At 44.5% G+C, this 57,671-nt stretch carries 52 protein-coding genes, 2 tRNA genes and 1 pseudogene (1 of these 55 only partly in view); 39 read left to right on the forward strand and 16 right to left on the reverse strand.

Annotated elements, in window-relative coordinates; genetic code table 11:
- Nucleotides 1-447 precede the first annotated feature (447 nt).
- The 5 genes from NST83_RS07195 to NST83_RS07215 all read left to right on the forward strand — a co-directional run bounded on the left by NST83_RS07195 (nucleotide 448) and on the right by NST83_RS07215 (nucleotide 10,399).
- Nucleotides 448-2,463: a fibronectin type III domain-containing protein gene (locus NST83_RS07195; protein ID WP_342417118.1), complete on the forward strand. Its 2,016-nt coding sequence runs from the start codon at nucleotides 448-450 to the stop codon at nucleotides 2,461-2,463.
- Nucleotides 2,464-2,545: 82 nt separating this feature from the next.
- Complete coding sequence (locus NST83_RS07200; RefSeq protein ID WP_342417119.1) at nucleotides 2,546-8,386, forward strand: RHS repeat-associated core domain-containing protein; 5,841 nt, start codon at nucleotides 2,546-2,548, stop codon at nucleotides 8,384-8,386.
- A 14-nt stretch (nucleotides 8,387-8,400) separates the two neighbouring features.
- On the forward strand, nucleotides 8,401-9,057 hold the full coding sequence (locus NST83_RS07205; RefSeq protein ID WP_342417120.1) for a hypothetical protein: 657 nt from the start codon (nucleotides 8,401-8,403) through the stop codon (nucleotides 9,055-9,057).
- Nucleotides 9,058-9,499: 442 nt separating this feature from the next.
- The gene (locus NST83_RS07210; protein ID WP_342417121.1) at nucleotides 9,500-9,898 is read left to right on the forward strand and encodes a hypothetical protein; all 399 of its coding nucleotides are present in this window, start codon (nucleotides 9,500-9,502) and stop codon (nucleotides 9,896-9,898) included.
- A 12-nt stretch (nucleotides 9,899-9,910) separates the two neighbouring features.
- Entirely contained in the window at nucleotides 9,911-10,399 is a 489-nt protein-coding gene (locus NST83_RS07215; RefSeq protein ID WP_342417122.1) for a HEAT repeat domain-containing protein, read from the forward strand.
- 234 nt (nucleotides 10,400-10,633) lie between these two features.
- Here NST83_RS07215 and NST83_RS07220 read toward each other — a convergent pair.
- From NST83_RS07220 to NST83_RS07230, 3 genes are all read right to left on the reverse strand, one after another.
- Nucleotides 10,634-11,760, reverse strand: a protein-coding gene (locus NST83_RS07220; RefSeq protein ID WP_342415010.1) for an IS3 family transposase whose coding sequence is annotated in 2 segments (ribosomal slippage) — nucleotides 10,634-11,511 and nucleotides 11,511-11,760 — 1,128 coding nt in all. Because the reading frame shifts where the segments join, the coding sequence is not laid out codon by codon here.
- Nucleotides 11,761-11,955: 195 nt separating this feature from the next.
- Nucleotides 11,956-12,177, reverse strand: a complete 222-nt coding sequence (locus tag NST83_RS07225; RefSeq protein WP_342417123.1) for a helix-turn-helix transcriptional regulator — start codon at nucleotides 12,175-12,177, stop codon at nucleotides 11,956-11,958.
- 29 nt (nucleotides 12,178-12,206) lie between these two features.
- Complete coding sequence (locus NST83_RS07230) at nucleotides 12,207-12,422, reverse strand: helix-turn-helix transcriptional regulator (protein WP_342417124.1); 216 nt, start codon at nucleotides 12,420-12,422, stop codon at nucleotides 12,207-12,209.
- Nucleotides 12,423-12,678: 256 nt separating this feature from the next.
- On the opposite strand from NST83_RS07230, the gene NST83_RS07235 reads away from it, so the two are divergent.
- Nucleotides 12,679-13,083: a hypothetical protein gene (locus NST83_RS07235; protein ID WP_342417125.1), complete on the forward strand. Its 405-nt coding sequence runs from the start codon at nucleotides 12,679-12,681 to the stop codon at nucleotides 13,081-13,083.
- Between the two features lie 47 nt (nucleotides 13,084-13,130).
- On the opposite strand, the gene NST83_RS07240 is transcribed toward NST83_RS07235, so the two are convergent.
- The 3 genes and pseudogenes from NST83_RS07240 to NST83_RS07250 form a co-directional block, all read right to left on the reverse strand.
- Nucleotides 13,131-13,442: a hypothetical protein gene (locus NST83_RS07240; protein ID WP_342417126.1), complete on the reverse strand. Its 312-nt coding sequence runs from the start codon at nucleotides 13,440-13,442 to the stop codon at nucleotides 13,131-13,133.
- A gap of 158 nt (nucleotides 13,443-13,600) precedes the next feature.
- Entirely contained in the window at nucleotides 13,601-14,872 is a 1,272-nt protein-coding gene (locus NST83_RS07245) for an MFS transporter (RefSeq protein WP_342417127.1), read from the reverse strand.
- 329 nt (nucleotides 14,873-15,201) lie between these two features.
- A pseudogene (locus NST83_RS07250) lies at nucleotides 15,202-15,489 on the reverse strand (family 1 glycosylhydrolase); the annotation flags it as partial.
- A 362-nt stretch (nucleotides 15,490-15,851) separates the two neighbouring features.
- On the opposite strand from NST83_RS07250, the gene NST83_RS07255 reads away from it, so the two are divergent.
- The 6 genes from NST83_RS07255 (at nucleotide 15,852) to NST83_RS07280 (ending at nucleotide 23,583) form a co-directional block, all read left to right on the forward strand.
- Nucleotides 15,852-16,355, forward strand: coding sequence for a hypothetical protein (locus NST83_RS07255; RefSeq protein ID WP_342417128.1), 504 nt, complete (start codon nucleotides 15,852-15,854; stop codon nucleotides 16,353-16,355).
- Nucleotides 16,356-16,488: 133 nt separating this feature from the next.
- Nucleotides 16,489-16,562: transfer RNA gene (locus NST83_RS07260), tRNA-Pro, on the forward strand.
- A 122-nt stretch (nucleotides 16,563-16,684) separates the two neighbouring features.
- Nucleotides 16,685-18,400, forward strand: a complete 1,716-nt coding sequence (locus tag NST83_RS07265; protein ID WP_342417129.1) for an ABC transporter ATP-binding protein — start codon at nucleotides 16,685-16,687, stop codon at nucleotides 18,398-18,400.
- Nucleotides 18,401-18,704: 304 nt separating this feature from the next.
- Nucleotides 18,705-21,596 carry a 2-oxoglutarate dehydrogenase E1 component gene (locus NST83_RS07270; protein WP_342417130.1) on the forward strand — a complete coding sequence of 964 codons (2,892 nt, stop codon included), beginning with the start codon at nucleotides 18,705-18,707 and terminating at the stop codon, nucleotides 21,594-21,596.
- A 5-nt stretch (nucleotides 21,597-21,601) separates the two neighbouring features.
- The gene (odhB, locus tag NST83_RS07275) at nucleotides 21,602-22,915 is read left to right on the forward strand and encodes a 2-oxoglutarate dehydrogenase complex dihydrolipoyllysine-residue succinyltransferase (protein ID WP_342417131.1); all 1,314 of its coding nucleotides are present in this window, start codon (nucleotides 21,602-21,604) and stop codon (nucleotides 22,913-22,915) included.
- 137 nt (nucleotides 22,916-23,052) lie between these two features.
- Nucleotides 23,053-23,583, forward strand: coding sequence for a YfiT family bacillithiol transferase (locus tag NST83_RS07280; protein WP_342417132.1), 531 nt, complete (start codon nucleotides 23,053-23,055; stop codon nucleotides 23,581-23,583).
- A gap of 121 nt (nucleotides 23,584-23,704) precedes the next feature.
- On the opposite strand, the gene NST83_RS07285 is transcribed toward NST83_RS07280, so the two are convergent.
- From NST83_RS07285 to NST83_RS07300, 4 genes are all read right to left on the reverse strand, one after another.
- Nucleotides 23,705-24,682, reverse strand: a complete 978-nt coding sequence (locus NST83_RS07285; protein WP_342417133.1) for an alpha/beta fold hydrolase — start codon at nucleotides 24,680-24,682, stop codon at nucleotides 23,705-23,707.
- A 25-nt stretch (nucleotides 24,683-24,707) separates the two neighbouring features.
- Nucleotides 24,708-25,682, reverse strand: coding sequence for a type I phosphomannose isomerase catalytic subunit (locus tag NST83_RS07290; RefSeq protein WP_342417134.1), 975 nt, complete (start codon nucleotides 25,680-25,682; stop codon nucleotides 24,708-24,710).
- A gap of 178 nt (nucleotides 25,683-25,860) precedes the next feature.
- On the reverse strand, nucleotides 25,861-26,442 hold the full coding sequence (locus NST83_RS07295) for a class I SAM-dependent methyltransferase (protein ID WP_342417135.1): 582 nt from the start codon (nucleotides 26,440-26,442) through the stop codon (nucleotides 25,861-25,863).
- A complete protein-coding gene (locus NST83_RS07300; protein ID WP_342417136.1) occupies nucleotides 26,443-27,396 on the reverse strand; it encodes a TIGR01212 family radical SAM protein in 954 nt (317 codons plus the stop codon). It abuts the gene before it with no gap.
- 305 nt (nucleotides 27,397-27,701) lie between these two features.
- Here NST83_RS07300 and NST83_RS07305 point away from each other — a divergent pair, with 305 nt between their 5' ends.
- Entirely contained in the window at nucleotides 27,702-27,899 is a 198-nt protein-coding gene (locus NST83_RS07305) for a hypothetical protein (protein WP_013370066.1), read from the forward strand.
- Between the two features lie 104 nt (nucleotides 27,900-28,003).
- Nucleotides 28,004-28,717 (forward strand): tRNA (guanosine(46)-N7)-methyltransferase TrmB, encoded by a 714-nt coding sequence (trmB, locus tag NST83_RS07310; RefSeq protein ID WP_342417137.1) that lies wholly within the window; start codon nucleotides 28,004-28,006, stop codon nucleotides 28,715-28,717.
- Between the two features lie 24 nt (nucleotides 28,718-28,741).
- On the opposite strand, the gene NST83_RS07315 is transcribed toward trmB, so the two are convergent.
- Both NST83_RS07315 and NST83_RS07320 read right to left on the reverse strand, forming a co-directional pair.
- Nucleotides 28,742-29,881 (reverse strand): glycosyltransferase, encoded by a 1,140-nt coding sequence (locus NST83_RS07315; protein ID WP_170970798.1) that lies wholly within the window; start codon nucleotides 29,879-29,881, stop codon nucleotides 28,742-28,744.
- A gap of 45 nt (nucleotides 29,882-29,926) precedes the next feature.
- Nucleotides 29,927-30,454, reverse strand: a complete 528-nt coding sequence (locus NST83_RS07320) for a phosphatase PAP2 family protein (protein ID WP_014280555.1) — start codon at nucleotides 30,452-30,454, stop codon at nucleotides 29,927-29,929.
- A gap of 602 nt (nucleotides 30,455-31,056) precedes the next feature.
- Between NST83_RS07320 and NST83_RS07325 the strand changes: the two genes are divergently transcribed.
- The 9 genes from NST83_RS07325 (at nucleotide 31,057) to NST83_RS07365 (ending at nucleotide 39,485) form a co-directional block, all read left to right on the forward strand.
- Nucleotides 31,057-32,295 carry a glycosyltransferase family 2 protein gene (locus NST83_RS07325; protein ID WP_342417138.1) on the forward strand — a complete coding sequence of 413 codons (1,239 nt, stop codon included), beginning with the start codon at nucleotides 31,057-31,059 and terminating at the stop codon, nucleotides 32,293-32,295.
- 313 nt (nucleotides 32,296-32,608) lie between these two features.
- Entirely contained in the window at nucleotides 32,609-33,106 is a 498-nt protein-coding gene (infC, locus tag NST83_RS07330; RefSeq protein WP_013309378.1) for a translation initiation factor IF-3, read from the forward strand.
- A gap of 20 nt (nucleotides 33,107-33,126) precedes the next feature.
- A complete protein-coding gene (gene rpmI / locus NST83_RS07335; RefSeq protein WP_013309379.1) occupies nucleotides 33,127-33,327 on the forward strand; it encodes a 50S ribosomal protein L35 in 201 nt (66 codons plus the stop codon).
- A 53-nt stretch (nucleotides 33,328-33,380) separates the two neighbouring features.
- Nucleotides 33,381-33,740 (forward strand): 50S ribosomal protein L20, encoded by a 360-nt coding sequence (gene rplT, locus NST83_RS07340; protein ID WP_007429517.1) that lies wholly within the window; start codon nucleotides 33,381-33,383, stop codon nucleotides 33,738-33,740.
- A gap of 377 nt (nucleotides 33,741-34,117) precedes the next feature.
- On the forward strand, nucleotides 34,118-35,152 hold the full coding sequence (locus tag NST83_RS07345; RefSeq protein ID WP_342417139.1) for a BMP family ABC transporter substrate-binding protein: 1,035 nt from the start codon (nucleotides 34,118-34,120) through the stop codon (nucleotides 35,150-35,152).
- 141 nt (nucleotides 35,153-35,293) lie between these two features.
- The gene (locus NST83_RS07350) at nucleotides 35,294-36,832 is read left to right on the forward strand and encodes an ABC transporter ATP-binding protein (RefSeq protein WP_342417140.1); all 1,539 of its coding nucleotides are present in this window, start codon (nucleotides 35,294-35,296) and stop codon (nucleotides 36,830-36,832) included.
- Nucleotides 36,825-37,904 (forward strand): ABC transporter permease, encoded by a 1,080-nt coding sequence (locus NST83_RS07355; protein ID WP_342417141.1) that lies wholly within the window; start codon nucleotides 36,825-36,827, stop codon nucleotides 37,902-37,904. The genes NST83_RS07350 and NST83_RS07355 overlap by 8 nt, the downstream gene beginning before the upstream one ends.
- A gap of 1 nt (nucleotide 37,905) precedes the next feature.
- Nucleotides 37,906-38,865, forward strand: coding sequence for an ABC transporter permease (locus tag NST83_RS07360; RefSeq protein ID WP_342417142.1), 960 nt, complete (start codon nucleotides 37,906-37,908; stop codon nucleotides 38,863-38,865).
- 266 nt (nucleotides 38,866-39,131) lie between these two features.
- Entirely contained in the window at nucleotides 39,132-39,485 is a 354-nt protein-coding gene (locus NST83_RS07365; protein WP_137062181.1) for a hypothetical protein, read from the forward strand.
- A gap of 34 nt (nucleotides 39,486-39,519) precedes the next feature.
- Here NST83_RS07365 and NST83_RS07370 read toward each other — a convergent pair whose 3' ends face one another.
- On the reverse strand, nucleotides 39,520-39,960 hold the full coding sequence (locus NST83_RS07370) for a GNAT family N-acetyltransferase (RefSeq protein ID WP_137062182.1): 441 nt from the start codon (nucleotides 39,958-39,960) through the stop codon (nucleotides 39,520-39,522).
- A gap of 613 nt (nucleotides 39,961-40,573) precedes the next feature.
- On the opposite strand from NST83_RS07370, the gene ilvB reads away from it, so the two are divergent.
- The 10 genes from ilvB (at nucleotide 40,574) to NST83_RS07420 (ending at nucleotide 52,529) form a co-directional block, all read left to right on the forward strand.
- A complete protein-coding gene (gene ilvB / locus NST83_RS07375) occupies nucleotides 40,574-42,319 on the forward strand; it encodes a biosynthetic-type acetolactate synthase large subunit (RefSeq protein ID WP_342417143.1) in 1,746 nt (581 codons plus the stop codon).
- A 1-nt stretch (nucleotide 42,320) separates the two neighbouring features.
- Nucleotides 42,321-42,806: an acetolactate synthase small subunit gene (ilvN, locus tag NST83_RS07380; RefSeq protein WP_342417144.1), complete on the forward strand. Its 486-nt coding sequence runs from the start codon at nucleotides 42,321-42,323 to the stop codon at nucleotides 42,804-42,806.
- Between the two features lie 163 nt (nucleotides 42,807-42,969).
- Nucleotides 42,970-43,962 carry a ketol-acid reductoisomerase gene (gene ilvC, locus NST83_RS07385; protein ID WP_014280566.1) on the forward strand — a complete coding sequence of 331 codons (993 nt, stop codon included), beginning with the start codon at nucleotides 42,970-42,972 and terminating at the stop codon, nucleotides 43,960-43,962.
- A gap of 125 nt (nucleotides 43,963-44,087) precedes the next feature.
- Complete coding sequence (locus tag NST83_RS07390; protein WP_342417145.1) at nucleotides 44,088-45,629, forward strand: 2-isopropylmalate synthase; 1,542 nt, start codon at nucleotides 44,088-44,090, stop codon at nucleotides 45,627-45,629.
- A 203-nt stretch (nucleotides 45,630-45,832) separates the two neighbouring features.
- Nucleotides 45,833-46,909 (forward strand): 3-isopropylmalate dehydrogenase, encoded by a 1,077-nt coding sequence (gene leuB / locus NST83_RS07395; protein WP_137062186.1) that lies wholly within the window; start codon nucleotides 45,833-45,835, stop codon nucleotides 46,907-46,909.
- A 301-nt stretch (nucleotides 46,910-47,210) separates the two neighbouring features.
- Complete coding sequence (locus NST83_RS07400) at nucleotides 47,211-47,750, forward strand: peroxiredoxin (protein WP_014280569.1); 540 nt, start codon at nucleotides 47,211-47,213, stop codon at nucleotides 47,748-47,750.
- Nucleotides 47,751-48,014: 264 nt separating this feature from the next.
- A complete protein-coding gene (locus NST83_RS07405; RefSeq protein WP_137062187.1) occupies nucleotides 48,015-48,431 on the forward strand; it encodes a hypothetical protein in 417 nt (138 codons plus the stop codon).
- 340 nt (nucleotides 48,432-48,771) lie between these two features.
- Nucleotides 48,772-49,875, forward strand: a complete 1,104-nt coding sequence (locus NST83_RS07410) for an ATP-binding protein (protein WP_342417146.1) — start codon at nucleotides 48,772-48,774, stop codon at nucleotides 49,873-49,875.
- Nucleotides 49,876-50,208: 333 nt separating this feature from the next.
- The gene (locus NST83_RS07415; RefSeq protein WP_342417147.1) at nucleotides 50,209-52,350 is read left to right on the forward strand and encodes an EAL domain-containing protein; all 2,142 of its coding nucleotides are present in this window, start codon (nucleotides 50,209-50,211) and stop codon (nucleotides 52,348-52,350) included.
- 108 nt (nucleotides 52,351-52,458) lie between these two features.
- Nucleotides 52,459-52,529: transfer RNA gene (locus NST83_RS07420), tRNA-Gly, on the forward strand.
- A 96-nt stretch (nucleotides 52,530-52,625) separates the two neighbouring features.
- Here NST83_RS07420 and NST83_RS07425 read toward each other — a convergent pair.
- The 3 genes from NST83_RS07425 to NST83_RS07435 form a co-directional block, all read right to left on the reverse strand.
- Nucleotides 52,626-53,831: a site-specific integrase gene (locus tag NST83_RS07425; RefSeq protein ID WP_342417148.1), complete on the reverse strand. Its 1,206-nt coding sequence runs from the start codon at nucleotides 53,829-53,831 to the stop codon at nucleotides 52,626-52,628.
- 130 nt (nucleotides 53,832-53,961) lie between these two features.
- Nucleotides 53,962-54,369, reverse strand: a complete 408-nt coding sequence (locus NST83_RS07430; protein WP_342417149.1) for an ImmA/IrrE family metallo-endopeptidase — start codon at nucleotides 54,367-54,369, stop codon at nucleotides 53,962-53,964.
- 3 nt (nucleotides 54,370-54,372) lie between these two features.
- Nucleotides 54,373-54,780, reverse strand: coding sequence for a helix-turn-helix transcriptional regulator (locus tag NST83_RS07435; RefSeq protein ID WP_342417150.1), 408 nt, complete (start codon nucleotides 54,778-54,780; stop codon nucleotides 54,373-54,375).
- Nucleotides 54,781-55,083: 303 nt separating this feature from the next.
- Between NST83_RS07435 and NST83_RS07440 the strand changes: the two genes are divergently transcribed.
- The 6 genes from NST83_RS07440 to NST83_RS07465 form a co-directional block, all read left to right on the forward strand.
- Nucleotides 55,084-55,281: a helix-turn-helix transcriptional regulator gene (locus NST83_RS07440; protein ID WP_342417151.1), complete on the forward strand. Its 198-nt coding sequence runs from the start codon at nucleotides 55,084-55,086 to the stop codon at nucleotides 55,279-55,281.
- The gene (locus NST83_RS07445) at nucleotides 55,278-55,946 is read left to right on the forward strand and encodes a Rha family transcriptional regulator (RefSeq protein ID WP_342417152.1); all 669 of its coding nucleotides are present in this window, start codon (nucleotides 55,278-55,280) and stop codon (nucleotides 55,944-55,946) included. The genes NST83_RS07440 and NST83_RS07445 overlap by 4 nt, the downstream gene beginning before the upstream one ends.
- A 67-nt stretch (nucleotides 55,947-56,013) precedes the next feature.
- On the forward strand, nucleotides 56,014-56,301 hold the full coding sequence (locus tag NST83_RS07450) for a helix-turn-helix domain-containing protein (RefSeq protein ID WP_342417153.1): 288 nt from the start codon (nucleotides 56,014-56,016) through the stop codon (nucleotides 56,299-56,301).
- Between the two features lie 287 nt (nucleotides 56,302-56,588).
- A complete protein-coding gene (locus NST83_RS07455) occupies nucleotides 56,589-56,774 on the forward strand; it encodes a hypothetical protein (protein WP_342417154.1) in 186 nt (61 codons plus the stop codon).
- Nucleotides 56,775-56,833: 59 nt separating this feature from the next.
- On the forward strand, nucleotides 56,834-57,130 hold the full coding sequence (locus NST83_RS07460; protein ID WP_342417155.1) for an AbrB/MazE/SpoVT family DNA-binding domain-containing protein: 297 nt from the start codon (nucleotides 56,834-56,836) through the stop codon (nucleotides 57,128-57,130).
- Between the two features lie 14 nt (nucleotides 57,131-57,144).
- Nucleotides 57,145-57,671: the 5' end (the start) of a sigma-70 family RNA polymerase sigma factor gene (locus NST83_RS07465; protein WP_342417156.1), read on the forward strand. It continues 547 nt past the right edge of the window; the window shows 527 of its 1,074 coding nt (coding positions 1-527); its start codon is at nucleotides 57,145-57,147; its stop codon lies beyond the right edge, outside the window.

The following is a 57,671-nucleotide window of genomic DNA, read 5'->3' on the forward strand; positions in this document are numbered from 1 at the left end:
TTTTATAGACAATATAACATTTTGTTTATTATGAATCAATGGGAGAAGTGAAGGTATTAATTATACTGGTCATTCAAATGGATATTATGTTTAAAAAGATATTTATTATTTTAAGTATATTTGAATCCATTTCATAATACCCTCAGTAGCTTTAATAAAGAGGATATATAGATCAAAAGGGTTTAGTTTGTCTATATGTACTCTACATTTCGTTGGCTTAATCATTTATGAAATGGATTCATTTAATCGTAATTTTAAAGTATTTCTCTATTTTTCTTTATTTCGACATTATTCGCTATATACAAATTAAATGCGACATTGTTATCATATGAAATACAAATATATCCTTTCTAAGTAGGTGGAGTAGGAACTGGAAATTTGAAAATATATTTAAATTTTATTCTTTTAACTTCGTATTAACACTAATATAAGGAGAGAAATTTAAAAATGAAATGTCTTTTAACCGTATTAGGAAAGAAGGGGGAAAAAGTTAAGCCACTCGTTTTAACTATGGTTGGCTTATTTGTTTTTTTATCTCCATGGAGTACAACTTTGTTTTCTCAGGCAGTAGTATCAGCAGCTTTTACAGGTGGAATACCCATAAATATTTATCCACGACCAGACAGAGGAGGATCAATTGGACCTCCTGAAGAAAAGCCAACACCGTCGGAGCCATCATCTACACATGAAGCAGTAACCTTGTCAGACGGTTCCATTGTACATGTGCAGGCGAGTTCTCCTTATATTAATTTTATTCGCAACAATGTAGTTGTTTATTCCAAAGATCTTGGGGCTGCATTATCGGTTAAATTTTACAGTGCTTCTGCATCTTCTAATAACGCTATTACTGTCAATTACTTTTATATAAATGAGAATAATGGAGCTAAATCCTCGGGAAGTTTTACATACTCAGGAATGGTTTTAACCACTCCAGTCAGCCCGCGTATTAGTCCCAATATGACAGGGATGACGAATCAAAATGTTCTTATTCAATTGGATGGTGTACCTAATAATTCTAAAATCGAATATAAAATCGGTGTGAACGGTACGTGGACTCCATATAATAATCCATTTCAGGTGGCTGAGAATACTACAATTTTTGCTCGTTGTACGGATAAATACGGGAATATAAGCGCTGTGAATTCATTAGTAGTCAATAACATTGATAAAACACCGCCAGCGCCGCCATCATTCAGTCATAGCCCTGCGGGTGAAATAGCAAACAATATCAGAGTTACAATTAACTACCCCTCTGATGCAGCCTCAAGGGAATATCGTATCAATCAAGGCGAATGGAAGGTGTACAATTCACCAATCGATGCCAATGAGTACGGGTTGCGCATACAAGCACGGGCAAAAGACAGCGCTGGAAATGTTTCTCAGATTGCAGATTCTGTCATAAATTTGATAAACAGAGGCCCAGTAGCTATTAAAACCATTCCAGCAACCACGATTGAAATGGATGAGGGAACTTCAGCTAAAGATTTATCCGAATACTTTACAGATCCTGACCAGCAGCAGCTTCGGTATTCCGGTGCGAATTCAAATTCATCTGTTGTCACACATCAATTGGTTAAGGACTCAAAAGGGAATACCTCAATACTGAATTTGCAATCTCAAAGCTCGGGAGAATCGACGATAACGATAACTGCTACAGATCCGTTAGGCAAGTCTGTATCCCAGAGCTTCGTTGTAAAAGTTCTAGATACCAAATATATAGAACAACTGGCCAAAACTACAGCAGCGGTAGTACAAGCTGAGACTTCTAAATTACAAGTCGATGTAACAGCAGCTGTAGAGCTAATAAATAAGCTGCGCGATCCAGACAAAGGCAAGCTTGTTGAAAGGATAGTAGCTATACAGAAAATCATTGATGCAAAAGCTGCTTATACTGAACAATTGACGAAGGCTACGCAGGCAGTTGAAAAAGCAGAATCTTCAAAATTACAAACGGAGATTAATATGACTCGTACTTTACTAGTGCATCTCAATGATACAGACAAACAACAGCTTAACGATCGATTGGATCGTATACCGGCTATTGATGATTTACCCAAGGATATAACAAGCCCTTCCAAACCGAAGAAGCTGGCAGGTTCCAGACCTACGCCTAACAGCATTATTCTAACCTGGGAAGCATCTACCGATGATGTTGGAGTCGTTAGCTATGATGTTTATCGTAATGGTCTGATGATAGGCAGCACCAAGGAATTAACATTCCAGGTGAACCAGCTAGAGCCTCAGAAAATATATATGTTCGCAGTAAAAGCCAAGGATGCTGCTGGTAACTATTCGGAGTTTAGCAATAATGTTAAAAGTGGCTTATCCAGAAAGTATAAATACATTTATGACGCTAATGGAAGGCTTGAGCATATTGAACAGGATGGTCAGGTTGTTTTCCAATATCAATATGACTCCAATGGTAACCTGAAACAGATTATAAAAGTAAGCAGCTTCCAATAAATGATTTGTAACCAAATTTAAAGTCGGGAATGGAGAGAAGAACTTGCGATTTAGAACAACAAGACGTCATATAGCAATAATCATGATCATAACATTTATTTTCGGTACAATTAGCGGCTTTGTTCCTCCGAATGTATTCGGTGAAGGGAATGACAATTCGCAATACTCGGCGGATCAAATGGCTGCCAGATTTGGAGTCACATCATCTTTTATTTCAGAACAATTAAGAAAAGGTTATTCATTAAATCAAATTTATACGTCGCTATATATAGCTGAACAGGATCATATAAGCTATGAGCAGGCTGTAGCTTCGTTATTTCCTTCAGAGGAAAACCAATCACATACTGTAACAAGTGATGTATATAATAAGCTATCGGATGCTCCATTAGATAACCTGATTTCTCATAATGTATCAGATGATGTTTATCAAACAGATGACCTTGATCCTGCGAACAAAGTTACCGAAGATGTATATAAGACAGATTTCCTGAAACAGAGTCTCATGGCAAATGTACCGCAACTTCCTCCGATCAGGGAAGAAGCCCCAGTGTACAATAAATCATCCTTTAATGAAGCGCCTTATTCTGTTGGCGATGATAAGGAATCCATATCCACTTTATCAGGCAGCCTATCGCTGCAAAATACAGATTTAACACTGCCTGGACGAAACGGACTGGGCTTTTCTTTGACGCGTCAATATGATACGAATCGTGCTCAATTTTTTGACAAAGGCGCTGAAATTATTGACAACAGTGCTGCTGTGCAAAACTATTATGTCTACTTTAAGGCGATGATGAAACCTATTACCAAGTCGTACAAGGTAGCCTATCAGCAAAAAAGATGGGTGCAAGAGGATACAGACGGTGATGGGAATGTTGATGTTAATACCTATAATCTTCAGCCAGAAACAAAAGTTATAGGCACTTACACGACTTATGAAGCTGCCAGCCAAGCGGCGGGACAAAAAATAACCTATACTACACCTTCGGAATCCAGAACAGAGAAAGACTCTAGGACTGGAAAATGGGAGAAGGCTTTTCCAGATTCAATAAAGTATAGTAAAGACGGATTTACTGGAACTTTAAATAAAGATGGGCAAGTTAGAGTCATCAAGGGATCATATACAGCTCCAAGTTTTAAAAATGTATTCGGGGAACAATGTAGTGTTATGAATACGTTCTTTTATGATAGCGCTGGAAATATAACACGGAATTATCCAAGTGGTTCGTCATGTGGAGATTCTAAATTACATTACGACAGGGATTCATATGAAGGGGATTTGTCCTTAACAGGTATGATTGTTCCTCAAAGATGCCCCAGCTTTTCTCCTGGTAGAATCATGTGTAGCGAGTACGGAACAGCGTATTATTCAGGAACAGTGTACAATAAGGGAACTGCTGATACCCGAGAATGGAGACAAGATTATAGCGGAACCGTTACTAAACCCGGTTATACAAGCGATATCGGTTATAGCGAGTGGACAAGTAATGGCAAAGGTGGAAGGACAAGAACAGCCTTTACCATGGAAGGCTCACCACAAATTGAAACGATTGTTTCTGAGGGGCTGGAAACGGCTGTTCGCCGACAGACAGCGCTGTTCACAACCATTGCTGAGGCTGAACACTATAGGGATGTAATTAACAGTAACCCTCGGGCTGAAATTCCCAGTGATGATGGAAATAAATATTATATTGCAGCAGATGCGGATGCTACCGTTTTTGCTGAAATTGTAGCCTATCAACCTTCATTTATTTTTCAAAACCGTACCTATCCTGCGCTGGAAGATCAATTAAATCCTCTTGGCAAGGGGTGGTCCTGGAATCTACCTTATGTAGAAACCAAAGAGGGCAAGCAGTACATGCACTTGGGGGATGGCGGTAGCTATGAAATTGAGGGAGATCAGCTTAAAGGTTACGACTGGAAAGGCCTGACTTTCACACCCGACACTTCAGTAACAGTTAATGGAGAGAACTCAACCTCTGTATTAACTTCTGTCGACGGGACGAAAAAACAATATTTCTCCAAAGACGGTCAGTTGCTGCAAATTGAAGATGCCTATCATAATGCCATTAAGTTTAATTATGAACTTAATGCTACGTATAAACGCAAGCTGCTTAGCAAAGTAGAAGATGCAATCGGCAACTCAATTGATATTCAATATACGGCTACAGACGTCACTCTGTCTAAAGGAAACCGCACTGTTGTCTATCGTAAACATACAGAACAAGGCGTTGAATTACTGGATTCCGTGACAGATGCCGAAGGCAGAAAAACCACATATTCATATACATTAGCACCTGCCAAATTTAATTTGAGTGCTTCGCATCCGGAAAGACAAATATCTAATCCGTATGCTTTGTTAACCAAAGTATTTCATCCTACGGGAGCCTCTACTCTGTATACTTACGAGGACCAGCCAGTAAAACGCTATATTGGCTCCAACTCAGTAAACGAGGCCTATAGAGCAGTCTCACGTGTAGATCAAATCACTTATCAAAACAATAAAACCGAAAACTATAATCAGGAAACCATTCATTACAATTCCGATATGGGTGAGAGCTATGTAAAAGATACTTCGTTCTCTACCATCACAGACAATGGATTAACTCGTTCAACCTTCAATTATAATAAAAAGTTTATTAGTGCAGACACGCCACCGCAGTATTACCTGAATCAGTCAGTGGTTAAAGCAGGAAATTCTGAAAAGAACACAGCGTATCAGTACGGCAAGCAGGTGACAGGCAAGGCTTATACCGCACCTGTACCTACCCGTACCTCGTCCAGCAATAATCAGAATGGAGACGTTTTGACAACGACTGCTGAATATGATGATTACGGTAATGTGACAAGCTCAGTGGATGAGAAGGGTTCACAAACGGCGTATACGTATGACGACAAGCATCGGATTAAAACGGTTACTGAACCGATTGACTCCAAAAGCACTGGAGTTACAGAGTACACACGTAACCCACAGGGGAAAGTAACGCGAGTCATTGTTTCCAAGGATCATTCCGGGGGCGAACTACTACAAAAAGTAAATTATTCAGGTATAGATGCTTACGGAAATACAACCGTTCAAACCATTGCAAATGGTAACAAATCCGTGACGACAACGACGGAGTATAGCAGTGATGACGATCATGCTTTTCCAACGAAACAAATTGTAGAGGTTACGAATATAGATGGAGAAAAATCTACAGTTACCATTCAGTCAGATTATGACAAGGCAACAGGTTTAATCATTTCCTCGTTGGACGGGAAAGGCCAGAAAACCGGGTATCAATACGACGCACTTGATCGCGTAAAGGCAGTAACCTATCCAGACGGTAAAAGTATCCGTGTGGCTTATGATGATCTTGAGAACACCGTAACGGTGACGAATGAGCTGGGGATACGAGCTAAAACACGTTACAATGCTTTAGGCTGGAATATCGAGTCAGGGCTGTATGAAGGTAACGATTACGTGATCAAGTCCAAATCAACTTATGATCCTAACGGCAGATTAGTATCCAGTGAAGATGCGCTTGGACATCTGACGCGCTATGGGTATGATGCTTGGAGTCGTACTACATCAACAGCCTATGCAGACGGTTCAGAAGCTGTAGTAGGATATAATGATGCTCTTCGTCAAGTAACGCAACGAGACGGTGAACTGAATGAACAAATTCAGACCTACGACAAATGGAACCGATTAGTACAAAACGAAGAAAAATCAGCATTGAATGGTAATCAGCAATTAACTTCCAAAGTGGCCTATGATGCTGTAAACGATCAGATTTTGAGTCAAACCGATGCGAATGGAAACGAGACTCAATTTTTATATAATGCCCTGGGCGATCAGACAGCTGTGACGGAGCCAAACGGCGAAACGACGAAGTACACTTACGATATGCTGGGTAATCTCACTCAGATCACGTATCCAGATGGCCATGCCAAGGTGAAGTCGTATGATGAATTGGGTAGAGTGATTCAAACCAAAGACGAGAAGGGCCAGATCGAGAAGCGCTATTTCGATACCAACGGGAACTTATCCAAGAAAATAGACCGTAACGGGAATGTCACTTCTTTTGAATACGATAGCCGTAATCGGTTGAAGTCGCGTGTAGGTAAAGATGAGACGGTCAGCTATGTATACGATGCCGCGGGCAAACGCCTAAGCATGACAGATCGAACGGGTACAACTTCCTATGCGTATGATCCGTATACGGAGCAACTGAACACCTTGTCTTACCCGGATGGTCTAAAGCTCTCCAATCAGTATGATGCTAATGGGAATCGAACCGAAATGACAGGACCATTTGGCGAGCAAGTAAACTACACGTATGATCAATTGAACAGATTGAAGACCGTAGGCAATACAAAAGATAAGCCCGTTTCAGAATATGCCTACACCAAAAATGGATTGCTGGACACAACCGTATCTGCAAATGGTTATCGCCAGCAAAACCAATATAACGGGATTGAGTTAGTTGAATTGAAGCACACACGATCTGATGCGGAAACGAACAGCTTTCAATATAGCTACGATCCAGGTAAAAATATCACGAAACGCACTCAAAATGGTGTAGAGGATTCCTTTACGTATGATAAGCTGAATCAGATTGCTACCTCTACCGAAAATCAGGATGTATATTCGTATGATGCCAGAGGGAATCGTCTTACGATGGAAACGGAGAGAGCTCCGCATACGAAGCCGAGGGAGAACAGCTTCGACGATCAGGACCGATTGACTCAGGTCAAGATCGACGGAAAGATCGTAGAGTACCGATACAACGGGGATGGATTACTGACAGACCGTATACAGGATGGTGTTCAAACCCGATACTACTATGATGGAAACAGTGCCCAAATTATAGCAGAAGCTACGATGGAAAATGGAAAACCTGTTTTAAAAGCCAATTATATTCGGGGTCTAAAATTAGAGGCTATAGCCTATGAGGATCAAACGGAAGCCTATCCCGTCTACAATGGTCATGGAGATATTATCGAAATTAGGGATTCCTCCGGAGCCTTGCTGAATCAATATCAATATGATATTTGGGGCAATGAAGAGGTCAAGGAAGAAAAAGTCCACAATCCATTCCGTTACTCTGGTGAATTGTGGGATGATACGACAGAACTGCAATACCTGCGTGCGAGATGGTATGACCCTGATAGTGGAAGATTTATCAATGAGGATACGTATGAGGGCGAAATTAATGATACATTGAGTTTGAATTTGTATACGTATGTCCAAAACAATCCGTTGATTTATATTGATCCTAGCGGGCATTCTTTTGAAACGCTTGATTATCAAGAACTTAGAATATTATTGAATGAAGCGAGGTTTAAATCGAATTCCACCAAAAATAACGATTATCAGGTATACAAGGATTTTATTCAGAAACGATACGATTTTGGATCCATCTTTGGCGGCTTAAACGAGTATAATTACTTATACGACCTGTTAACGGGAACCAGTGCTTATAAAAATAATGCTGGCAAGTCGGATTGGGCCAGGGAACAGTTGTTAAGTGCATATCAGAATTGGACAGATGCTGAAGTTCTTGCGATAGCAGCTAGTGGAATGGTTGGTGAAGCTTCTGGAAACTCTGCTGGCAGAGGAAGAACAGTTGGCTTTACAAAAATCAGTTTCAAGACAGATTTGTTTAAGCGATATGAGAGCCATGTATTTTCAGCCGACCATATTAAAGACGGGATAATGAATTTAGGAAAAGATAGACAATCAATATTCAGCAGTATAACTGGAAAAATTAGCTCTATAGATTCCTCTAAGTTTAAACAAGGTTCAAACCAAATTCATACCAAAATTAATGGATATGATGTCACGATAAGGTTTTACGTTAATGAAAATGGTACAGTTATTAACGTGAATAGCTTTATGGGGACTGCTGAAAGGGTAATTGGAAACCTCATTAAATAAATTGGAGTGGTAAAATGGAAGATAAAAAATTACAAGAGACTATAGCAAAAATAGTTATTAGGCGGGACTCTCTTGAGGAAGCAGAGAAGCTGATGCTAGACTATGTAAAAGTGAATCCAAATGATGTTGATGGTTGGGCTAGATTGGTTATTTTGGAGACACTTTCTCCGATTGAAGATTATGAAAGAGCAACTAAGTATCTCAACAATGCTCTAGCCTTTCACAAAGACAATTTGTTGTTTTTTGTTTTAATGTTATTCTTCTCTGATTGGTACTTAGGTGGTTTAGATGAAAAGTTGGTAAGGAAAGCACTCGAACTAAAAAGCACAGTAAATTTTGAAGTGTCCTCCATGTTGTCTTATATTCTTGCTTGGCATTATAAGAGTATGGACATTTGTAGATTTGATTCATTATTAAATGAGTCGATACAAGAGTGTCCAAAACATGTTACTAACTTCACTGATTTGGGAAAGTACTATCTAGGTAAGGGAGATAAAGAATTAGGAAAAATGTTAATTCGGGAGGGCTTATCAAACGTTAAATTAATTTATAAAGATTCCAATATTAATTTTGATCCACTCGATATAGTTCGTTTTGTAAATGAGAGGATAACTGGAGTATTTATGACTGAAGATATGTATCACTCTCTTAATAAATTGATACACACCTAATGGTTTTGTTTGACGCTTCAGGAACAAAAGGTCCGGTTGTAACACTGCCAAGGATCCACAAATTCGTAAGTCTAGATGAAGTTACGCCCCAAACCAAATAAAACATCCGGATGGAAGGAACTTGGAGGTAAGTCTTTTTGTTAAAGACTGCAAAATGGCAGATGATTCGTGTGCTGAGTTATTTTTTGCGAATTATATGCTTTAGTAGAATTACTAAAATCTCGTAAAATTAAAGACAACAAATCAGTTGGCGAGCTATTAGAGGATTATTGGTCGATGAAAACAGACTGTGTCAACTCCCAAATAGGAAATAAATAACTATTAACTAAACCACAACCTTGATTGGCTCCATGCCTTTCAAGGTTCTTTTGTTTATTTTATCTTATTTTTATAAATTATTGTAAATCGAACTAACTATTTATCTAAGGTTTACTATCCTATTGTGAATAAGGATCAGTATAATGAATTACTTAAAGGTAGCGCAATTGAGGTTCCTTTTCTAGAAGATCCGTTATTCTTTTTATTTGATGGTACATTTACTTTGTCTTATAAAGCTGCAGCCTCTCTTGCAGTTAAGACACTGGGTAAAAAAAGTGTAGAGCAAACTACGACTTATATGCTTAAGATGGATTTACAGCTATTTGCTAAAAAGGGAAAAGAATTTAGAGGGGGAGCAAAGTCAACCCGTGATAATTGGTATGGTTATAATGATAAAGAATTTCAAAAATGGTGGCACCGATCGGGCAAGAAAGAATATGGTGGTAATGATATCGAAGATAGTGCAGAGGCTAAAGCAATATATGAATATTGGACGTCGATTGGTAAGCCAAATGTAAAATAAGGTGGAGACGAAATGAATAAATTACTTTTAGAAAATGTTATAAATAATGGGGATTTAGTAGAAGCAGTGAAGATGATAGAAGAAGTGGGCGAAAAGAGAGATAATGAATTTACAGCTATACTAATTAAGCATCTTGGATCAACTGATAGTCCAATATTAAGAAATGCAATCGCTATTGCATTAGCTGATATAAGAAATCAAGAAGCTATTTTACCGCTTATCAATGTACTGAAAGACCCAAAAACAGAAGGGAGCAGAGGAACGTTATTGTATGCTTTAGAATCTTTTGATATCGTTCCTCATGTTATTACAATAACAGATTTACTTGATGATAACTTTGAAGTCAGCAGACATTCTTTTCAATTGATAAGTGGCGTGGCTAATAACCTCTCTAGTACTCAAAAGGAAATATGTAAACAATTGATAAAAGATAAGATAGCTGATGTGAAAAATGAAAATAATCGCACCTTTTTGTTAGATTCTCTGCGTCTTTTTAACTGATTTTTTTCGTGATAGTTTTTTGCGAATAATTAGAAGTTCTATAGGTAAAATGCTCTGTAAAGACCACATGTGAAATATTTGCATGTGGTCTCTTTCTATCTCGAAATGGAGCTTTCTCAAAATGGTGTAGAGGATTCCTTTACGTATGATAAGCTGAATCGGATTGCTACCTCTACCGAAAATCAGGATGCATATTCGTATGGTGCCAGAGGGAATTGGATTGTCAACACTAAACTAGACAACTTTTTTATGGTGCCTCTGCTTGAACTCAGCCGGACTCAAGTACTCCAGAGAACCGTGAATCCGAATATGGTTGAACCAGTGCACATAGTCATGTAATTCTGTGGTTAGCTCAGCTAGACTTTCAAAATGACGTTTCTTCACAAACTCCGTTTTGAACATTTTAAACGTGGCTTCCGCAACGGCGTTGTCATAGGGGCAGCCTTTCATGCTTAAGGAACGCTCAATCTGAAAAGCCTCCAGCGCATCGTCGATGAGCTTATTCTTGAATTCATTGCCTCGGTCCGTGTGGAAGAGCTGAATGTCATTCAGGTTGCCCTTAATCGAAGCCAAAGCACGGTAAACCAGCTTGGCATCCTTGTGTGCCCCCGCACTGTAACCGATAATTTCGCGGTTAAACAGATCCACAAAGAAGCATACGTAATTCCAATATGAACCTACTCTAACGTACGTCAGATCGCTTACGACGACAGATAACGCCTGCTCTTGCTCAAATTTCCGGTCCAATACATTCGCTTGCTTGGCTTCATTGCATTTCGTGGGATGAGGCTTGTACTGAGCGATCGTATACGAGGAAACCAGCCCATATTCTTTCATGATTCGTCCTATTCTCCGCCTGGATACCGTAAAGCCTTGTTGGTGCAACTCTTTTTTTATCTTACGCGTACCATAGTTTTGTCGGCTGCTTTGAAAAATGTCCATAATCAGGGAGGGAAGCTCATCCTCCGATGTCACTTCCACTTTGTTTTCTTCATAATAATAGGTGCTTCTAGGGAGCTTTAGGACGTCGCACATTGCTGATACCGAGTATTTATGTTTATTCTGGCGAATGACATTTACTTTCGTCCCATGATCAGCGCGGCTTGCTTTAAAATGTCATTCTCCATGAGCAGTTGCTTGTTCTGTTTTCGAAGCTCGATCAGTTCTAATTCCTCTGGAGTTCGGTTGTCTTTCTCTTTGAAGGATCCAGATGTGGAACTCTGTTTCACCCATTTATCTAACGATGAAGGATTCAAATCATACTCTTGAATGATATCCTTTCGCGGTTTACCACTCTGATAGAGTTGAACCATTTGTGCTTTAAATTCAGCGCTAAAGGTACGTCTTTCTTTTTTAGTCATCGTCCATTTGCTCCTTCTAGGTTGGTCTGTAGTCTACTATATTAGACCACAATTTTTCTGTCTAGAAGAGTGTAGCCGATCCAAAACGATGAATCTACTAAGTAGTGGCTCGTATTTGGAATTGTAACAGGGGGCATCTAGCATTTATAAGTACACATTCATCTAGCTTGTAAAGAACAAAGAGCCGTAAGCAAATTAACGGCTCTCTTCGTCGTCTTCCGGCAAGTATTCGATCAGTTCACCAGGGAGTACGCCAAGGGTTCTACAGAGTGTATTCAAGGTTGGAAAGTCAATCCGGGTGTTTGCGTTGGAGGCCAAAGCTTTAACCGTATTTCGATTAATCCCTGTAATAGAAACAATATCTTTTTGTTCCAGTCCACGATCTTTCATGATCTTATCAAGAGAAAATCTAATCACAACAATTCCTCCAAAAAGTGAAGTCCATTCTACAAATCTGCATCATCCTCTACATACTCGATTACATCTTGAACATGGCAGTCTAGAGCTTTACAAATTTTATCTAGCGTATCAAATTTCACACCGTCTGTTTCTTCATTGTAAAGTTTAGTAATTCCGTTTCTATGTAACCCAGTCATGCGGGAAAGCTCGGCAATATTTACTCGTTTTTCACCCATAATACGGGAAAGATGAATCTTTATCATATTTTCCTCCAGCCGAATGCACTCTATACTGTTCAAAATTGATATCAAAGTATTGAAAATACACATCACTAGATGTATATTGGGATTAACAAAAGTAACACTGTAGTGTGCTTTTGATTTACTGAGATGTGCTTTATAAACTTTATGGTAATATGCTCATCGTATCAAAACATTTTAAAATTAGCAATAAATAATGCTCACAACTTCGATTAATATTCTCCTGAAGAAAATAAGCCAACGAATGGAGCGAGGATTTATGACAGAATGGGTAATGGGATTGGAACGGGTATCCATGGTTCAGGGGCCGTATGATTCACCTCATATGTATGAGATATGCGAAGGGGTTCTTTATGACCATCAATACTTCTTTTACCTCGAAAATGGCATACTGTGCTTGCGCCATGTGAAGAAGGTGGAGCAATCATATCATACGCATCTTTACCTAGACGGAGAGAGCGGAGGTTTGCAACTGGCAGAGGGTGTACAAGGGGAAGTTATGCAAGTTGTCACGGAGATCATCGAACGCTTATGCGCCAAGGATGGACTGACATTTTTATTCGATGAACTGCTGTGGCTACATGGTAGGGGACCCATTGAATTAAACCTTTTCAATAAGAAGGATGAAGTGACCCCAAGTGGCAGACAACTTACTACAAAATAAATGACCCTTATGCTCTATATCATGGAACTTACCGAATAGAAAACAGCTTATGATTTCAGTGAATGTACCAGTTGTTGACTGATGAAAATGAGCGGATTCCGAATCCATATGGTCAATTCCAGCACAACAGCACCAACAGAAGGAGTAGAACCCCAATCACCCCCCAATAATTTGTTCTGCTGCTGCTCTAATATAGGTATAGGTGGCTGAGGCTCTTCCAAGCCATATTGTTCTTTGATTCTCTCTTTCGTTTCTTGATCTATGACAGGGTTATTCTGTGCAAAGGTACAACTGACAGGAACGCTTAACTGTATTAAAAGAAGTAATGTAACTGGTATAAGCACTTTTTTGCTTTGCATGGTTAGCTCCTATGACCTCTGTTTTTGACCTCTTAACTTCTGTATCTACCATAATTGCATGTACTTGTCGAGCATTTGAGGGGAGATATGATGAAGCCACCTCTGCACTAGATACGGAGACAGAAGTGGCAATTCAACTTAGGACTCTTTTAATTTGCCTATAAAGATTCCTGAAGGGCTTTAGAAGAAGTGCCGTAATCAGCATAACGAGGGAGCACAATAGTGTAGTATATTCCTACAATAACGGTACAGACCCCAACTAATAAAAACAAGACTTCAATTGAAATAAATGAAGGAAAGCTTACAGCAATGAAACCTAATGTAAGAGACTGGGACAGCATCATTAACGGATTAATTAAACCTTGCACACGTCCCATCATTTGAGGATCTACAATACAAGGCAGCCATCCTCCTATGCCAATATTGATGAACGGAAGTACCAGTGCAATGGCGAAGTTGATAATCAAAAATACATAGAGGTGATTAACAAATCCAAGTGTGCATATACCAATTCCGGCTACCAGAACTCCCGCTGCAATCATTTGGTGTAACTTTAGCTTGGCGGAGATAAGAGAAGCGATTAAGGTGCCAAGCAACACACCAGCTCCAAAAATAATACCTGCCCATACCATATACTGCTCATAGTTGCCTGGAGCTAGCTTATATTTAAGAATAAACATCGGTAAAACGCTAAATCCACCATTTAAAATACCGAACATAAAAAATCCTGAAACCAACCAAATCAATAGTTTGTTGCGTAATATGTAAAGAAACCCTTGTTTAAAGTCGTGCATGACCAGTTTGAATTTTAATTGTTTAAATTGATGTGCCCCGTTCGGAAGGCGTACTTCCTTTGGAATTTTGCAGGAACGAATAAGCAGCGCAGACACAATAAAAGAAACAGCATCAATGAGGATGGCTCCAGTAATTCCAAAATGCCAGTAAACGACGGCCCCCAGAGTTCCTCCAAACAACATGAACAGACTCCCCATCATTTGATTGAGGCCTGCTGCAATGGTGTAATCCTCTTTGTTTAATATTCCCTGTATAATGGCACTTTCGGCTGGGAAAAAAAATTTGGAAGCAGCACTACGGATGAAGAGGCAGCCAAATATCAAAGGAATCGAATCAACCCAAACAAAAATAAGCAAGCATAAGGATAAAAAAGCGCTGATCCAGTCACAATTAACAGCAATTTTTTGTCGGTCCATCCGATCTGCCAGCACTCCAACCACGAGGAATACTGCCAGCATCGGGAGCGAATACATTAACTCGGCAAGCGTTGCATAGTATGGCTGATTCGTAAACCGTTTCAACAAATAAAACATGAATGCAGTAACCCCAATAATTCCTCCCATTTGTGAGGCGAACGTTGCCAGGAAAAGCCTGACATAATTCTTGTTTCTGAGTACTTGTTTTAATCCAGTCACAGTTCCATCCCTTTCGCTTTCAAAGCGGTTTTTAGATGCCTATTTAAAATCATAGTGAAAAGTAGGAATTTTGTACAGAAAAGTGACTTTAATGTCATATTAAAATGTGAGTTTGCATCGTATCGGACCATCTATCTTTTAAAAAACTCTGCTGTAAAAGGTAATCATATGGGTTGGGCTGGGGAGTTGTTTTTAAACTCGATTGGCGTAGCATGAGGCGCAACATAAACTAAATAACCAGCCGTCGGTTGATATCCGACGACTGGCTGGTTAACTTGCCAGGTGTTTGATTCCTGACTCACAAATGGGGGGGCAGTCTCTAATCTAAATTAAGCTAAATCCTCGCCATTTGTGGCGATTACTTTTTTATACCAGTCAAAGCTTTTCTTCTTTTTGCGGTTAAGGGTCCCGTGACCTTCGTCATCCTGATCCACATAAATAAACCCGTAGCGTTTGGACATTTCTGAAGTGGATGCACTGATGATATCAATCGCTCCCCAACTGGTGTAGCCCATCACTTCAACGCCATCTAGAATGGCTTCTTTTAATTGTCCGATATGTTGTCTGAAATAGTCAATCCGGTAATCGTCTATAATGGAGCCGTCTTCTTCAATAGTAGACGATATGTCTGAATTGGACAAGCTTCCTTGCCTGATGACTATCCACACCGATAACGCAGATCAAGCACTGATTCATTATGTAAATAGTAATCCATTGATTCATGAACTTCAGCTCGCATCATGCAGCCCAAGCCAACTTGATCTCAGAAATAGTCATGTAAGTCGGCTTATTTTAAATGCAGAAGGTATCGAAGAATTTTATCTGAACGAGGACCTGGAACAACTCATGCTAAGTGGCAATCTTTCACCCCGTCTGACGATTCATGCTCATGAGGATGGACGATAGATGGATATTCAAAAACCTGCCGATGTTCCGACATTTCAAGGACTTGATCGCTTAAATGGACTTTCTTTGACTGGTGTTAAAGAAATCAATATACGACCTGTTCGGATTCACGGGTGAAGAATTTCCTACTCCAGACCGATTGCCGCATTTGTCCATGTTGTGGATGACCAGCTTACCAGCAGACGCAGGCAAGTTGATTAAGGCTGCTTACAAAAAAGAAGTCCCACGTGGACTAGACCTCTCCATTACCAAAGCACGCAAACCGGAATGGCTGGCTGAAAATCTGGACAATCCGTTTCGGGATTGGGATGGACGCGAACAGATTACAGCAGCCAATGCCAAAAAATCCGCCCAACTGTATAAAAAAATGCTGGCAACTGTAAGAACACTGGATGGACAAATGGACATCGATACAGTGAATGCAACATTGAAATCGCTGGTGAACGAATATACAGAAGCTTTTAACAAATTGGATCGTCGTACCGGGTTTATCGAAACAATAGAGCGCGAAGAAATCTATATGGTGCTGTCAGGTCTATTGGATCTAGTGGAGCAGCAGCTTGGTGAGCAAAGATAAACTCTCATTGACAGAGATCTGTTGTTTGAGCTTTTTGATCAACTGCGTGATTTTTAGAAAAATGGATTTACAGGATTTTATGGTCACCTTATAATGGAAAATAACAACATCGGTTTACATACAATGGTTATATCGGGGTATGGCGCAGTCAGGTAGCGCGCGCCCTTGGGGTGGGCGAGGTCGTGGGTTCGAATCCCGCTACTCCGATTCTATCCAAAATGTCCTGCTGACGCAGATTTTGCGCCTGCCGGATATTTTTTTGTTTATTGGATCTTTCCAGCGGTTGGAAGCCTGTTCATTAATGAGTATTTACAGAAATGGGGAAAAGCATGCTACGTCGTTTTTTGGAATATTATCGACCGTATCGGTCTTTATTTCTTTTGGATTTTTCGTGCGCGGTCTTTGCTGCGTTGCTGGAGCTAGGATTTCCACTCGCCGTGAATTATGTAGTGGACGACTTATTGCCGCAAAATAACTTAGAGCTGATTCTGTGGGCCTGCGCGGGCTTGCTGGCGATCTATGCGGTAAACACGGTGATGCAGTACATCATTAACTATTGGGGCCATATGCTGGGCGTTAATATTGAAACGGCGATGCGGCGGAAGCTGTTTGAGCATATGCAAAAAATGTCCTTCCGATTTTTTGATAACAACAAGACAGGCAGTCTGATGTCACGGATTACGAATGATTTGATGGAGATTGGCGAAATGGCCCATCACGGGCCGGAGGACTTGTTCATTGCGATTATGACGCTGATTGGGGCATTTGTGCTGATGAGCTCGATTCACTGGAAGCTCGCGCTGCTGATTTTTGCAGTGATTCCGGTGCTGATCTGGTTGTCCATTTATTTTAACAAAAAGATGACCAAGGCCTTCGACACGATGTATACGAGCATGGGAGATTTTAATGCCCGCGTGGAAAATACGATTGGCGGTATCCGTGTAGTGCAAGCCTTTGGTAACGAGCAATTTGAAAAGGTGCGCTTTGACAAGGACAACAACCGTTTTCGGGGTGCAAAGCTGATGGCTTATAAAATCATGTCCAACGGACTGTCGATGAGCTATATGCTGACCCGCATGGTTACGCTGTTTGTGCTGATTTTTGGAGCATATTATGTCATTCGTGGAGAATTGTCGTATGGACAGTTTATCGGATTTATTTTGCTGTCTAATGTATTTTTCCGTCCGATAGATAAAATCAATGCAATTATCGAAAGCTATCCGAAAGGCATTGCAGGCTTCAAGCGCTATACAGATCTGCTGGATACCAACCCGGATGTGGCAGATGCACCGGATGCACGTGCAGTGGAGCATTTGAGAGGAGATATTCGCTATAGCGATATTTCCTTTGGATATGAAGGCAAGGACAAGGTACTCAAAGGAATTGATCTCAACATCCAGGCTGGAGAAACGGTTGCTTTTGTAGGTCCATCAGGGGCGGGGAAAACGACGATTTGCAGCTTGCTTCCCCGTTTTTACGATGTGGAGGGTGGTGCGATTACCATTGATGGTATGGATATCCGCAGTATGACGCTAATTTCACTACGCCGACAGATTGGAATTGTACAGCAGGATGTGTTCCTGTTCTCTGGCACTATTCGTGAAAATATAGTGTATGGCAAGCTGGATGCCAAGGAAGATGAAATATGGGAGGCTGCGCTGCGTGCGCAGCTACATGATTTTATCCGTTCTCAGCCAGAAGGAATGGATACGGTGATCGGTGAAAGGGGTGTGAAGCTGTCTGGAGGTCAAAAGCAGCGACTGGCGATTGCACGGATGTTTTTGAAAAATCCGCCGATTCTCATTTTGGATGAAGCGACTTCAGCGCTGGATACGGAGACAGAGGCTGCGATTCAGCAATCGCTGGCAGAATTGTCTGCCGGACGGACGACACTGGTCATTGCTCACCGACTGGCGACGATCAAAAATGCCAACCGTATTATCGTAGTGACGGAAAAAGGCATTACCGAGCAGGGAAGACATGAGGAGCTGGTTGCGGCGGGTGGAGTGTACAGTCGTCTGCACACTGCCCAATTCGGTTCCTGATACTATGATTTGTACGATAAAAGCGCCAAGGCTTGGGGACAAACCAGTCTCTGGCGCTTGTTTTCATACGAAATAACCTGATTGATCTAATTTATGCATTGGTATGTTGAGAAAAAGGAAATGCTCATTGACGGAAAAGTTTATACAATGGAAGAAGGATAGGAACTGTGAAATTCGACTTTTGATGAAGGATTTCATATAATGTGAGCATATTGTGAACAACTTAATTGAGAATTTTGCGAAAACTGAAATGAAAATGATTTCCGTCCAGCTATGAATTTCAAAATTTGACGGAGGGAACGAGATGACAATGGAAGAGAGCAGCAGACAGGTACCTTGGCAGAGTTATTATGGACCTAATTTAGGTTATGTGCAGGACCAGTATGAAAAGTATGTAGCGGACCCCGGAACAGTTGATCCGGCTTACCGCGAGCTGTTTGATCAATGGGGTGAGCCGCCGCAATCCGAATACTCGGCTGCTTCCATGATAGACTACAAATTGCAAGGCCCCCCGGCAAGCGCTCAGGGACATCTTGATTCGAACACATTACAGAAAGCGGTTACAGCCGGGAAAATGGTGTGGAACATCCGTGAATACGGACATTTGGCTGCACAAATAGACCCGCTGGGACTGGATGCCGAGCAGGATACACGCTTGCTTGATCCGGCATCCTACGGTTTAACTGAACAGGACCTAAAGGCTTTTCCGGCCTCTTTAATATGGGATAATGCTCCCGCTGGAACACTTAACGGCTGGGAAGCTATCCAACGCTTGCGTGTAGCATACACAGGCCCGATTGCCTATGAATTTAGTCACATTCATAACGAAGAGGAACGCCGCTGGCTGAACAGCTACGCTGAATCCGGCTGGTCCTCCAAACCACTCACCACACAGGAACGCAAGGCGTTGCTAGGCAGACTGGTAGAGGTGGAGCAGTTCGAAGAGTTTTTGCATAAAACGTTTGTCGGACAGAAACGTTTTTCCATCGAAGGTAATGATGTCCTTGTACCCGTACTCGACGAAATTATCCGTCTTACGACGAATGCAGGTGCAAGCCACGTGCTGATGGGGATGGCGCATCGTGGTCGTCTGAATGTGCTGGCCCACGTACTGGGCAAGCCTTACAGCAAAATTTTCTCTGAATTTCATCATTCTCCGAATAAGGATCTGATCCCGTCAGAAGGCTCGACAGGAATTAATTACGGCTGGACCGGAGATGTAAAATATCATCTGGGTGCCAATCGTTTTGTAAAGGATGGGGAAGCGGTACAGGCCCGTCTGACATTAGCGAATAACCCGAGTCATCTGGAATACGTGAACCCGGTCGTGCAGGGCTTTTCCCGCGCAGCGCAGGAGGATCGCAGTGAAGCAGGCTATCCGAAGCTGGATGTCAGCAAGGCAGCAACCATTATCATGCATGGCGATGCGGCTTTTCCGGGTGAAGGTATCGTGGCCGAATCACTCAATTTCACGAATTTGCGCGGTTTCCGTAATGGCGGCTCGGTTCATATTATTGTTAACAATCGTCTGGGCTTTACAACGGAAAGCGTGGACTCACGTTCGACCCGCTATGCAAGCGATCTGGCCAAAGGCTACGAAATTCCGATCGTACACGTGAACGCGGACAATCCCGAGGCGTGTATTGCAGCAGCTCGAATGGCAGGAGAATACCGCAACCGCTTCAAGAAGGATTTCCTGATTGATCTGATCGGTTATCGCCGTTATGGTCATAATGAATCCGATGATCCGGAAACAACGCAACCGCTGGTATACAGCAAGGTGAAAAACCATCCAACGGTTAGCAAATTGTACGCTCAAAAACTGATTAAGCAAGGAATCGTGGAAGAAGCGTATAATGCCGGACTTATCGAAAAGGTACAAAATCGGCTCAAGGAAGCACATGAGCATGTGAAGAATAACCCGGAAGAGGAGCCTGTAATTGCTCCTTCCAAGGCAAAACGGGGTCAGGATTCTGTGGTTCGTACGGCTGTAGAGTTGAAAAAGCTGCGCCAGATCAATGAAAACCTGCTGAAATGGCCGAAATCCTTCCAAGTATATCCGAAGCTGGATCGTATTTTACAGCGCAGAAAAACAGCTCTGAACGATGGCGAAAAGGTGGACTGGAGCTTGGCGGAAACGTTGGCTTTGGCTACAATTCTGGCCGATGGCAAACCAATTCGTATGACAGGTCAGGATGCGGAGCGGGCGACCTTTGCTCATCGTAACCTCGTGCTGCACGAGCCTGAAACGGGCAATACACATTGCCCTCTGCACACATTGCCGGAAGCACGCGCTTCGTTCAGTATTCATAACAGTCCGTTGTCTGAGGCGTCTGTCCTTGGCTTTGAATATGGCTATAACGTGTACTCTCCTGAAACGTTAGTGATTTGGGAGGCGCAATTCGGTGATTTTGCCAACTGTGCGCAGGTTATCTTTGACCAGTTCATTTCCGCTGGCCGAGCCAAATGGAGACAGAAATCCAGTCTGGTGATGCTGTTGCCACATGGTAGTGAAGGGCAAGGACCGGAGCATACAAGCGCACGTCTGGAGCGTTTCCTCCAACTGTCTGCACAAAATAACTGGACTGTCGCTAACTTGAGTAGTGCCTCGCAGTATTTCCATCTGCTGCGCCGTCAGGCTGCATTAAGCGAAAGTGAGGAAGCTCGTCCGCTTGTGATGATGTCGCCGAAAAGCCTCATTCGTAACAATCGTGTCGCTTCGCCTGCTTCCGAGTTCAGCGAAGGAACATTCCGTCCCGTGCTGGAGCAGCCTGGATTGGGTGTGCGCCCGGATCGTGTAGAGCGAATTGTACTGTGCAGTGGCAAGATTGCCATTGATTTGGAAGAAGCGTTGGAGAAGGACAAGGCTGAAGCGGAGGAACGTCTTCACATCATTCGCGTCGAGCAGTTGTATCCTTTCCCAGAAGAGGAAATTCGGAATATTTTCAGCCGCTTCCAGCATGTTAAGGAATTTGTATGGGCACAGGAAGAACCGAAAAACATGGGGGCCTGGAGTTACATTGAGCCTCGATTGCGGAATGTAGTGCCGCAAGGAGCGGAAATCCGCTATGCAGGCAGACCGGATCGTTCCAGCCCGGCGAGTGGTTATCAGCAAGTACACAGCCTAGAGCAGCAGCGAATTATTCAATCAGCATTGAAGCAGGATTCCAAAAACAATATTACACTGGGGAGGTAGCGGCTGTGAGCGATATTTTAGTGCCAGCAATGGGAGAATCCATCACGGAAGGAACAATCTCCAAATGGCTTGTGAAGGAAGGGGATTCCGTAGGACAGGGAGATGTTCTACTGGAACTGGAAACCGATAAGGTCAACCTGGAAATTAGCGCAGAAGAAGCGGGCGTAGTCCAGAAAATCCTTCGACAGGAAGGGGAAACGGTGGTTATCGGTGAAGCAGTTGGCTTGATCGGAAGCGGCAGTGGGACTGGTAACGCAGAACCATCCAGTGCCGTAGAAGCAGCAGCGACCCAAGCGCCAGAGGCATCGGCTGTAGCCACTTCGCCTGCTTCCACAGCAGGCGTTGGCAAGTCAGCAGCGGAACAGGCCACACAGCCTATTGCATCCAATGGTGACGGAAACGGTCAGACGGCATCTCCCTCTGCCCGGAAGCTGGCGCGTGAGCGCGGAATTGATCTGGAACAGGTACAGGGGAAGGACCCGCTCGGACGCGTATTCCAGGAGGACGTTAAAACGCATGCGAACAGCGCCCATGCTTCGCGTACTGCATCACCTGCACCTGCGGCTCCCGCTGCGAATAAGTCTGCTGCTGCGTCTCCGTCTCAGACAGAGTACAGCAAGCCGGTAGAACGTCAGCGCATGTCCCGCCGCAGAGCGACCATTGCCAAGCGTCTCGTTGAGGCACAGCAAACGGCAGCTATGCTTACGACCTTTAATGAAGTGGATATGACCGCCATCCTTGATGTTCGCAAACGCCGTAAAGATAAGTTCAAGGAGAAGCACGATGTAGGGCTGGGCTTTATGTCCTTCTTTACGAAGGCAGTGGTCGGTGCGCTCAAGCGTTTTCCTACTGTAAATGCGGAAATTAACGGCGATGATATCGTACTGAAAAAATACTATGATATCGGGATTGCCGTATCTGCGAAGGAAGGGCTGGTTGTACCCGTTGTACGGGATGCTGATCGTCTCGGCTTTGCCGAAATTGAAAAGAGTATTGCAGAACTGGCTGGTAAAGCACGTTCCAATTCGCTTTCATTGGCAGATCTGCAAGGTGGAACCTTTACCATTACCAACGGAGGTATTTTCGGTTCCCTGCTGTCTACGCCAATCCTGAATACACCGCAAGTAGGTATTTTGGGAATGCATAAAATCCAGCTTCGCCCGATTGCCATTGACGAGGAACGTATGGAAAATCGTCCGATGATGTATATCGCGTTGTCCTACGATCACCGGATTATTGATGGCAGCGAAGCGGTTCGCTTCCTGGTAACGGTCAAAGAATTGCTGGAAGATCCGGAATCGTTGTTGCTGGAAGGATAAAATAGATCAACCGTTGTATCCAATCTTAACGTTTATGAAAAAGCAGGCTCTTGCGGGTCTGCTTTTTTTCCTGCATAGTTATAACATAGGATTACAGGTAGTAGGTACTCAGATGCGAAAGAAGGGTGGGGACTGTATTGGATCATGATTTGCGTTACCCGATTGGGCCATTCGTCGTTCCGGATACCATTACAGAAGAACAGCTTGTGGCATGGACTCACGATATTGCTGAACTGCCTTCTCAGCTTCGTCAGGCGGTCGAAGGGCTGGACGAACAACAGTTGAACACGCCTTATCGCGAAGGAGGTTGGACGGTTCGGCAGGTTGTCCATCATTTGGCAGACAGCCATATGAACGGTTATATTCGCTTCAAGCTGGCGCTAACAGAGGATACACCCACGATTAAGCCATATGATGAGGGGCGTTGGGCCGAAATACCGGATGCAAGGGAGCTTCCACTGGAGCCTTCTCTGCAATTGCTGGAAGGGCTGCATGAACGGTGGGTGGTTGTATTGCGTTCGCTGGGGGATGATCAATTACACCGAACGTTTATCCATCCGGAATCGGGTCAGACGATTCGCCTGGAACGAAACATCGGCATCTATGCCTGGCATGGCAAACATCATATAGCTCATATTACTTCCCTAAGAGAACGGAATGCATGGTAATTTTGAACATAACCTCAAAGTAAAAATTAAACACAAAAAAGAAACCTTCAAGTCCACTGTAATCGTGGTTTTGAAGGTTTCTTTTTTATTCCTCCAGCGAAGATGACCTGGAGAAGGCGGATCAACCGGATGTTTCAGAGCCTCCAGACAAAATAGAAACGGAGCTCGCTGCTGTGTTAACATGACGATCCAGCCAATCCACGATATCGGTCATGACCTCGTCGCGGTTCGTTTCATGTAGCATCTCATGTCGGCCGTCAGGATAGAGACGATATTCTACATCCTGAAGCTTCAAACTTCGGTACATATCCACCAGCGATAGAACACCTTTACCGAACAACCCCACCGGATCACGATCCCCGGCAAAAATATAGATTGGCAGCTTGGGATTGATTTTTTCGAGTGAGGAGGGCCAATGAATTTCCTGCAAAAGCCGGAAAAAATCTAGGAAAAAGCCTGTCGTGCAGATGGCACCGCATAACGGATCATGCACGAATTGGTCTACTTCATCGGGATCGCGGGATAACCAGTCGAACGCTGTACGCACCGGACGAAAGGCTCGATTAAACCCGCCGAAGACCATAGCGTTGAGCAGTATGCTGCGGTGATCCATTCCTTGCAGTTTGGCTTGCAGCAGGGCAACTTGTTCTCCAAGTTTCAGCAGGCCACGTCGCCCGTTCGTTCCCGATAAAATAAATCCGTGATACTGCTGCTTATCATCATACATGATTTTCTGGGCTAAAAAGGATCCCATACTGTGACCAAGCAAAAAACGAGGCTGATCCGGAAACTCCTTGGCCGCAATTTCGCCCAGATCCAGCATACCGCTTGCCATTCGTTGGAATGCATTCGCTCCCGGCATGCCAAGCTTATCAGAATCACCGGCGGTACGTCCGTGGCCGATATGATCGTTGGCATATACACCATAGCCGGAAGCTGTAAGCTTCTCAGCCAAGCGAATATAGCGGTAGGACGTCTCACACATCCCGTGCGAAATCTGCACGATTCCCCGCACGGCTGTACGCTGATCCGGTAGCCATCGGTAGGCAAAAAGCTCCGTTCCGTCATTTTCAGCGATGGTGAAGGTATATTCCCGCATAATTAGACAACACACCCTTTAAGCTTTAAGGAAGATAAGATCTAAGGATAGTCATTCCGTCATTCAGCGTGTAACCACCCAGATTAGCGGGTAGCAGGAAGCAATCTCCGGCTTTGCAGGAGAGAGACGACGAATGATTGTCCCATGTTAATGTACCGCTGCCTTCGCAAATCACGAGAATGGTAAAGCTGTCATCAGTTGTGGAAAGCGTCCAGCTTCCTTCTACGATACCCTTTTCCACGACAAAATACTCACAGGCTGCGAGTTGAAGCCATTCACCCGGCTGCAAACCATCTGTCTTCATCGTTGTTGCACCAGCCTCCTCATAAGAGGTCACATTGAGGGAATCCTCGATATGTAGCTCACGGGGCTTGCCATCCAGACCAGGACGGTTGTAGTCATATAGCCGATAGGTGGTATCTGAATTTTGCTGAATTTCAGCGACAACAACGCCCGCACACAACGCATGTACGGTTCCAGCAGGGATGAAAAATGTATCGCCTGCCTCAACAGGAACCTGACGCAAGCTGCCCAGGATGTCTCCGCTTTCAAGGGCGGTACGCAGGCTGTCCCGGGTCACGCCCTCGGTCAAACCGTAAATAATTTTGGCATCCGGCTTGGCATCAAGCACGTACCACATTTCAGTTTTTCCCAGCTCTCCGGCTGGAAGTCCTGAATAATCATCTGTCGGATGCACTTGCACGGACAGATCGTCATTGCAATCCAGCAGCTTGATCAGAAGCGGAAAACGTCCCCCTTTTTCCGATACGCCCTTGGCCCCGAGCCAATCCTGCCCGTAGGTTTCCCGAATTTCATCCAGCCCCTTGCCAGCCAACTCGCCATTGATGACCGTTGTGGTTCCATTTGGATGATCTGCAATCATCCAACCTTCGCCAATATGCCCTTCCGGCGGGGTCAAGCCGAATTGTTCTAAGGCTCGTCCTCCCCAAACTCTCTCTTTGAACTCAGGTTGAAATTGCAGCGGATATGGCTTTAGCATAATTCTCTCCTCCATAATGAGTAATGAGTGCGACCTAACAGAATAGGGAAATCAGAAACGTGCCGCTGAGGCAATAAAACTGGGATGAATAGCCCGAACGACGCTCAAAAAAATATATATGTAAGGCGGCCAAAAAAAGCCGCTCATAACCTGAATATGCGAATTTAAAAATCTGACATTATTTCTTTTCAACCGCCACTACGTAAGGCGAAGCAGCTCGTTGTAATTGGCGATAAATTATGCTTTGACCACTGGATACCGGGAGGGCGGAGGCCCATTGAAGGACAGCTTCTGCTTCCTCGCCGCCTCCAGCGTGCCCCGGATACAGTACGGTGGTCAGAATGCCGCGTGGGCGCAGCAGATACAGTGCCGCATCAAGAGCAGCGAGTGTACTGTCGGTATGCGTGATAACAGACGGATCAGCGCCTTCCGAGGGCAAGTAGCCGAGGTTAAACATGACCGCAGCGACTTTGCCATGCAGCTTGTCGGGGACGGCCTCCCGCATCTGCTCATGGCCTTGCAGCAATAGCGATACCTCCGCCAGTGAGGGAGAGGTGTCTTCATCGAGCCGACGAAGAGTAAGCTGCAACGCCTCCTGCTGGATATCGAAGCCGTAGACACGTCCCCGTCTGCCGACGGCTTTAGCCAGGAAAAGTGTATCCGCGCCAGTGCCGACTGTAGCATCTATAGCGATATCGCCCGGCTGGACTCGCGCAGCTACCAACTGATGAGCATAGCTCAGTACAGACAGGAAGCCCATTTAAGGCTGCCTCCAATACTTGCCTTGCCACGTTTCACGTGATTTTAGCTCATCGTCAATGGCGTTAAGCACTTCCCATTTTTTGAGCGACCACATCGGACCCATCAGCAAATCGCGTGGTGCATCCCCGGTCAACCGATGAACGATCATTTCGGGCGGCAAAAATTCCAGCGTATCGACGATCAGCTTGACGTATTCATCTTTTTCCAGAAAGCGTAGCAATCCGGCTTCATACTGCTTGACCATCGGCGTTTTGCGCATGAGATGCAGCAGGTGGATTTTGATGCCCTGCACATCCATAGCCGCCACTGCGCGACCTGTGTCCAGCATCATTTGATGCGTTTCCTGCGGCAGTCCGTAAATGATGTGCGCGCACACGCGAATATTGCGCTTGCGCAGCTTTTCCACCGCATCCAGATAGCATTGAGTGTCGTGGGCGCGGTTAATCAGCTCCGAGGTGGATTCATGGACGGTTTGCAGGCCCATTTCGATCCACAGGTATGTGCGCTCGTTCAGCTCGGCAAGGTAATCCACTACATCGTCAGGCAGGCAATCGGGACGTGTAGCGATGGACAGACCGACAACGCCGGGCTGCTCCAGAATGACCTCGAAGTATTCGCGCAGCTCCTCAACCGGGGCATACGTATTCGTATAGGCTTGAAAATAGCCGATATATTGGGCGTTTGGCCATTTTAGATGCTGACGGTCCCGAATCGTATTGAATTGGGTGACGAGATCGTCCCGGCGGCGTCCGGCAAAATCACCAGATCCCCGTGCGCTGCAAAAGGTGCAGCCTCCTTTGGCAATGGAACCATCCCGGTTCGGACAGGTAAAGCCTGCATCCAGCATGACTTTGAATACTTTATTTTGAAATTGCTCGCGCATTTCGTAATTCCACGTATGGAACCGTTTATCTCCCCACAGGAGAGAAGCAGGCAACAAATCTGTTTTCATGGGTGTACTCCTTTTTTTTGCGATCACCCTATTGTAACAAAAATCAGTCGGAATTGGGAATCACTTGAGAGCGAAAGGCGAGAGAAAGTGCGGATTTTATTGGATTCAGGATTGAAAAAGGTTACACCATGTGTTATATTGTAAGCGGTACCAGACATAATATAAAAGGACTGTTTTCGATCCTGAAAATAAAAGTTAACCATCGGCTAATGATTATTTTTCAGGGCAGCTATGCTGCTTCTATCGCCTGCTTTAGGGTAAATGCACGTCGGTTCCATCACTAATAACCCGTGAGGTGATCTTTTATGAATACGCAGGATAAAACGCGTATGGATAAAGTTACGGTTGAGTTAACCTTTGACGAGGCTTTGGCGCTGACTGGTGTCCGTTTTGGGCAAGACCGCCAGATTGGAACGGCCGCTCGTCAAAAAATCAGAGCCGCTTGCCAAAAGACGATTGATTTTTCACCTGCTGATGGGGTAGACTATGAACAATTAAATTAGTTGGACCCCAATCCAAATATATTGAAAAAGGAATTTCATTTCCGTATCTTCAAGCGGGGGTGAAATTCCTTTTTCCTTGATAACAGAGTATATGGAGGAGTAACATGCGTTTACGCGGAAGAAAAGGAATACGGGAAAGTCTGGAAGAACAGCAGGACCTGGTCATCTTGGAGCCGGGACAGTACAAAGGAAAGTGGCAGCAGCTCTTTGGGAATGATCATCCGATTCATGTGGAGTTCGGTATGGGCAAAGGGCGTTTTATCAGCCAAATGAGTTATCGTAATCCAGAAATCAATTATATTGGCTTTGATATGTATGATGAGCTGGTGCGTCGCGCAGCGGAAAAGTCGCGTCTGGCCTGGAGTGATACAGAGGTTGATACGCCGCCCAATATCAAATTGGCGCTTGCCAACATTGAACAGATTGAGAATGTTTTTGAACCTGGGGAAATTGAGCGCATTTATTTGAATTTTAGCGATCCGTGGCCTAAAGCCAAGCACGCGCGTCGTCGTTTGACACATCCACGCTTTTTGGACAAGTACCGGCAACTTTTAAACAGCAAGGGGCAAATTCATTTCAAAACCGACTCGGAGACGCTGTTTGAGTTCTCGCTGAATTCGTTTGCTGATAGTGGTCTGCAAATGACGAATATATCGTTGAATCTTCATCGTGATGGTATCAACGAAGAGCATGTCATGACCGAGTACGAGCATAAATTTATGGGTAAAGGCATGAACATCCACCGTGTCGAGGTGTTGATTGGCAAAAATGTATTGGAAGAGTATGAGAAAATGCGTCTTGAGAAGTATGGGAAATAAATAAAAAAACAGGGTGCTTCCTTTTTAGGAAAGCACCCTGTTTGGTTCCAGTATATCCAAAATACTCTGTGCACTCTGAAGAGGATAATATCGCGCTACATTATGAACGTGATCCTGTCGCTTGCGAACGATTTCCGGAAATTCGTGTAACAGCCGGTTCATCCATTTAACGACAACATCCAGCGAAGTAATCGGTTCTCCGAAGCCTTGAGCCGTAAAGTATTGACAATTTTCTTCTTCCTGTCCGGGGAGAGGCTTGTGAAACAACATCGGAATCCCTTTTGCCAGGCCCTCGGTGCATGTCATTCCGCCGGGCTTGGTAATAAGCAGATCCGATACCTCCATTAATTTGTCGATTTCCCGCGTAAATCCAAAAATATGAATATTCGGATGAATAAAGCGGGGATCCAGCTGCAATTTACGACGAATTTTATCATTATGCCCCAGACAAAAAATAAATTGAATGTTTTCTCTCCAGTGGGTAAGCGATCGATGAATGACTTCGTCGTTCATCAGACCCCAGCCGCCTCCCATAACGAGCACCGTGGGAATCGGCTTAAGACCGAATTGGTCCCGGATTTCGTCGTGCCCCGGATGTTCCCAGAAATTTGGATGAACCGGAATACCCGTTACTTGAATTTTTGACATAGGTACTCCGCGTGTACGCAGCTTACGCATGACTTCAGGTGTAGATACAAAGTACCGGTCCACCTCGGGACTGATCCACGTTCCATGCGCATCGTAGTCTGTAATGACGGTACAGAGCGGAACATGTACGCCCAAGCGCTTCAAACGTGAAATCACTGCACTTGGGATGGGATGAGTGCATACCACCAAATCAGGACGAAGTTGCCGAAGAATGTTTCGGGTCTGCGTGTAGAACAGACGGTGCAAAGCGAGCGTTGTAAGACGGTTTAATGATTTTTTATACTGATGACGGTAAACCATTCCGATCAGGCGAGGCTGCGATATGACAGTCTTCTTATACGCTGTAATAATGAGCGGAGCCATTCTCGGATTCAAAAAGCTCCCTAATTCCAGCACTCTGGTCTGCACATTCGGAGAAAGCTTGCGCAAACTGCTTGAGAGTGCGTACGCAGCTTGAGTATGTCCGGCACCGAAACCTTCCGATAATAATAACACTCGTTTTTTAGCCACTCTCATTTCACCTGTTCCTGCTGGGATGTTCTCAATCATACCATATCGGCTTTAAGGCCAGAATGCAACCGTTCCTATTGCTGCTGATGTGCCGATGACCGCTCCTGCGAGTACGTCCGTAGGATAGTGGAGTCCCAGGTAAATTCGGGAAAACCCCACAATCAGTGCGATAGGAAGCAAAAGCAGTGTTAGCATGGGTGACTGTAGCATAAAAGGAACGGTTACTGAAAAAATAGCGGTTGTATGCCCTGAAGGAAAAGAATGATCCGACAGGGGATTTCGGAACGTATTCGTATCTGGCAGTGCCAGGTAGGGACGAATCCGCGGGTACAGCTTTTTGGCGATGGCTACAGGGATGTGGCTGACTCCAAGCGCGATGGCCCCCTTCATACCGGATTCCTTCCATGGAAGCGGAGCGAGCAGCCATACAAGCAGTGTAGAGGTGATTGTAAAGGTCGCTCCACCCAGATGTGTAAGATAATAAAGCCAGAAGTTCAAAAAACGATTGTGTAAGCGTCCGTTGATCCATTTGAACAACTGCTGCTCCAGATTTACAAGTTTTACGACTAAACGTTGCATTTGGTTTCCTCCGGTTGCCGTGCCGGGTTGGTCGGCAAATATTTTGAGCCACTTGGACAGAATCAGGTGATAAGTCATTATTCTCTTGCTCTCATCATATTTTTAAACGCTGCTCATTTCAAGGATCACAACTTATCTGGTTCAATTCTACACAAAAATGTTAATGGAATATAAGTTGAATTGTATAACTTTCTTTGCGTTCATTCGTCTAATACGATAGAGTATTTAGAAGTGGCTGCTAAATGGGCCACAAAAAGGAGGGACTAAAGAAATAAAAAGTTAGCAAATGGATGAAAATAAGACCTACCGTCATGTTATGAAAGGATCAGCGTCGTATTCCTGGTTCAAACGGGAGTTTGTCGTGTTTTTTTGCTGCTGAGAACGGTTTAAAGGCTTTGACAAAAGATTGAAAACCAACGAAAATCGTAATGGCGTTCCTGTGTCAGCCAATAGGGGGCTGCGCACAGTCAATGAAAAAAGCAAGGGTCGGGTCAAAAACTACAAAAAAAGGCGCGCAAAGCGCCGCAACTTGCGCTACACAGATAGAAAACAAACAAACGCAAGATTTTTAAGGGGTATAAAAAAGGGGGTAACAAGAGATTATGTTAGACGCCATTTTCGTGACGCTCCAGATTATATTGGCGCTGATCGCGGTCTATCAGTTTGGATTCTCCTTGTTCGGTCTGGTTCGCAAAAAAAGGAAAGAGCATGCGGCTCCGGAAAAATCATTTGCCATTTTGGTCGCTGCCCACAACGAGGAACAGGTTGTTGGAGCATTGATGGAGAACTTGAAGCAACTTGATTATCCAAAGGAACTGTACGATGTATTCGTTATTTGTGATAACTGCACGGACAAGACGGCGGATATCGTTCGAGCACACGGCATGAATGCTTGTGAACGTACGAACCCGAATTTGCGTGGTAAAGGCTACGCCATTGAGTGGATGCTCAAGGAATTGTGGGCTATGCCACGTCAATATGATGCGATTGTCATGTTCGATGCTGACAATTTGGCACATACGAATTTCTTGAGTGAAATGAACAACGACTTGTGCACAGGTGCCCGCGTTATCCAGGGGTACATTGATACGAAGAATCCTGAGGATTCATGGATTACTGCGGCATACGGGGTATCTTACTGGTATATCAACCGTTTGTGGCAGTTGTCACGTCACAACCTGAACATGGCTAACTTCCTTGGTGGTACAGGCATGTGCTTTGAAACGAATCTGCTCAAGGAAATGGGCTGGGGTGCGACGAGTCTGGTAGAGGATTTGGAGTTTACCATGCGTTGTACGCAACGTAATGTATATCCGAGATTTAATTATGATGCCAAGGTATATGACGAGAAGCCGTTGACTTTTAAAGCTTCCTCCAGACAACGTCTGCGCTGGATGCAGGGTCACTTTACAGTCGCTCGCCGTTATTTCTTCCCGCTGCTGTGGCAGAGCATCAAGCATAGAAGTCTGATTAAATTCGATATGGCTCTCTATGGTCTGAATGTGTACATCGTACTGTTCACTTTCTTGATGACAGCAGCGATGTGGGTGGATATTGCGTTCTTCGGGGGACCTAATATTGAAAATATCTATGTGCAATTTCCGGCTTGGACCGGTGTTATAGCAGTTGGGTTGAACGTTTCAACCTTTGTGATTGCGATGATTCTGGAGAAGGTCACGTTCAAAAAAGTGTATCTTTATTTGCTGCTATTCCCTGTCTATCTGATTTCGTGGTATCCGATTACGTTCTATGCGTTCTTCACGCAAAACAACAAGCAATGGAGCCACACCCAGCATACGCGTGTCGTTCGGCTGGAAGAAGTTCAAAGCAAGCAGGGCTAAATGCAGAAGCACATATAAGTGTTTCACAAATCCTAACTATTTTTAATAAATGTGTTGACACTCTGGTGAGTTGCGTGATATGATGATCAAGTGTGTTAATTGAAAAAGTATGGATTAACAAGTAGAAGGTCCGACTTCTCACCTGTCCGGTATTGCCGGCTGGTCTTGATCCAATGATTTGTGAATTGAACTTTCATGATGAATTGAGTATCAGACAGGGATGTCGGCTGCATAGTCGTCATCCCTTTTTTGTGCTTTAATACAATACAACAATAACAGGTTCTGGAGGTGGAGGGTTATTAGTAAGGAACATATGATCAATGATGAGATTCGGGTGAGAGAAGTACGTCTGGTTGGTGCTAACGGGGAACAAATCGGGATTACGCCGACTCGTGAAGCTCTACAAATGGCGATTGACGCCAACTTGGATCTCGTGAACGTGGCGCCTCAAGCGAAGCCGCCCGTGTGTCGGATTATGGATTACGGAAAATTCCGCTACGAACAACAGAAGAAAGAAAAGGAAGCCCGTAAAAACCAGAAGATCGTTGACATCAAAGAGGTATGGTTCCGTTCCAACATCGAGGAGCATGATTACCAGACCAAGTTTCGCAATGTGGTGAAGTTCCTGAATGAAGGGGACAAGGTGAAATGCTCCGTTCGTTTCCGCGGTCGTGAAATCACCCATGCTAACGTGGGTCAAAAGATTCTCGAACGTGTGAAATTGGAAGTTGCTGATCTTTGTACCGTGGAGCGCCAACCCAAGCTCGAAGGACGCAGCATGATTATGATATTGGCTCCAAAGAGTCAATGACAAATTAAGGAGGAAGTTCAATGCCTAAAATGAAAACACATAGCAGCCTTAAAGGCCGCTTCAAGATTACTGGTACCGGTAAAGTAATGCGTTACAAAGCTTACAAAAACCACTTGCTTTCCCACAAATCCAAACGTGCAAAACGCGTTCTGGGTACTAACCCTGAGATGGCGCCTGGGGACGTTAAGCGTCTGAAACAAGGTCTTGCTAACCTGAAATAGCACACAGTACGGCAATGAATTAAGCATAAACATTATTTGGGAGGTCTTTTGATATGGCAAGAGTAAAGGGCGGATTCGTCGTTCGTCGTCGTCATAAAAAAGTATTGAAGCTTGCTAAAGGTTATTTTGGTTCCAAACACCGCATTTTTAAAACAGCTAACGAGCAGGTAATGAAATCGCTTGTTTACGCATACCGTGACCGTCGTCAGACGAAACGTAACTTCCGCAGACTGTGGATCGTGCGTATCAATGCAGCAGCTCGCTTGAACGGTTTGTCTTACAGCAAACTGATGCACGGCCTGAAATTGGCTGGTGTGGACATTAACCGCAAAATCCTGGCTGATCTTGCAGTCAACGATATCAATGCGTTCAACTCTTTGGCAACTGTTGCTAAAGGCAAAATCAACGCTTAATTATTGAGATGAAGGTGTTGAAACCGCGAAAGTGGTTGGAAAGGTATCCCGAGCAGTATACTGTGTAGGGATGCCTTTTTTTGTACATACTTAATGAAATGAAAAAAGTCCAAATTATTCAAAATACGAATAAACATGACGTCTGATGACAGAATGTATGGATTTTGCAATATGTGTAGCGCTTACATTGATTCATTTTCAAAAAAAATTGACCCAAGGTTATTAATCATCTGGATTTTAGTCGATCATAATTGTATAATCTCTAAAGTAAGTCTTCTGTAGGATCTGTCTCGACAGTAAATGGCATGTATGACGTACCCATTTTCAGAGAAAAGAGACAGTCCAGGGATCTAACACTAAGGGGGAACAGTATCAGCATGAAGAAAATGTTCAGTATGTCTTTGGTTATGTTGCTGGCGATCTCGGTCATTCTCGCTGGCTGCGGTAACAAAAATCAAGGCGCATCCAACGCAAGTGGCGGAGCAGGTGGTTCTACCAAAACATCGAATGTCCAAATCGGCATGGTTACAGATGTAGGCGGAGTAAACGACAAATCGTTTAACCAATCTGCATGGGAAGCACTGCAGGCCATTGAAAAGGAAACAGGCACCAAGGCTAAATATCTGCAAAGTAAATCGGATCAAGATTATATTCCTAACCTGAACCAATTTGTTAAGGGCGGTTTTAACCTGACTTGGGGTATTGGTTTTAATTTGGCGAATGCGATTGGACAAGTAGCGAAAGACAACCCGGACAAAAATCTGGCGATCATCGACAGTGTCGTAGATGCGCCTAATGTAAAATCGGTTGTTTTTGCTGAAAATGAAGGTTCCTTCCTCGTTGGGGTTGTAGCTGGTAAACTTACGAAAACAAACAAAATTGGTTTCGTGGGTGGACAAGACAGCCCGTTGATCAAACGTTTTGAAAAAGGCTTCGAAGCAGGGATTAAAGCAGTAAATCCAAATGCAAAATTGATCGTAAACTATGCAGGTGCGTTTGATAAGCCGGATGTAGGTAAAGCGGCAGCGGCAACGATCTATAATGACGGCGCTGATATTATTTTTCACGCAGCTGGCGGATCAGGCACAGGCGTATTTAACGAAGCGCTCGCACGGAAGCAACAAGGTCAGCAGGTATGGGTTATCGGTGTAGATAAAGACCAGTCGCTTGAGTTTGGTGATGACGTAACGTTGACTTCAATGGTCAAACGTGTGGATGAAGCCGTAAAACGTGTATCCCAGGAAGTCATCGACGGTAAATTTAAGGGCGGTATCGAAACGCTGGCTCTGAAAGATAACGGAATTGGCTTGGCGGATACATCCAGCAAAAACGTTCCTAAAGACGTGCTTGATCTCGTAGAGCAGTACAAGCAAAAAATTATTAAGGGTGAAATTACAGTTCCTTCGAAATAAGATTTGGCTTGCAAGATAAATAAAGGTGGCGACAAGGCTGGTTCACAAGACTAGCCTTGTTCTTACGTCTGGAGTTATACAGATCATAACGGTCAATCAGCTCATTGGAGCACATACTATAAAGTATATAAGGGTGATCTCATGGATGCAGCGACCCCCGTCGTTGAGTTAAAGCAAATTACAAAACGATTCCCCGGCATCGTTGCCAACGACTCCATCAGCATCAAGCTGCATAAGGGAGAAATTCATGCCCTTTTGGGTGAGAATGGTGCGGGTAAATCTACGCTTATGAATATTCTTTTCGGACTGTATCAGCCGGATGAAGGATCGATAGAAATCGGTGGAAAACCAGTGCAGATTGATAGCCCAAATAAGGCGATTGATTTGGGAATTGGCATGGTGCATCAGCATTTTAAGCTCGTGCAGCCGTTTACTGTCACCGAAAATATTGTCCTGGGCTCGGAGCCACGTAAAGGTCTGAAAATCAATTATAAAAAGGCTGCCGCCGAAGTACAGCAGTTGTCTGAGCAGTATGGCCTTCAGGTGAATCCGAATGCCAAAATTGAAGATATATCCGTTGGCATGCAACAACGAGTGGAAATTATAAAAACGCTTTATCGTGGCGCAGATATCCTGATCTTTGACGAGCCGACAGCGGTACTGACTCCACAGGAAATCATTGAGCTGTTGGACATTATGAAGCGTCTGGTAGCTGAAGGCAAGTCCATTATTTTGATCACTCATAAACTTAAAGAAATCATGCAAATTGCAGATACAGTTACGATTATTCGCCGGGGTCAGGTTATTGATACGGTCAAGACGTCGGAAACGACGCCGAATGATCTGGCGGAGAAAATGGTAGGCCGCCGTGTGTCCTTTAAAGTGGATAAGCAGCCTGCGAAGCCGGGACAAACCGTTCTGGAAATGAGCAATGTGGTCTCTAAAAACAAGGATGGCATTAGCGTTCTGAACAAGCTGAACCTGCAAGTCAAGGCAGGTGAGATTTTAGGAATCGCCGGAGTAGATGGCAATGGACAGAGTGAGCTGATTGAAGCTTTGACCGGTTTACGTAAGGTCGATGGCGGGCATATCCGATTGCTCGGACAAGAGATGACGAATCAGTCGCCACGTAAAATTTCAGAGGCAGGCGTTTCGCATATCCCGGAGGACCGGCATAAGCACGGGCTGGTACTCGATTTCTCCATGAGTGAAAACATGGTTCTGGAGACGTACTATCAGGCTCCGTACAGTAAAAATGGCTTTCTGAACAAAGAGGCTATTGATAAGCAGGCGAAAAGTCTCATCGAGAAATTTGATGTGAGAACGCCGGACATTCATACCAAGGCGAGAGCATTATCTGGCGGTAATCAGCAAAAGGCAATCATTGCGCGTGAAATAGATAAAAATCCAGATCTGCTTATTGCGGCCCAACCTACACGGGGGCTGGATGTTGGAGCGATTGAATTTGTCCAGAAGCAACTGATTGCTCAGCGGGACCAAGGCAAAGCGGTGTTGCTCATTTCTTTTGAACTGGACGAAATTATGAATGTTTCCGACCGAATAGCTGTCATCTATGAGGGCAAGATTGTCGGGGAAGTGCTACCGGAAGAAACGAATGATCAGGAATTGGGACTGATGATGGCCGGAAGTGCAGTGAAGAAAGGAGTAGAGAATGGCTAACCTGTTGAAAATATTTACGAAAGACTCCTTTGTTCTGGCGCTGGTCTCTATAATTTTGGGTCTTCTTCTGGGTGCTGTCGTAATGCTGATTGGCGGTTATGATCCCATTGTGGCGTATTCTGCTCTATTTAGCCGTGTGTACGGAGACTCATACAACTTTGGTGAGGCTATCCGTGAGATGACCCCACTGATTTTGACGGGGCTTGCATTTGCTTTTGCGGCCCGTGCCGGACTGTTTAACATCGGCGGCGAAGGACAATTTCTGGTGGGTATGACGGCTGCTTCGATTGTGGGCATCAAGCTGCATGGACTGCCTGCTATTATTCATGCGCCGCTGGCAATCATTGCTGGGGCGGTATTCGGGGGTCTATGGGCTGCAATTGCTGGCTATTTGAAGGCTAAGCGTGGCGTGAATGAGGTTATCACTTGTATTATGATGAACTGGATTGGTCTGTATTTGGCTAACCTGGTGATTAACCAGTTCGCACTCATGGAGGGTGAAAATCGTTCCGTGGATATTCAGCCCTCCGCTTCAATTTCGATTGAATGGCTGTCACAGATGATGGGTAATGCCCGGGTTCATTGGGGAACCGTTATTGCCGTGCTGGCAGCGGTGTTTTTCTATATTTTCTTGTGGAAAACCAAGCAAGGCTACGAGCTGCGTGCTGTTGGATTTAATCAGGACGCATCTCGCTATGCAGGTATGAATGTGAATCGCAATATCGTAAAAGCGATGTTTATTAGTGGTGTTTTTGCCGGATTGGCGGGTGCCTTTGAAGTGCTGGGTGTATTCCATTATCAATCCGTCATGGCAGGATCGCCGGGGACCGGCTTTGATGGTATCGCCGTGGCCCTCATTGGGATGAATAATCCGTTCGGTGTACTGCTGGGCTCTGTTTTGTTCGGAACGCTTACGTATGGTTCTGCGGGGATGAGCTTTAGCGCGGATGTACCGCCTGAAATCATTCGGATTGTCATCGGCTCAATTATTTTCTTTATTGCAGCTCAGGGAATTGTTCGTTGGGTTGTGAAGCCGCTCTACTCCAAGCGGAAGAAAGAGAAGGTGTTGTAAAATGAGTTGGTTAACACTTGGTGAATTAATCCATACAACGCTCGTTTTTGCGACGGCGATTATATTTGCGTCTCTCGGCGGAGTTTTTTCAGAAAAATCCGGTGTAACGAACCTCGGCCTGGAAGGTCTTATGGTGTTCGGGGCGTTTGCGGCGGGTGTAGGCGGATTTTATGCGGAACAAGCAGGGCTGGGGGGGACCTCTGCCGCTTGGGTAGGTGTGTTGTCGGCGGCTGTATTCGGCATTCTGGTTTCGCTGATTCATGCTGTAGCCTCGATTACGTTTAAAGCCGATCAGGTCATTAGCGGAATTGTTATTAACTTTTTGGCGGCAGGCAGTACGCTATACATGGTTAAGCTTTTATTTGAGGGTGATGGCGATACTGGGCGAATTCAGGGTTTTAGCGAAATATCAATTCCCTATCTAGTAGATATTCCGGTTTTAGGAAATGCTTTTTTCCAAGCTTATCCAACGACCTATTTGGCTATACTATTAGTCATTATTGGATATTTCACTTTGTATAAAACGCCGTTTGGCTTGCGTCTACGTTCTGTCGGAGAGCATCCGGGGGCTGCGGATACCGTCGGTATCAAGGTGAACAGGCTGCGTTATATTGGGGTCATGATCAGCGGTGCGTTGGCTGGTATTGGTGGTGCCACGATTACGTTGACGACGACAAATATGTTTTCGCATAATACGGTATCCGGCCAAGGTTATATTGCCATTGCCGCTATGATTTTCGGAAAATGGAACCCGCTCGGCGCTTTTGGCGCAGCTGTGTTTTTTGGCTTTTCTCAGGCCATTCGCAACTATGTGCAGTTGTTCGCATGGTCGCAAAGTATTCCCCAGGAAATTATTTTTATGCTGCCGTATCTCCTGACGATTATTGTACTGGTAGCGGCTGTAGGACGTTCACGTGCACCGGCTGCTTTGGGTCAGCTCTATGATCCAAGCAAGCGCTAATAGTAAATGGGCAACTAAACGCTATTTGTCTTGGAATCAGTAAATTGTATTTGTTCGTAAATCCGGTATCTGCATTCGCAGATACCGGATTTTTTTAGGTTGTGCAGGCATATAAACATACGCTTCTGGCATGGATGGAATAGACTGTGCTATGCAGATTGGACGAACGCTCGGCCCCTGTCAGCTCCAGTCTGTTTTGTGGTGGCCGTGAGCTATCAAGGAGCCGTTCAATCTGTCCATCCGTTAAGAAAGAAGGAGGAAATACGATGAAACAGGCAGTAACCAGAAAGCAGGTGGAGAAGCTTGTCGGCAAAGTCATTCTGGCTACTCGCAAGGATGGTTCTCAGGTCAGCGGCAAGCTGATTCGCATTTCGGGTAACCGACTGATTCTTCAGCCAAACCGTAAGAAAAAAGTAAAGACGAAGGCGATTATTCCCCTGGTGCTGTTTGACTTGCTTGCCATCGGCACGGCTCCTTACGTTGGTGGATATGGCGGTTACGGAGCAGGTTATGGGGGACCGGGATATGGCGGTCCGGGATACGGTGCCCCTCAGTACGGCCCATATACAGATGGGGGATACCCCGGAGCAGGATATCCGTTTTACCCCAATGTATTCTAGGTTAATGGAATTTTGAGATGTAGGCTCCACTTTTTCACAGTGTTTTTTCAAGTTCATGGCATCGACTCAGGGAGACGTATCGTAGCATTTGGTAATGGTTACGCAGATAAAAGCGGATTCCACGGATATTGACTTCATCTACCATGACTTTTGCCCGCTTGCAGCGTCGTAGTCGCCCGTATTGTTCGGCATGCTCCAGCAGTTTTTTTCCGTAGCGCTGGCCTTGATGAGACGAAGAGATTGCGATCAAATCAATGTACAGCAGCTCTCCATGCAGCATGACATGAATGAAGCCGACAGGCTGTGCATTATCGGGCCTGCAAGCGACAAAAGTGATGCCCCGGTTTAAGCGCCGGGGTAATTCTTTACGGATTTGATCTATTTCTTGTGCACCTAAATGTGACAGGGGGACAAGTTCTTGCTCGATCAGACGAAGGATCATTCTGTCATCTTGGGCGCTGCGTTTGCGGATCATAGCGTGCCTCCTTTTCCACCCTTTTAGCAAGGCAAGACGAGGCTTTGGAGGTGCGCACAGTCTCGCCGTGTGGTCTTTTTTATAATATGCGGGTAGCTCTTGCAAGCGTGCGGCTCCGAGGTACCCCGGAGATAAAACATGAATTTTTATGAAATCTGGGTATTGACTATCCCAGATGGGGGACATATAATGTGTCTAAACATTTGAAAGAATGACATGAACTCAACGGCAATGAAAAGGACGAAGTGATTAGGGCTCTTTTGTTCAGAGAGTGAGGCATTAGCTGCAAGCTTCACCAAAATCCCTTTTTAACGAGCTCACCTTGGAGCTGTTTTCCTGAAAAGTATTTGGGCCCGATGATATTTAGCGGTGCGCTGATTCACCTATTAGGGAAAATCGTACGGTCTACGTTACAGACGCCAGATATGGAGATCCTTTGTGATTTCTGTACCTGCCAAGGTTCGATATTGCGAAATATCGGGCAAATACGGGTGGTACCACGGAAGCTATAGCCTTTCGTCCCTCAGTAACAGCAAGTCTGTTCTAGGGATGGAAGGTTTTTTTGTTTTTACAAATGTCAGATGTATGTAAATTTTGTAAAGGAGGATGACCAATGAGTGCACAAATTCCTGAAGTTCGGTCAACCAATGAATTACGCGAAAAGTGGATGAAACCTGAAGTGATTACAGGTTCGGAAATTTTGCTCCGTAGCCTGTTGCTGGAGGGAGTAGATTGTGTCTTCGGATACCCCGGTGGTGCAGTGCTTTACATTTATGATGCCATGTATGGCTTTGAGGATTTCAAGCATGTCCTCACCCGTCACGAGCAGGGAGCCATTCATGCGGCAGATGGTTACGCACGTGCCAGTGGTAAAGTCGGCGTCTGTATCGCGACTTCCGGACCTGGAGCAACAAACCTGGTAACCGGCATTGCGACGGCTTTTATGGATTCGGTGCCGTTAGTGGTCATCACAGGCAACGTTATATCCTCCCTGATCGGCACAGACGCTTTTCAGGAAGCTGATATCACGGGAATCACGATGCCGATTACGAAGCACAGCTATCTGGTAAGAGATGTAGAGGATCTGCCGCGAATCATTCATGAGGCGTTCCATATTGCCAACACGGGCCGCAAGGGTCCGGTACTGATTGATATTCCGAAGGATATATCGGCAGCCCAAACGCTGTTTGTTCCACAAACGGGACCTGTGACCATGCGAGGTTATAACCCGAAGGTATTGCCAAACAAAATTCAGCTAGACAAGCTGACTCACGCTATTTCTGAAGCGAAACGCCCATTTATTCTGGCAGGTGGCGGGGTTGTTTACTCCGGTGGGCATGAGGCACTTTACGAGTTTGTTCGCAAAACGGAAATTCCGATTACAACAACATTGCTGGGATTGGGAGGTTTCCCAAGTGGTCATGAACTGTGGACAGGAATGCCGGGGATGCACGGAACGTACACCTCCAATCAGGCGATTCAACAGTCGGATTTGCTAATCTGTATCGGTGCCCGCTTTGATGACCGGGTGACAGGCAAGCTGGACGGCTTTGCTCCTCACGCCAAAATTGTCCATATTGATATCGATCCTGCCGAAATCGGCAAAAACGTACCGACAGATATTCCGATTGTAGGCGATGTGAAAGCGGTACTGGAGTTGCTGAATCAGGATGTGAAACGCGCGAATCGAGCGGATGCATGGAGAGCGCAAATTCAACAATGGAAAAATGAGAAGCCTTATTCTTATAAGGATTCGGATACAGTGCTTAAGCCACAATGGGTTGTCGAGCTGCTGGATGAAACGACCAAAGGCGGCGCAATCGTGACAACGGACGTGGGTCAGCATCAAATGTGGGCAGCGCAGTATTATAAATTCAATCAGCCGCGCTCATGGGTAACATCCGGTGGGCTAGGTACGATGGGATTTGGTTTCCCTTCCGCGATTGGCGCTCAGATGGCGAATCCCGACAGACTGGTTATCTCGATTAACGGAGACGGCGGCATGCAGATGTGTTCGCAGGAGCTGGCCATTTGTGCAATCAATAACATCCCGGTCAAAATCGTAATCATCAACAATCAGGTGCTGGGGATGGTTCGACAATGGCAGGAATTGATCTATGACAATCGCTATAGCCATATTGATCTGGCCGGAAGCCCAGATTTTGTGAAGCTGGCTGAGGCATACGGCGTAAAAGGACTGCGTGCTACGAATAAGGAAGAGGCACGTCGGGCTTGGCAGGAGGCGCTTGATACACCCGGACCGGTCGTTGTCGAGTTTGTGGTCAGCAAGGAAGAGAATGTATATCCAATGGTGACGCAAGGTTCGACGATTGATCAAATGCTGATGGGGGACGAGTAAAATGACGACTAAAAATACCATTGCTGTACTGGTAAATGATCATCCCGGCGTTTTGCAGCGTGTGTCCGGCCTGTTCGGTCGCCGTGGCTTTAACATTGAGAGCATTACCGTGGGTCAATCGGAGGAAGTTGGATTATCCCGTATGGTCATTGTGACCATAGGAGATAAGAACAATCTGGAGCAGATCGAGAAGCAGCTTTACAAGCTGGTTGATGTAATCAAGGTTATTGATCTTAGCTCCAAGCCAATGGTCGCACGGGAGCTGGCGATGATTAAGGTGAAAGCAGAACCGCCTCAGCGGCCAGAAATTATGGGTGTCGTGGAAACGTTCAGAGCAGCCGTAGTTGATGTTGGAACGACGAGCTTGATTGTTCAGGTCATTGGCGATACCGAAAAAATTGATGCCATGATCGAGTTGTTGAAGCCTTACGGTATTCGTGAGCTGACCCGAACCGGGGTTACGGCCATGATACGTGGCAATGCTTAATACGGAGCTTTAACGAATCACCGCTTATAGCGCATTACATCAATAAAGAACCGCCCGCATAAGAGCGGGGGCTCGAAGAGATTTTCAAGGTTCGGTAACGATGCAGAGTCTCTTGGAGTACCCGCTCATTATGAAGGGTCCAATTAAAAGGAGGAAATTAACCATGGCAGTTACAACGTACTACGAAAAAGATGCAGAGCTCAGCGTATTGAAAGGAAAAACAGTTGCCGTTATCGGTTACGGTAGCCAAGGACATGCTCAAGCACAAAACTTGCGTGACAGTGGTCTAAATGTTGTTATCGGTTTGCGTGAAGGCAAATCGGCAGATGTTGCAAGAAACGACGGTTTTGAAGTTCTGAACGTGGCTGATGCAACAAGCCGTGCAGATGTGGTTCAAATTTTGTTGCCGGATGAAACACAAGCTTCTGTATACAAAAATGAAATTGAACCTAACCTGAAAAAAGGAGCAGCTCTTTTATTCTCCCATGGTTTCAATGTTCATTTCGGACAAATCGTTGCTCCTAAAGATAGCGATGTACTGCTGGTTGCTCCAAAATCTCCAGGTCATATGGTACGTCGTACCTATGTAGAAGGCTTTGGCGTACCGGGTCTGATTGCAATCGAGCAGGATGCAACGGGTCAAGCGAAAGAAATCGGTCTTGCTTATGCCAAGGGTATTGGCTGTACACGTGCGGGCGTGATCGAAACCTCCTTCCGTGAAGAAACGGAAACAGATCTGTTCGGTGAGCAGGCGGTATTGTGTGGTGGCGTGAGCGCACTCGTAAAAGCGGGTTTTGAAACGTTGACTGAAGCAGGATATGCTCCTGAGATGGCTTACTTCGAATGCTTGCATGAGCTTAAGCTGATCGTTGACCTGATGTATGAAGGCGGTTTGGCAACAATGCGCGATTCCATCAGTAACACAGCGGAATATGGCGACTATGTAACTGGACCACGTATCGTAACAGAAGATACGAAGAAAGCAATGAAAGACGTATTGACTGACATTCAACAAGGTAAATTTGCTCGTGACTTCATCCTTGAAAATCAATCCGGACGTGCATTCCTGACGGCTACTCGCCGTAATGAAGCTAACCATCCGATTGAAGTGGTGGGCGGACAATTGCGCGAAATGATGCACTGGATCAAAAAATAAGATCTTTTTGTACAACGAGTTCGAAAAACATGATTCATTCATAATGTAATCTTACAATGCGGCCCTGCTTATTGCGTGAGCCGCATTGTAATTTAATGCTTCTATCCTGAGGGAGGTGCGTTAGGTTGCGCAAAATATATATATTTGACACAACGTTGAGAGACGGAGAACAGTCACCTGGTGTGAACTTGAATACCCGTGAGAAAGTAGAGATTGCCCATCAGTTGGAAAAATTAGGTATTGACCGTATGGAAGCTGGATTCCCGGCTGCTTCACCGGGGGACTTGGCCTCTGTTAATGCGGTTGCCAAGGCTGTCAAAAATTCAACGGTTATTGGTCTTTCACGAGCGAGGGAACAGGATATTGATGCAGTCCGCGAGGCACTTAAGGGAGCTCAGGACCCATGTATCCATATCTTTCTGGCAACCTCCCCCATTCACCGTCAGTATAAGCTGCGGATGGAGAAGGCACAGGTATTGGAAACCGCTCGTTCAGCCATTCGTTATGGGTTAAAATATTTGCCCAAGGTAGAGTTTTCCCTGGAGGATGCAGGTCGTACGGAGCTTGATTTTGTGGTGGAAATGGTCACCATGGCTGTACAGGAAGGTGTGTCTGTCGTCAATATTCCGGATACCGTGGGTTACTTGACACCTTATGAATACGGCAACATTTTCAAGCATGTTAAGGAGAATGTAGTTGGTGTGGAAAAGATTCAATTGAGCGCACATTGCCACAACGACCTGGGAATGGCTACGGCCAATACGCTGGCTGCGATCCTGAACGGGGCGGATCAGATTGAGGGCACCATTAACGGTATCGGTGAACGCGCCGGAAATACCGCCATTGAGGAAATCGCGATGGCGCTGGAGACGAGACAGGAATTTTTCCAGGCCAAAACGTCTCTGCAACTGTCCGAGATTGCACGTACGAGCCGTATGGTCAGCCGTCTGACGGGTATGGTCGTGCCGGGCAACAAGGCGATTGTTGGAGCGAATGCTTTTGCGCATGAATCGGGTATTCATCAGGATGGCATGTTGAAGGAAAAAACGACCTATGAAATCATGACGCCGGAAAGTATTGGTCTGAAGGAAAGCAAGCTGGTACTGGGCAAGCATTCCGGTCGCCATGCTTTCCGCGAACGCTTGATCGAGCTGGGCTACGAATTGAGCGAAGAGGAGCTGAACCGCTCCTTCGGACAGTTCAAGGATTTGGCTGACAGGAAGAAAGAAGTATCGGATGATGATATCCTGGCGCTGCTGGAAGAAAAACTGGCCGATTCACCAGAAGTTTTCAAGCTGGAAACGATTTTTGTAACCTATGGCAACGAGGCTACACCTTCCGCCAAGGTACGTCTGGTTACAGACGATGGTCAGGTTATTGAGACGGAAGCTGAAGGGAACGGTTCGGTCGATGCGATTTACAATGCGATTGACCAAGCCAGCAGCGAGACAGTCGTTCTTTCGGATTACTCGATCAAGTCTGTTACCCAAGGTAAGGATGCTCTGGGTGAAGTGCATGTCGTGTTGACCCAAAACGATCTATCTGTACAGGGACGTGGGGTAAGCACTGACATTCTGGAAGCAAGCGCCCGTGCTTATGTGGATGCATTAAATGGCTTGATCGACAAGCGTAAAACCTACAGCAATCGTGTAGATTACAAGTCCTAAGGGTTGCAAATCAAGCAATTTGGAGTTTACAGGATCGGGTATTTCCGGTCCTGTTTTGTTTTGTCTTACTACAGATTTTTAACTTATAGGCTAAGCCTATTAATTGATAGATTCTATATCTTGGTCAAAGCCCTGCCATGTATGTTACAAAGAAGGTATAAATAATACGCCCGTAAGGCTGTAAAACAAGAGGAGTGTACGTGATGGCAGACGTGAAAAAGATTGCGGTAATAGCTGGGGACGGAATTGGACCGGAAGTGGTGGCTGAGGCAGAGAAAATTTTGAAGCGTACGGAGGAAGTGTTTGGCCATTCTTTTGAAACGGAGCATGCACTGTTCGGTGGAATTGCGATTGATGAGAAGGGTACACCGTTGCCCCAAGAAACGCTGGCTGTCTGCCAATCTGCAGATGCCGTACTGTTGGGAGCCGTAGGTGGTCCCAAGTGGGATAATAATCCGAAGGAGCTTCGCCCTGAAACAGGACTGCTAGGTATACGCAAAGAGCTGGGCCTGTTCTCGAATCTTCGTCCGGCTGTCGTCTTCGACTGTCTCAAGGACGCTTCGACACTGAAGCCTGAAGTGCTGGAAGGAACGGATCTGATCGTTGTGCGCGAGCTGACAGGCGGCATTTACTTCGGTGAGAAGTTCAGACGTGAAAGTCCTCAGGGTGAGGAAGCTGTCGATACATGCGCATATAATGTAACGGAAGTGGAGCGCATTGTTCGCCAATCTTTCGAAATTGCACAAAAGCGTCGCAAAAAGCTCGCATCGGTGGACAAGGCCAACGTGCTGGAAACTTCCCGTTTGTGGCGTGAAGTGGTTAACCGGGTCGCAGTAGACTATCCGGATGTTGAGCTGGAGCATGTGCTGGTTGATAACTGCGCAATGCAATTGCTGCGTCGGCCGTCCAGCTTTGACGTCATCGTGACGGAAAATATGTTCGGCGATATCCTTAGTGACGAAGCGGCTATGCTGACCGGGTCCATCGGTATGCTGTCCTCCGCTTCTCTCGGGGAAGGCAGCTTCGGTCTGTACGAGCCGGTACACGGCTCGGCACCTGACATTGCAGGTCAAGGACTGGCCAATCCGATTGCTACGATCCTGTCCGTTGCTTTAATGTTCCGAATGACTTTCGGATATGAGAAAGCTGCTGATGCCATTGAGAAGGCGGTAGCTGAGGTACTGGATGCTGGACATCGTACAGCCGATATCGCGGTAGATAAATCCAAGGCTATCTCGACAACTCGTATGGGTGATCTGATCGCAGCAGCTATTCGATAAAAGCTTGGAGGCTTCCTTGAAACAAGGTGGCTGATGATACAGCAAGTGCATGATACAGCAGCTCCTGAGCAATCAGGGGCTGCTGTTATATCTTGAAGGGTGCAGCCTGGTGAATGTGTATAAATTGTGAATTTTTAGAATCTAGTTTAAAATAATTCTAAAAAAGTAATGGTTACAATATTGACTTTGATTTCTGCGAATGATAACATTTATCAAGTAGGTTGCTTTAATACAATACAGATGATTGAGGAAAACACATTTGATGTTTTTCTTACATATTTTAAAAGGAGGATTTCATATTATGGCAGAAAGATTGGTAGGAAGACCCGCACCTGATTTTGCATTGGAAACAGTGACTGGGGACGGTCAAGAATTTGGTTCGGTGAAGCTTTCCGATTACCGTGGCAAATGGCTCGTATTCTTTTTCTATCCACTGGATTTCACTTTTGTGTGCCCAACAGAAATCACAGCATTGAGCGATGCTGCTGACCAATTTAAAGAGCTGGATACTGAAATTCTGGGTATCAGTGTAGACTCTGTACACAGCCACAAAGCATGGATCAATACAGCTAAAGAAAACAACGGATTGGGCAAACTGAACTTCCCGTTGGCTTCTGATATCACGAAAAAAACAGCAAGCGATTATGGCGTTCTGATCGAAGAAGAAGGAGTTGCATTGCGCGGCTTGTTCATCATTGATCCTGAAGGAGAATTGAAATACCAAGTGGTTAACCACAACGACGTAGGTCGTAGTGTAGAAGAAACATTGCGTGTACTGCAAGCTTTGCAATCTGGCGGCTTGTGCGCAATGAACTGGAAACCAGGCGACAAAAACCTGTAATACAAACTTAGAAGAAGTTGAACATTAAACTTGCAAGCCCCCAACAAGCGGTTTTTTACCGACATTGGGGGCTTGCTTGCCTATGTTATGCAGGGAAAGATTTTATAATAATGTGTGTTTGAATTGAACAGTACAGGGTGAAATAAGAAATAATTGTGGAAATGTTACTGTGTTTTGGAGGAATTTCAGCTGGTGAAAGCGAATAAGGTAACATAGAGGATACACAAGGCGGAACAGGTTTTGTTCAGAGGAGGCTGAGCCCGGATGAGCTATTGCTGTGGAGCAAGCATGGTAGGAACCAAGGGAACGCTGAAGCATTACCGCACCCAAGTTCATAATGTTCCTTTGCTGTTTTGCCCGGTATGTCGTCGCATTGAGGTTCATTATAAAGTCGAGAATGAGTATGAAATTTTGGCGGAGTATGCACATGGAGACGGGGCAAGCGAGATTGATTTTCAGGATTACGTCATGGAAGATGATGATACGATATTTGAGAATTGTGTGAATCGAGAGAGTGAGGATGAGTTTGAAATTTTGAAGCGCCAAATTGACATGTCTCTGGATTTATTGATGGTAGCAAAACAGATGAACGATGAAAAATGGCAGGGGGAGCTCAAGAGAAGACTGGCTGTTATGAGCCAGAGACGCTCTCGGCTTCAGCATAATAAGAGCGGCAGTTGACATCCTACACACCAAAGAAGCTCTCACACCTGGAGAGCTTCTTTGGTGTGTAGGGCGCTTATTCCTAACTTATTGTTTGGTTTTTAGTAATGTTGCGCAGATATTATGACGAAAGAAAACAGGATAAAAATGTGAATTCGACACTTTTTCCGATTGACTGGAATCCTAAGTCTTGTCTATCATAAAATTAGACTCTCAATTGGAAAGAGATGACCGGGTTTTTGAAGCTGTTTTCTAACCGTTGAAGGGTAGTCGATAGATGATGTCTTTCTCTTCTTCAAAAAATGTTAAGCGTCCGATACGGCCAGTTTATCATTCCGAAACAAGGGGGAAGCCTGGCATGATCAGTGAATTCCAAGAAGCCTTGCTTGATACCGTGGGAGCTTGCCCTCCCACACAGATCGCCAATAACAAGTATGAAAATGTGCTGGAGAACCTGGATAGTGGTATCATGCTGTTTGACAGTGACGGGGTACTGACCTTTATTAACGTGCAAATGGCCAAACTGCTGGAACTGCCACGTAGTTCGCTGGCAGGTCGCAACTTGATGCAAATTTTGCATCATCCCGAGTTAAGCCGATTTAAGAAGAAGAAAATTATGCGGATATACAAAGAGACCATCTTTCATAGAAAGCGCTATCATGAATTGATTGATGAGTATGGTCGGCATTGGTTGATTACGGTGACCTATGGGGATCAGATGGATGGCGATTTTTTGTTCAGTGTCAAGGATGTGTCGGATTATAAGCAAATTGAACAGACGGCGTATCAAAATGACAAGCTTGCGATGTTAGGACGCATTTCCGCCTCGATTGCTCATGAAATCCGTAACCCGCTTACTGCCATTCGGGGCTTTATTCAATTACTGCGGCCGCATCTGGTGGAACTGGGAAGAGATGAGTATGCTCGTATAATTTTGACAGAGATAGATCGCGCGAACGACATTATTTATGAGTTTCTGAATTCGTCCAAGCCTTCAGCTCCGCAAAAAACGGCTGTACCTGTGATGGGTCTGTTGAAAGAGGTTGTGATGCTGACCGAAAGCGAGGCGCTGATGAAGGGGTGCCAGATCGCACTGGATGAAAATAGCACGCTCATGAAGGTTTCCATTGATGTAAAGCAGATTAAGCAGGTCATTCTCAATATGATCAAAAATGCAATGGATGCCATCGAGGGGATCAGAGAGGACCGTGAAGGATGCATTGATATCCATACGGTGCTGGAGGGCTCGTATGTCCATATTTGCATTGAAGATAATGGTTTGGGGATGGATCACAATACATTATCACGTTTATTTGATCCATTTTTTACAACAAAAGAAAGCGGTACCGGCTTGGGACTGGCAGTGAGCTACCGGATCATCAAAAATCACGGAGGCTTTATTCATGTAGACAGTACACATGGAAAGGGGACACAGTTTAAAATCACGCTTCCTGTAGTTTAGACTTTTGGACCTTTCACAAAAGGGAGGCGCTAAGTACTCATTCTTTTGTGTTCTACAGCTAGGTATCACTCATTTGAAAAAGACCGCATAGAGCGCAGGATCTGAAAAGATGATGCGCTTTTTTGGTGCTGTAAGCTTATTTATTTGCGTAAATATGAAAATAAAATAATGAATATAAGACTAAAAAATGATTCACCTTTCACAGATTAAATGTTATTATGTACCAGAATCCATATTTATATTTGATACAATAGACTTAAAAAACGGCTTCCAAAGCTGTCAAACGTCTTAGATGATCGGAATTTCCGATATGCAGGGGGCTGAAGAGGCTGAATGAATACACGGCTGGAAGTAAAGAAAACGATAGGCATCGGTATTGCTGCGCTAGTTCTGTTTGTCTTAGTTCAGTTATTTCAGGTAACTTTGAATAAGCTATACTCTCATAATGCTTTTTTCTTGCTATACCCCATTGCAGGATTCGCCTGTGCAGCGATCTGTTTCTCTATTTTTTATCATTCCTGGTCGGTTTTGCTGGAGCATTTATCCTGGCAGCGACTTCTCATCGCTCCTACATTTCTGGTGGTTGGTCTGCTTTATCTTGTTCATATCCTTTCGTTTAGCTTTGTTAGCCTGACGGACTTTGTTTTGTCTCCGGGTATTTCGCTGTTGCTTCTTTACGTGAATCGCGTCTTTACCTCTATTATGCTTGTAGTCATTTGTTCCCTTCCCTTTAGAAAAGCCAGATCAGGATACAAGAAAACCGTTTTATGGACAGGTATAAGTTTTACTTTGCTGATTCTGGGGACTATTCAGATCTACGGACCGTACTTACCGGATCTTCGTATTAGACATCAACTGGACAATCTGGGATGGATGCTGAACTGGGTTATCCTGTTTCTGCTTGTATCCAATTTTATTTTGGGCGCACGAAAATATTTTAAATATCTTCCATCGGAATTTGGTATGTTGCTTATGTTTCGCGGGATTGGGCTATGTATCGTGAGCCAACTGTTTTATATGTCCTCCTGGCAAATGAGTGATGTAAATCACCTTATGGGACTTTTGATGAATGCCGTGGCGTTTTATGATCTGCTAAGCGGCATGGTTCGACTAATGGTTCTAATTCCCTATCAGGAAAAGAAGGTGGCAGAATCTGAATTTAATTACATAGCCTATTATGATGATATCACAGGGCTACCGAATCGTCGGCGTCTTTCACAACGTTTGGAGCAAGCTCTGCGCAATCCATTAAAACCCGATGAGACGGTAGCTCTTTTAATATTGAATATTGACCGATTCAAAACCATTAACGATTCGTTGGGCCATATGGCAGGGAATTATTTGCTGTATGCGGTGGGAGAACGCTTGGAGCATTTTTGCCGTGAAGGCGAGGATGTTTTCAGTATGGGCAGAGATGAGTTTGCGTTTCTTCTCACAGGCTACCAGGATATAGATGCCATGAAAAATCGTATTGATGATATGGTAAAGTTATTTGAGCAGCCTTTTGATATTAATGGTGAGTACTACCATGTGATGGTGAGTATGGGGATAGCTTTATATCCTCTGGATGCCACTCAGGGTGAGCAGCTCATTCAGCATGCGGATACCGCTGTCCATAATGCCAAGGAGCAGGGAGTGAATATTCAGCGGTATACCAGTGTCATGCAGATGCGGGCGCAGGAAAGGCTCCAATTGGAAAATGATTTGCGGCGTGGGCTTGAAAATGAAGAATTTTCACTGGTGTATCAACCGCGTGTTCATTTGCAGAGTGGTGAATTGACGAGCCTGGAGGCACTGGTGCGTTGGAATCATCCTCATCGCGGAATGGTGATGCCAGGAGATTTTATTCCAGTAGCTGAAGAAAGTGGTCTGATCGTGCCTTTGGGAGAATGGGTGCTACGGGAAGCATGCTCACAAAACAAGCGTTGGCAGAGGGCTGGATACCAGCTGATCCCGATATCAGTGAACTTATCCATGCGCCAATTTCAGCAAAAAAAGCTGGTGGATGTGATTCGGGGGATTTTGGCCTGTACGGGACTGGAACCGTGCTATCTGGAGCTGGAGATTACAGAGAGTATGACTTTTGATAAGGATCGAGCCTTTGAGCAACTGAAAAAAATAAAAGCCATTGGCGTTGCAATCAGTATCGATGATTTTGGAACAGGCTATAGCTCGTTGCATTATTTGAAAAATCTTCCGATAGATCGTCTTAAAATTGACCGTTCCTTTGTCAATGAGGTGCTGGTGGACAGCAAAAATGCGGCTATTGTGTCGACCATTGCTTCCATGGCCCACCATTTGAAGCTGAAGGTTACGGCTGAAGGCGTGGAAAATGAGGGTCAGCTCCAATTTTTACAGGCTCAGGATTGTCATGAGGGTCAAGGCTATTATTTCAGTCGGCCTATTTCGGCGGAATCCTTTGAAAACTTGTTTTTGCGCAAACCTATGAATTGGCTGACTCAGGATGGGGTGTAGTTTGCTTGCAATTTACATGCAGGTAAGTTATAGTAGATAATGTCCTGATTCTGCTGGTTGACAACAGTTTGATTATGTCATTACATGAGAATTGCGATATTGTAAAATGCGGGTGTAGTTCAATGGTAGAACTTCAGCCTTCCAAGCTGATAGCGTGGGTTCGATTCCCATCACCCGCTTAGCAATATGTTTCACCCAGAACCCTTGGTGCACAAGGGTTTTTTGTTTGCTCAAAATTCGACAAACGACTAGACTATTTTTGATCAGGGGGCAACTCATGGGGCAAATCTCAATTTTTTAGGATCAAACACTTCTAAACGGTCTGCGGCGTCTCTGGAGATCATCTCAGACGAATGAGTGTAGATATCCGCAGTCGTTCCGATCTTGGTGTGCCTTAACCGTTCTTGCATGGTTTTTAAATCGGCGCCACTCTCTCTAAGCAACATACCAGCCGTGTGGCGAAGTCCATGTAACTTAACGTGTGGTATGTTCTTTTTCAGGAGAAACTTTCTCCAGGTAGTTGTGGGCGTTGTAGGGAAGTACATAATTCCTTTCCCTCCATGGAATACGTATGATTTATTTCCGCCTGCCCAATCTTTACACTGGAATTTTTCTTTCTTCCATTCTTTTTCATACAGTTTAAGCTGATCCATGTACCACTTCGGCATGGCTACCCAGCCCTCAGATTCTTCTGTCTTTACTTCACCTTCCACCTTTTGCCCCTCTTTATTAAGAGTGATTTGCTTATCGATCCAGATTGCTCCTCGATCATAGTCAACGTCAGGCCATTCTATAGCCAACAGTTCGCCCCGTCTAAAGCCTCCAAGCATAGACCCGGTGAAATATAACCTCCATCTATCAGGAAGGTCATAGAGAGCCAACAGGATCGTTTCCGTCTCTGAACTACTGAATGCCTTCTTCACATCGCGCATGGCCTTCTTTTCCTTCTTGCTGGTTCGGGGCCGTTTCACCCCATCCATCGGATTTTTAGAAATCAGCTCCCATTCGTATGCAGCATCAAATACCGACTTTACAGCTTTGTAGATATTCAATTTTGTATTGGTGGCAAATTCTTTTCCGTTCTCGCGTTTCAGTTCTCCAAAAAAAGTAACGAGTTGAAGAGTTGTTATTTTGCTGATTTTCAGGTGGCCAAACTCTGGAACTACATATTTGTTCAGGTTATACAGGTTAACATTCTGAGTATATTCGCCCATGTTCCCAGCGGCATACCCTTTCTCCCATTTTGGTATGAAGTTCAAAAGGGTGATGTCTTCCTGTTTGACTGCCTTTCCTGATATAACTTGTTCGCTCCATTTAGCTTCTTCAAGCGATAGCCAGGCTTCCTTTTTCTTCTCCGACTTTGAACGTGTAATTTCTCCAGGCATTTCTACCGTAACAGACCTTTTCGGTCTGGACGCTTTGGACGGATCTCGCTCAACAATCTTATACTTATTGCCTCCTAAATGTTCACTCCAAGCCATGTTCTTCTCCCTTTCTAATTTGATATCGCTCCTTGTTTACTTCCATTTACATGAAAATCACCTCCTCAAAGGGAATGTGTGTTCTGTTTTTAGGCGTACTAAACCGCCTTGCAGCGAAGTAAGCGCAAGTTTATAGGTACTTATGTAATTGGGTCGGGATAGAACAACGACACAGAAACTGTTCTTTAGTCTCACCTAGTCCAGGCGTGGCGTTGTCTGTAAGTAGTTTAACAGCGAATTGATTTGCTTGACGCTCGAATTTCCCAACATTGAAAAATGATTTGTTGTCAACAAAGAATCTACTGATTCCAGGATGAAGACGATCATGGGCCAGTTCATGGGCACAAACAAATCTCATCCATGGTTCGCTTAGATTTTCATGAATAACTATAAATCTTCGTCGTAATTTTCGATAATACAGTCCGCGAGTATTGTTACCTAAATCGCAATACCGAATGTGGATGCTTAATTGCTCTGCAATTTCAAATGGATTATTAGTCTTGAACCGCTTGATTAGATCTCGAACAATTTCATCCATAGGCTATTCACCTTTCTTTTTGCGGCCATATGTTTTTTTGTTCATTTCTTTCGCTTCCCAGAAGAGAGCTTCCATAACTCGCTTGATCTTATCTTTGTCTTCGTCTGAGATTGGTACTCCATCAAACATTATTGGCCCGTCCTCTTCAAGCATCGTTTTAAAATCTCGAATATCTTTAGGAGAAGCCCATTCAGGAACTTTGTTCGGTATGGAGTTGGGTTCATCGGTACGTCCTAGAAGATAATCCGTGGATACATTAAAGTAATCGGCTACTTTTTCTATTGTTTCAGATTTAGGACTTTGAGATTTCCATTTATAAAAGGCATTTTCACTAAACCCTAGCTCTTTAGCTACGTCCTTTATGTTTTTGCCGCGTTTTTCTGACAATTCTTTAACTCTGTTAAACAGCATGGTACCAACCCCTCATGTGCTTAAAAAAAACAAATTATACAACTGGATAAAATATAGTTGACTTAGGTATCCAACTGTATTATTATGTTTACATAAGCTAGTTTATCAGCTAAAGAGACAGTAAAAAATACGACCTATTTTAAACACATTTTCAACGTTGGGGAACGGGCGAAATGTAATGTTTACAGGCTTTTCAAAGTCTTATTTAGCTATGTTTAAATAGTATACTATTGGATACTTGTTGTCAATATATCAGCCGATAAATTAGCTTAAACTATAATTCAACAAAAGGAGGAGCGCACAATGCCGCATTATACAGAGTTTGGAGCCGAAGCGCGGAAGATCATGTTTCAACGAAACATTAAGTTGAAGGATATCGCTGGCGAGCTTGGTGTTTCAGTTACGTACGTATCTGAGATTTTCAAAGGTACGCGTGAAGGAAAGAAACAGAAGCCCATGATCGCTAAGCTGTTGGGTATGGAGAGCGAGGTGACTCAATGAGCAAGCTTGTCCTGAATCCTGATTGTGGCCTTTATGAACGCAAAGGCAGAGCGTATTGCAGTAGTCGTCAGATGGCTGAAGAATTTGAACGTCGCCACGACCATGTGCTTCGGATGATTGATGATTTGACTGCCCCCACAAGTGGGGTGAGTGCTGAATTCATCACCCTCAATTTTGAGGCGAGTAAGTACAAAGATGCTTCTGGTAAGCAAAACAGAGAAATTCTGATGACCAAAGATGGTTTTGTTCTTGTGTCGATGGAGATTAAAGGCGCAAAGGCTCGAAAATTCAAAGAAGCCTACATTCGACGATTCAATCAAATGGAATCATTTATCAAATCATTGCAGGCGGCGAAGCTCGAACACCCAGCTTTTACGGACGCTATCATGAATGCCCATGAAGAGCCAAAGCATTACCATTTCAGCAATGAGGCTGACATGATCAACCGAGTTGTACTCGGTATGAGCGCAAAGCAGTTCCGAGAAGCAAACGGCATTACAAAAGGCGAGTCAATCAGACGTTACCTCACGACCGAGCAGATACAGGCTGTCGAAACGCTCCAGCGGGTAGATATTGGATTGATCGTTGCGATACCTGACTTTCAGCAACGCAAAGAGATCCTTACTGGCTATTACGAAAAGATCAAGCTTAAGAAAATTGCTTAGAAATACAAGCATATTTCGGTATGGACAATAGATTTGCATCAGTTAACAACGAAATAAGGTGATGATTATGCCATCAACAGCAGGATTTATCGAAGCGCTTCGGGTGGAAATCAAACAGGAACTGAGAGATGAGATCCTGGCGGAGCTTAAACCGGACATCGAACGCCTCTTATACGCAAATGTATTTGATTTTGCTGAGGCGTGCAGGTATCTAAAAGTTTCGGATTCGACGTTACGGCGCATGGTCAAAGACGGCGAGATTCCTTTCATTCGAAACCGAACGTTAATTCACTTTCGCCAGATTGCACTAGATAAATGGTTGGAAGATAAGGAACAGTGTACTGGAATGTTGTAACAACGTACTGTAAAGAATCGCTATGAATTTTAAGTAGTAAAAATCCTCACTATTTGTTCAATAGTGCTTCCTTGGACAATTGAATGTGAACAGAGGAAGAAAGGAACTACGAATCGTGACCAAACAATCTAAAGAAATCATGGACTACTGCGCTGATCCAAAGTGTCAGGCAGCCATATACTTCGGTCAGAAGGTAGTGAAGCGGGGCAAAGAATGGTTCTGTTGTTACTCCTGTCTGTGCAACTCTATTGGAGCCGTAACGATAGTCGCGAAAGGAGATGAATAACTTGCCATTACAAACATCCCGGCACTATGCCAGCGTGTGCGCCTTTTACTTGGACTGCGAAGCGCGGGCACGTCGTAAAAGACGTTTTAGCAATATTAAGCATTACCGTAAGCAGTACAAAAAGTACCGTGGCCTTCTGTACAAAGCGGTATACGAAAAGAACCCAACAGGGGTAGGAGCCTGTTAGGTTCAGCAACAAAAAAATTGATTGGCCTCATTATAACATGGGGCCGGAAGGATGGACAAATGAAAAATACAGGAATAGTTCGTAACCTTGATTCGCTCGGTCGTATTGTGATCCCTATGGAGCTGCGTAAGACGCTGAAAATGGACGAGCATCAGCCTATCGAAATCTTTGTGAATGATTCTCAAATCATTCTTCAAAAGTATGCCCCTGGTTGTTCTCTCTGTGGCTTTACAGATAGAAAGCTTGTCCAACTCTATCCGGACAAGCTGGTATGTATCGGTTGTGTGGATCTTATCACGAGTAATCAGGACCACTTCCATAACTCTGCTTTGCCAGCAACAGATTTCGGACTTTAATTTCAGGATAGTAGATGACGTCCAACTATAACCCCCACCTGGGGGAACGGGATGCGGTCATTCAGAAGAATATGGGGCTAGTTTATTCTATCGCTAATAAATTCAGATCGAGTGTAAATCAGAGTATTGGCTTTGATGATTTGGTTTCTGAGGGCACAATGGGGCTGCTTAAAGCTTTTGAATCTTATAATCCCTCTAAGGTAGAGGGAGGAATTAAATTTTCTACGTATGCTTACCGCCTGATTAAATGGAGTATTATGCAGTTCATTCGCAATAAAGGAAGCTGCGTTAAGGTTCCTCCTTCTATTCTAAATACGATTAGCGCGTTGAACAAATTGAACCTTGTTGATACTTCCCTAGAACTAATATCTGAGCAGACTGGTTGCACGATAGCACACGCCAATAGGGTAACTCAACATGTCAATAGCTTCGGTGTGACTTCCTTGGATCAGCCTATAGGTGATAGTGATGAATCGACTTCACGAATTGATATGTTGGCAAGCGAAGCCGACTTTACCACTGTAAATGTGGAAGAATTCAT

It is taken from the genome of Paenibacillus sp. FSL R10-2782 (assembly GCF_038592985.1).
GTDB lineage: Bacteria > Bacillota > Bacilli > Paenibacillales > Paenibacillaceae > Paenibacillus > Paenibacillus terrae_C.

What these genes read in the sequence shown, in the direction of transcription:
- NST83_RS07205 (WP_342417120.1), top strand. Translation starts at nt 8,401, where the DNA reads ATGGAAGATAAAAAATTACAAGAGACTATAGCAAAAATAGTTATTAGG.
- NST83_RS07315 (WP_170970798.1), bottom strand. Translation starts at nt 29,881, where the DNA reads ATGAGAGTGGCTAAAAAACGAGTGTTATTATTATCGGAAGGTTTCGGT.
- NST83_RS07300 (WP_342417136.1), bottom strand. Translation starts at nt 27,396, where the DNA reads ATGAAAACAGATTTGTTGCCTGCTTCTCTCCTGTGGGGAGATAAACGG.
- NST83_RS07240 (WP_342417126.1), bottom strand. Translation starts at nt 13,442, where the DNA reads ATGCAAAGCAAAAAAGTGCTTATACCAGTTACATTACTTCTTTTAATA.
- trmB (WP_342417137.1), top strand. Translation starts at nt 28,004, where the DNA reads ATGCGTTTACGCGGAAGAAAAGGAATACGGGAAAGTCTGGAAGAACAG.
- NST83_RS07305 (WP_013370066.1), top strand. Translation starts at nt 27,702, where the DNA reads ATGAATACGCAGGATAAAACGCGTATGGATAAAGTTACGGTTGAGTTA.
- NST83_RS07195 (WP_342417118.1), top strand. Translation starts at nt 448, where the DNA reads ATGAAATGTCTTTTAACCGTATTAGGAAAGAAGGGGGAAAAAGTTAAG.
- NST83_RS07365 (WP_137062181.1), top strand. Translation starts at nt 39,132, where the DNA reads ATGAAACAGGCAGTAACCAGAAAGCAGGTGGAGAAGCTTGTCGGCAAA.
- NST83_RS07320 (WP_014280555.1), bottom strand. Translation starts at nt 30,454, where the DNA reads ATGCAACGTTTAGTCGTAAAACTTGTAAATCTGGAGCAGCAGTTGTTC.
- NST83_RS07265 (WP_342417129.1), top strand. Translation starts at nt 16,685, where the DNA reads ATGCTACGTCGTTTTTTGGAATATTATCGACCGTATCGGTCTTTATTT.
- NST83_RS07360 (WP_342417142.1), top strand. Translation starts at nt 37,906, where the DNA reads ATGAGTTGGTTAACACTTGGTGAATTAATCCATACAACGCTCGTTTTT.
- NST83_RS07270 (WP_342417130.1), top strand. Translation starts at nt 18,705, where the DNA reads ATGACAATGGAAGAGAGCAGCAGACAGGTACCTTGGCAGAGTTATTAT.
- NST83_RS07415 (WP_342417147.1), top strand. Translation starts at nt 50,209, where the DNA reads ATGAATACACGGCTGGAAGTAAAGAAAACGATAGGCATCGGTATTGCT.
- ilvC (WP_014280566.1), top strand. Translation starts at nt 42,970, where the DNA reads ATGGCAGTTACAACGTACTACGAAAAAGATGCAGAGCTCAGCGTATTG.
- NST83_RS07445 (WP_342417152.1), top strand. Translation starts at nt 55,278, where the DNA reads ATGAGCAAGCTTGTCCTGAATCCTGATTGTGGCCTTTATGAACGCAAA.
- NST83_RS07215 (WP_342417122.1), top strand. Translation starts at nt 9,911, where the DNA reads ATGAATAAATTACTTTTAGAAAATGTTATAAATAATGGGGATTTAGTA.
- NST83_RS07285 (WP_342417133.1), bottom strand. Translation starts at nt 24,682, where the DNA reads ATGCGGGAATATACCTTCACCATCGCTGAAAATGACGGAACGGAGCTT.
- NST83_RS07370 (WP_137062182.1), bottom strand. Translation starts at nt 39,960, where the DNA reads ATGATCCGCAAACGCAGCGCCCAAGATGACAGAATGATCCTTCGTCTG.
- NST83_RS07325 (WP_342417138.1), top strand. Translation starts at nt 31,057, where the DNA reads ATGTTAGACGCCATTTTCGTGACGCTCCAGATTATATTGGCGCTGATC.
- NST83_RS07355 (WP_342417141.1), top strand. Translation starts at nt 36,825, where the DNA reads ATGGCTAACCTGTTGAAAATATTTACGAAAGACTCCTTTGTTCTGGCG.
- NST83_RS07430 (WP_342417149.1), bottom strand. Translation starts at nt 54,369, where the DNA reads ATGGATGAAATTGTTCGAGATCTAATCAAGCGGTTCAAGACTAATAAT.
- rpmI (WP_013309379.1), top strand. Translation starts at nt 33,127, where the DNA reads ATGCCTAAAATGAAAACACATAGCAGCCTTAAAGGCCGCTTCAAGATT.
- NST83_RS07290 (WP_342417134.1), bottom strand. Translation starts at nt 25,682, where the DNA reads ATGCTAAAGCCATATCCGCTGCAATTTCAACCTGAGTTCAAAGAGAGA.
- rplT (WP_007429517.1), top strand. Translation starts at nt 33,381, where the DNA reads ATGGCAAGAGTAAAGGGCGGATTCGTCGTTCGTCGTCGTCATAAAAAA.
- ilvB (WP_342417143.1), top strand. Translation starts at nt 40,574, where the DNA reads ATGAGTGCACAAATTCCTGAAGTTCGGTCAACCAATGAATTACGCGAA.
- leuB (WP_137062186.1), top strand. Translation starts at nt 45,833, where the DNA reads ATGGCAGACGTGAAAAAGATTGCGGTAATAGCTGGGGACGGAATTGGA.
- NST83_RS07235 (WP_342417125.1), top strand. Translation starts at nt 12,679, where the DNA reads ATGACAGAATGGGTAATGGGATTGGAACGGGTATCCATGGTTCAGGGG.
- NST83_RS07295 (WP_342417135.1), bottom strand. Translation starts at nt 26,442, where the DNA reads ATGGGCTTCCTGTCTGTACTGAGCTATGCTCATCAGTTGGTAGCTGCG.
- infC (WP_013309378.1), top strand. Translation starts at nt 32,609, where the DNA reads ATGATCAATGATGAGATTCGGGTGAGAGAAGTACGTCTGGTTGGTGCT.
- NST83_RS07450 (WP_342417153.1), top strand. Translation starts at nt 56,014, where the DNA reads ATGCCATCAACAGCAGGATTTATCGAAGCGCTTCGGGTGGAAATCAAA.
- NST83_RS07200 (WP_342417119.1), top strand. Translation starts at nt 2,546, where the DNA reads ATGATCATAACATTTATTTTCGGTACAATTAGCGGCTTTGTTCCTCCG.
- NST83_RS07400 (WP_014280569.1), top strand. Translation starts at nt 47,211, where the DNA reads ATGGCAGAAAGATTGGTAGGAAGACCCGCACCTGATTTTGCATTGGAA.
- ilvN (WP_342417144.1), top strand. Translation starts at nt 42,321, where the DNA reads ATGACGACTAAAAATACCATTGCTGTACTGGTAAATGATCATCCCGGC.
- NST83_RS07425 (WP_342417148.1), bottom strand. Translation starts at nt 53,831, where the DNA reads ATGGCTTGGAGTGAACATTTAGGAGGCAATAAGTATAAGATTGTTGAG.
- NST83_RS07435 (WP_342417150.1), bottom strand. Translation starts at nt 54,780, where the DNA reads ATGCTGTTTAACAGAGTTAAAGAATTGTCAGAAAAACGCGGCAAAAAC.
- NST83_RS07230 (WP_342417124.1), bottom strand. Translation starts at nt 12,422, where the DNA reads ATGATAAAGATTCATCTTTCCCGTATTATGGGTGAAAAACGAGTAAAT.
- NST83_RS07410 (WP_342417146.1), top strand. Translation starts at nt 48,772, where the DNA reads ATGATCAGTGAATTCCAAGAAGCCTTGCTTGATACCGTGGGAGCTTGC.
- NST83_RS07345 (WP_342417139.1), top strand. Translation starts at nt 34,118, where the DNA reads ATGAAGAAAATGTTCAGTATGTCTTTGGTTATGTTGCTGGCGATCTCG.
- NST83_RS07460 (WP_342417155.1), top strand. Translation starts at nt 56,834, where the DNA reads ATGAAAAATACAGGAATAGTTCGTAACCTTGATTCGCTCGGTCGTATT.
- NST83_RS07405 (WP_137062187.1), top strand. Translation starts at nt 48,015, where the DNA reads ATGAGCTATTGCTGTGGAGCAAGCATGGTAGGAACCAAGGGAACGCTG.
- NST83_RS07440 (WP_342417151.1), top strand. Translation starts at nt 55,084, where the DNA reads ATGCCGCATTATACAGAGTTTGGAGCCGAAGCGCGGAAGATCATGTTT.
- NST83_RS07350 (WP_342417140.1), top strand. Translation starts at nt 35,294, where the DNA reads ATGGATGCAGCGACCCCCGTCGTTGAGTTAAAGCAAATTACAAAACGA.